Annotated in this window: 41 protein-coding genes and 1 pseudogene; 21 read left to right on the forward strand and 21 right to left on the reverse strand. The window is 53.7% G+C overall.

Annotation, left to right across the window (positions count from 1 at the left end):
* The 3 genes and pseudogenes from dnaG to QZN75_RS03030 all read left to right on the forward strand — a co-directional run.
* Nucleotides 1-1,233 (forward strand): DNA primase DnaG (dnaG, locus tag QZN75_RS03020; RefSeq protein WP_292424556.1); only part of this gene is annotated, 1,233 nt, incomplete at its 5' end.
* 63 nt (nt 1,234-1,296) lie between these two features.
* Nucleotides 1,297-1,578, forward strand: a complete 282-nt coding sequence (locus tag QZN75_RS03025; RefSeq protein ID WP_292424559.1) for a UPF0058 family protein — start codon at nt 1,297-1,299, stop codon at nt 1,576-1,578.
* 188 nt (nt 1,579-1,766) lie between these two features.
* A pseudogene (locus QZN75_RS03030) lies at nt 1,767-2,702 on the forward strand (ornithine cyclodeaminase family protein).
* Nucleotides 2,703-3,204: 502 nt separating this feature from the next.
* Here the strand turns inward: QZN75_RS03030 and tes are convergent.
* Nucleotides 3,205-4,671: a tetraether lipid synthase Tes gene (gene tes / locus QZN75_RS03035; protein WP_292424562.1), complete on the reverse strand. Its 1,467-nt coding sequence runs from the start codon at nt 4,669-4,671 to the stop codon at nt 3,205-3,207.
* Nucleotides 4,672-4,815: 144 nt separating this feature from the next.
* Between tes and QZN75_RS03040 the strand changes: the two genes are divergently transcribed.
* From QZN75_RS03040 to argF, 4 genes are read left to right on the forward strand one after another with little or no spacing between them, the layout of a single operon-like run.
* Nucleotides 4,816-5,349 carry a CDP-2,3-bis-(O-geranylgeranyl)-sn-glycerol synthase gene (locus QZN75_RS03040; RefSeq protein WP_292424656.1) on the forward strand — a complete coding sequence of 178 codons (534 nt, stop codon included), beginning with the start codon at nt 4,816-4,818 and terminating at the stop codon, nt 5,347-5,349.
* Between the two features lie 6 nt (nt 5,350-5,355).
* Nucleotides 5,356-5,859, forward strand: coding sequence for an orotate phosphoribosyltransferase (pyrE, locus tag QZN75_RS03045; protein ID WP_292424565.1), 504 nt, complete (start codon nt 5,356-5,358; stop codon nt 5,857-5,859).
* Between the two features lie 55 nt (nt 5,860-5,914).
* On the forward strand, nt 5,915-7,201 hold the full coding sequence (gene purD / locus QZN75_RS03050; RefSeq protein WP_292424658.1) for a phosphoribosylamine--glycine ligase: 1,287 nt from the start codon (nt 5,915-5,917) through the stop codon (nt 7,199-7,201).
* The gene (argF, locus tag QZN75_RS03055; RefSeq protein ID WP_292424568.1) at nt 7,198-8,109 is read left to right on the forward strand and encodes an ornithine carbamoyltransferase; all 912 of its coding nucleotides are present in this window, start codon (nt 7,198-7,200) and stop codon (nt 8,107-8,109) included. Before purD ends, argF begins: the two co-directional genes overlap by 4 nt.
* Nucleotides 8,110-8,143: 34 nt before the next feature.
* Here the strand turns inward: argF and QZN75_RS03060 are convergent, their stop codons facing one another.
* The 5 genes from QZN75_RS03060 to carA all read right to left on the reverse strand — a co-directional run bounded on the left by QZN75_RS03060 (nt 8,144) and on the right by carA (nt 15,740).
* A complete protein-coding gene (locus QZN75_RS03060) occupies nt 8,144-8,419 on the reverse strand; it encodes a hypothetical protein (RefSeq protein WP_292424570.1) in 276 nt (91 codons plus the stop codon).
* Between the two features lie 13 nt (nt 8,420-8,432).
* The gene (locus QZN75_RS03065; RefSeq protein ID WP_292424573.1) at nt 8,433-9,932 is read right to left on the reverse strand and encodes a methanogenesis marker 14 protein; all 1,500 of its coding nucleotides are present in this window, start codon (nt 9,930-9,932) and stop codon (nt 8,433-8,435) included.
* 99 nt (nt 9,933-10,031) lie between these two features.
* Nucleotides 10,032-11,234: an argininosuccinate synthase gene (locus QZN75_RS03070; RefSeq protein WP_292424575.1), complete on the reverse strand. Its 1,203-nt coding sequence runs from the start codon at nt 11,232-11,234 to the stop codon at nt 10,032-10,034.
* Nucleotides 11,235-11,522: 288 nt separating this feature from the next.
* Complete coding sequence (gene carB, locus QZN75_RS03075; protein WP_292424577.1) at nt 11,523-14,684, reverse strand: carbamoyl-phosphate synthase large subunit; 3,162 nt, start codon at nt 14,682-14,684, stop codon at nt 11,523-11,525.
* On the reverse strand, nt 14,685-15,740 hold the full coding sequence (gene carA, locus QZN75_RS03080; protein WP_292424580.1) for a glutamine-hydrolyzing carbamoyl-phosphate synthase small subunit: 1,056 nt from the start codon (nt 15,738-15,740) through the stop codon (nt 14,685-14,687).
* Between the two features lie 318 nt (nt 15,741-16,058).
* Here carA and QZN75_RS03085 point away from each other — a divergent pair, with 318 nt between their 5' ends.
* From QZN75_RS03085 to QZN75_RS03100, 4 genes are all read left to right on the forward strand, one after another.
* Nucleotides 16,059-16,298 (forward strand): glutaredoxin family protein, encoded by a 240-nt coding sequence (locus QZN75_RS03085; protein ID WP_292424581.1) that lies wholly within the window; start codon nt 16,059-16,061, stop codon nt 16,296-16,298.
* A complete protein-coding gene (locus QZN75_RS03090; protein WP_292424584.1) occupies nt 16,295-16,810 on the forward strand; it encodes a ferredoxin-thioredoxin reductase catalytic domain-containing protein in 516 nt (171 codons plus the stop codon). The genes QZN75_RS03085 and QZN75_RS03090 overlap by 4 nt, the downstream gene beginning before the upstream one ends.
* 452 nt (nt 16,811-17,262) lie before the next feature.
* Nucleotides 17,263-17,544, forward strand: a complete 282-nt coding sequence (locus QZN75_RS03095) for a HEAT repeat domain-containing protein (protein ID WP_292424661.1) — start codon at nt 17,263-17,265, stop codon at nt 17,542-17,544.
* Between the two features lie 312 nt (nt 17,545-17,856).
* Nucleotides 17,857-18,195 (forward strand): hypothetical protein, encoded by a 339-nt coding sequence (locus tag QZN75_RS03100; protein ID WP_292424587.1) that lies wholly within the window; start codon nt 17,857-17,859, stop codon nt 18,193-18,195.
* 9 nt (nt 18,196-18,204) lie between these two features.
* Here the strand turns inward: QZN75_RS03100 and QZN75_RS03105 are convergent, their stop codons facing one another.
* Entirely contained in the window at nt 18,205-18,786 is a 582-nt protein-coding gene (locus tag QZN75_RS03105; RefSeq protein WP_292424590.1) for a carbonic anhydrase, read from the reverse strand.
* 255 nt (nt 18,787-19,041) lie between these two features.
* On the opposite strand from QZN75_RS03105, the gene QZN75_RS03110 reads away from it, so the two are divergent.
* Nucleotides 19,042-19,170 carry a hypothetical protein gene (locus QZN75_RS03110; RefSeq protein WP_292424593.1) on the forward strand — a complete coding sequence of 43 codons (129 nt, stop codon included), beginning with the start codon at nt 19,042-19,044 and terminating at the stop codon, nt 19,168-19,170.
* Nucleotides 19,171-19,245: 75 nt separating this feature from the next.
* Nucleotides 19,246-20,037 (forward strand): alpha/beta fold hydrolase, encoded by a 792-nt coding sequence (locus QZN75_RS03115; protein WP_292424597.1) that lies wholly within the window; start codon nt 19,246-19,248, stop codon nt 20,035-20,037.
* Between the two features lie 87 nt (nt 20,038-20,124).
* On the opposite strand, the gene QZN75_RS03120 is transcribed toward QZN75_RS03115, so the two are convergent.
* The 4 genes from QZN75_RS03120 to QZN75_RS03135 form a co-directional block, all read right to left on the reverse strand.
* Nucleotides 20,125-21,459 carry an AIR synthase-related protein gene (locus QZN75_RS03120; RefSeq protein ID WP_292424600.1) on the reverse strand — a complete coding sequence of 445 codons (1,335 nt, stop codon included), beginning with the start codon at nt 21,457-21,459 and terminating at the stop codon, nt 20,125-20,127.
* A gap of 62 nt (nt 21,460-21,521) precedes the next feature.
* Nucleotides 21,522-22,484: a tetratricopeptide repeat protein gene (locus QZN75_RS03125; protein ID WP_292424603.1), complete on the reverse strand. Its 963-nt coding sequence runs from the start codon at nt 22,482-22,484 to the stop codon at nt 21,522-21,524.
* A gap of 321 nt (nt 22,485-22,805) precedes the next feature.
* On the reverse strand, nt 22,806-23,240 hold the full coding sequence (locus QZN75_RS03130; RefSeq protein WP_366652792.1) for a hypothetical protein: 435 nt from the start codon (nt 23,238-23,240) through the stop codon (nt 22,806-22,808).
* Nucleotides 23,241-23,372: 132 nt separating this feature from the next.
* The gene (locus QZN75_RS03135) at nt 23,373-24,005 is read right to left on the reverse strand and encodes a hypothetical protein (RefSeq protein ID WP_292424607.1); all 633 of its coding nucleotides are present in this window, start codon (nt 24,003-24,005) and stop codon (nt 23,373-23,375) included.
* A gap of 166 nt (nt 24,006-24,171) precedes the next feature.
* Here QZN75_RS03135 and QZN75_RS03140 point away from each other — a divergent pair, with 166 nt between their 5' ends.
* From QZN75_RS03140 to QZN75_RS03155, 4 genes are all read left to right on the forward strand, one after another.
* The gene (locus QZN75_RS03140) at nt 24,172-24,621 is read left to right on the forward strand and encodes a hypothetical protein (protein ID WP_292424609.1); all 450 of its coding nucleotides are present in this window, start codon (nt 24,172-24,174) and stop codon (nt 24,619-24,621) included.
* A gap of 105 nt (nt 24,622-24,726) precedes the next feature.
* Nucleotides 24,727-26,352, forward strand: coding sequence for a zinc ribbon domain-containing protein (locus QZN75_RS03145; RefSeq protein ID WP_292424611.1), 1,626 nt, complete (start codon nt 24,727-24,729; stop codon nt 26,350-26,352).
* Nucleotides 26,353-26,828: 476 nt separating this feature from the next.
* Nucleotides 26,829-27,434, forward strand: coding sequence for a HEAT repeat domain-containing protein (locus tag QZN75_RS03150; protein ID WP_292424614.1), 606 nt, complete (start codon nt 26,829-26,831; stop codon nt 27,432-27,434).
* A gap of 324 nt (nt 27,435-27,758) precedes the next feature.
* Nucleotides 27,759-29,846, forward strand: a complete 2,088-nt coding sequence (locus QZN75_RS03155) for a PAS domain-containing protein (protein ID WP_292424617.1) — start codon at nt 27,759-27,761, stop codon at nt 29,844-29,846.
* Nucleotides 29,847-30,164: 318 nt separating this feature from the next.
* Here the strand turns inward: QZN75_RS03155 and metG are convergent, their stop codons facing one another.
* A complete protein-coding gene (gene metG / locus QZN75_RS03160; RefSeq protein ID WP_292424619.1) occupies nt 30,165-32,153 on the reverse strand; it encodes a methionine--tRNA ligase in 1,989 nt (662 codons plus the stop codon).
* A gap of 43 nt (nt 32,154-32,196) precedes the next feature.
* Between metG and QZN75_RS03165 the strand changes: the two genes are divergently transcribed.
* Both QZN75_RS03165 and QZN75_RS03170 read left to right on the forward strand, forming a co-directional pair.
* The gene (locus QZN75_RS03165) at nt 32,197-32,988 is read left to right on the forward strand and encodes a hypothetical protein (RefSeq protein ID WP_292424622.1); all 792 of its coding nucleotides are present in this window, start codon (nt 32,197-32,199) and stop codon (nt 32,986-32,988) included.
* Nucleotides 32,989-33,277: 289 nt separating this feature from the next.
* Nucleotides 33,278-34,867, forward strand: a complete 1,590-nt coding sequence (locus tag QZN75_RS03170; RefSeq protein ID WP_292424625.1) for a PKD domain-containing protein — start codon at nt 33,278-33,280, stop codon at nt 34,865-34,867.
* A 97-nt stretch (nt 34,868-34,964) separates the two neighbouring features.
* Here the strand turns inward: QZN75_RS03170 and QZN75_RS03175 are convergent, their stop codons facing one another.
* The 8 genes from QZN75_RS03175 to QZN75_RS03210 form a co-directional block, all read right to left on the reverse strand.
* Nucleotides 34,965-36,458 (reverse strand): RNB domain-containing ribonuclease, encoded by a 1,494-nt coding sequence (locus tag QZN75_RS03175; protein WP_292424628.1) that lies wholly within the window; start codon nt 36,456-36,458, stop codon nt 34,965-34,967.
* A 133-nt stretch (nt 36,459-36,591) separates the two neighbouring features.
* Nucleotides 36,592-37,257: a metal-dependent hydrolase gene (locus QZN75_RS03180; RefSeq protein WP_292424629.1), complete on the reverse strand. Its 666-nt coding sequence runs from the start codon at nt 37,255-37,257 to the stop codon at nt 36,592-36,594.
* A gap of 478 nt (nt 37,258-37,735) precedes the next feature.
* A complete protein-coding gene (locus QZN75_RS03185; RefSeq protein ID WP_292424631.1) occupies nt 37,736-38,842 on the reverse strand; it encodes a DUF362 domain-containing protein in 1,107 nt (368 codons plus the stop codon).
* Between the two features lie 58 nt (nt 38,843-38,900).
* Entirely contained in the window at nt 38,901-40,274 is a 1,374-nt protein-coding gene (locus QZN75_RS03190) for a response regulator (protein ID WP_292424633.1), read from the reverse strand.
* Nucleotides 40,275-40,327: 53 nt separating this feature from the next.
* Complete coding sequence (locus tag QZN75_RS03195; protein ID WP_292424636.1) at nt 40,328-40,816, reverse strand: ferritin; 489 nt, start codon at nt 40,814-40,816, stop codon at nt 40,328-40,330.
* A gap of 166 nt (nt 40,817-40,982) precedes the next feature.
* On the reverse strand, nt 40,983-41,585 hold the full coding sequence (locus tag QZN75_RS03200) for a DUF2179 domain-containing protein (protein WP_292424639.1): 603 nt from the start codon (nt 41,583-41,585) through the stop codon (nt 40,983-40,985).
* A 171-nt stretch (nt 41,586-41,756) separates the two neighbouring features.
* Nucleotides 41,757-41,897: a YHS domain-containing protein gene (locus tag QZN75_RS03205; protein ID WP_292424643.1), complete on the reverse strand. Its 141-nt coding sequence runs from the start codon at nt 41,895-41,897 to the stop codon at nt 41,757-41,759.
* On the reverse strand, nt 41,870-44,344 hold the full coding sequence (locus tag QZN75_RS03210) for a heavy metal translocating P-type ATPase (RefSeq protein ID WP_292424645.1): 2,475 nt from the start codon (nt 44,342-44,344) through the stop codon (nt 41,870-41,872). The genes QZN75_RS03205 and QZN75_RS03210 overlap by 28 nt, the downstream gene beginning before the upstream one ends.
* A 150-nt stretch (nt 44,345-44,494) precedes the next feature.
* Here QZN75_RS03210 and QZN75_RS03215 point away from each other — a divergent pair, with 150 nt between their 5' ends.
* A complete protein-coding gene (locus tag QZN75_RS03215) occupies nt 44,495-44,719 on the forward strand; it encodes a ferredoxin (protein WP_292424648.1) in 225 nt (74 codons plus the stop codon).
* Between the two features lie 35 nt (nt 44,720-44,754).
* On the opposite strand, the gene QZN75_RS03220 is transcribed toward QZN75_RS03215, so the two are convergent.
* The gene (locus QZN75_RS03220; RefSeq protein WP_292424650.1) at nt 44,755-45,090 is read right to left on the reverse strand and encodes a cupin domain-containing protein; all 336 of its coding nucleotides are present in this window, start codon (nt 45,088-45,090) and stop codon (nt 44,755-44,757) included.
* Nucleotides 45,091-45,281: 191 nt separating this feature from the next.
* Between QZN75_RS03220 and QZN75_RS03225 the strand changes: the two genes are divergently transcribed.
* On the forward strand, nt 45,282-45,659 hold the full coding sequence (locus tag QZN75_RS03225; RefSeq protein ID WP_292424652.1) for an MscL family protein: 378 nt from the start codon (nt 45,282-45,284) through the stop codon (nt 45,657-45,659).
* Nucleotides 45,660-45,801 lie beyond the last annotated feature (142 nt).

Consider the following 45,801-nt stretch of genomic DNA (forward strand, 5'->3'; position numbering starts at 1 on the left):
GATACTACCAAGTACCTTATTCATATCAGCCTCACCGCAGAGGGGGTGGTCGAGAAACCTGATGTAGTCGGTGCCATTTTCGGGCAGACTGAAGGGTTACTCGGCGAAGACCTTGACCTGCGGGATCTCCAGAGAACCGGGCGGGTCGGCAGAATTGACGTCCAGATAGCAAGTAAGAAAGGAGAGACGACCGGAGAAATACTGATCTCCACTTCCCTCGACCGGGCAGAGACGGCAATTCTTGCTGCATCGCTTGAGACAATTGACCGCGTGGGGCCCTGCGTCGCACACGTGGCAGTGAACACGATCGAAGACATCCGGGTCAGCAAGCGGAAGAAGATTGTCGAGCGTGCAAAGGAGATCCTCATCGAACGATTCGATGACGGGACGATAGACAGTGACGAACTCCTTGACGATGTCCGCCAGACGATGCGGGTCGAGAAGGTCGGAACGATCGGGGACGAAAAACTGCCGGCCGGTCCCAACGTCCTTGAGTCGGATGCAATTATTATTGTCGAGGGCCGGGCGGATGTCATCAACCTCCTGCGGTACGGCATCAAGAACGCGGTGGCCGTGGAGGGCACCAACATCCCCAAATCAATCGTCGACCTCTGCGAGAAGAAAACCACAACCGCGTTCTTCGATGGCGACCGGGGCGGGGAACTGATCCTGCGGGAACTCCTGCAGGTGGCAGACCTCGATTACGTCGCATTCTCCCCCCGGGGAAAGAGCGTCGAGGATATGACCAAAAAAGAGGTCATCAAGACATTGAGAAACAAGGTGCCGGTCGAGTACGTCCGCGACCAGTACTTCGAGGACGCAGCCGAGCTCCCGGCAGATCTGTCCCGGCCACCCCGTGCGGTACCGGCTCCCGGTGAAGGAAATCGCAGCGACATGGTCGCCCGGTCCGGCACGGGACAGAAGAGAGCAAAAGAGAGCGTGCCCAAAGTCCCGGTGACAATCCGGGATCATATGGAGGACGTGAAAGGCAGGAATGTCGCCCGGTTCCTGAACGAGGACATGGCGGTAATCAGGGAGATCCGGTCAGAAGAGGTTGAGAAAGCAGTGGAAACACTGGATGCACCGGCGGCCGGCCTCGTAGTTGACCGCACCGTCGATCAGAAACTGCTCGACCGGCTGGTCTGGAAAGGGTTTGAATATGTCGCAGCAACAGATTTTAAGGGAATTATAAAAAGACCGTTAAACATCCGGTTGATGAAAATGAGCTCGTAAAACCGGGCTCACACAAATTTATTTATGCAAGTTGCACCCCATGTAACACTTTGGAGTGGCAATATGCACAAGGAAGAACTTATCACCCTTCACAAGATACTCTACGAAATCAAGGACGATTTTGAAGAAGCCAACCCTGATCTGAAGTTTTCCCAGTATAATGCCCTGAAGATTACACCTTCCCAGTTGCACAAGAGCAAGCTCGAGCACAAGTATGCCATCTTCGTGCTCGGGAACGAAATTGCAAATGCGATGAAAGATGTCGATTATACCTCATCATCACGGATCTCGGCACGTATGAAGGACCTGGCGGAAAAGACGCTCAAGGAAATGGAATACGCCTGAATTTTTCTTTGCTTTTTTGACCGTTATTATTGTATAGTGATGGAGGATTCGTGGTTGAATCTATCTGCCGTACAGGCATCTGCTGCACCGGAAATGAACGAACTGCTCTTTTAGGGCGTAAAATCTTTTGCGAGGGAATTCCCGCGCGAGAGCATAACGCTAAATCCGAGCAGGTGCATCAATCGTTCATGCGCTACTTCCCTGATCCGGATCAGGGCGTCGATATCGGCGACGTTAACCGGGCTGTCGAGGCTGCATTTGCCGATCACGCGAACGGTCTCGTGCAGATGCCGCCCAAAGTCTACATTACCCTTCCGACAGGGGATTTCCGGACGATGCCGGCGTACCTTCCCTCGCAAAGGATCGCCGGGGTGAAGATCGTCAACGTCCACCCGGACAACCCGAAGGCGGGGCTCCCGACCGTGATGGCGCTGACGGTCATTCTCGATACGGCAACCGGCATGCCGACTGCCATCCTGAACGCGACCCGGCTCACGGACATGCGGACAGGGGCAGCCGGGGCAGTCGCCGCAAAATACCTTGCACCAAAAAAGGAGTGCGTGCTCGGGGTCATCGGCACCGGCCGCCAGGCAGAAGCACAGGTACGGGCTACCGCGCGGGAACTTTCCCTCACCAGGGTCCGGGTCTGGAGCCGGAATCCTGCCCATGCCGAAGCGATGGCCGCTCGGCTCGCACCCCTTGATGCAGAAAGTGTATCCATAGAGAGAGCATGCGACTGCGACGTGCTCGTCACAACGACGCCGTCCCGCGCTCCCATCGTTAAAAGCGAATGAATCCACGAGGGCACGCACATCAACGCAATTGGCGCAGATGCCCCCGGAAAAGAAGAACTTGACCCGGCAATCCTGCACCGGGCGCGGGTCTTCGTGGACGATCCGGCGCAGGCATTTCACTCGGGGGAAATAAACGTGCCCATCAGCAAGGGACTCTACCAGCCATGGATGATCGCCGGCACGATTGGCGAGGTTGTGATCGGCAGACGAAAGCGTGAACACCCGGATGAGATCACGGTCTTTGACTCCACCGGGCTTGCCATCCAGGATCTTGCGATCGCATCGATCGCAATACGACAGGCAACCGGCATGGAACTGCCATTTTTGTGAGGATGGGATCTTTCCGCAAGTTCACGTATGGATATTATGTGACCACGGAATATCCGAATGTAGACAAAAGGGAGTCTGAAATCCGGCAGGATTCTAACAAACGTGGATCCGCGTTCACCGCATGGGGAGGTGGGGGGTCGCATGCACACAAAAGGTACCCCCCATGGGGGTCTCCTGTAATCTGCGGGTGATCAGCCAACCCCTCCCCACTTTGCCTCTCGGGGTACCCCACCCCCCGGTTCCGGAATGTCCGACGTGGGCTGCTGGAGTTTAGTTGGATGTACATCCAACAGTCACATGTACATCCAACTATCAGATGTACATGTTACTCGCGCTTTTCGTGGTTGCAAGCTGCGCGGTCTTCATGGGGGTACCCCTCCAAGGTATGTTTTACACTGCGTGAGATGTACTGCTGCGCTCGGTACAACACTGCCATGGCAGGCAGGAAATGAAACCGGTAAAATCGTATTAACAAAAATACCCCTAAAAAAGATTTGAAAAATTACTGTGTCTCTTTTTTCGCGTGTTTCTTCCAGATCTGTTCCCGGTAGACCGGGCCGCTGTTGTAGGTACAGAACGGGATAAGTTTGCCATCCGGCGTCGCATAGTGGATGCAGCACCGCTGGACACGCTCGATATCGTAGTTGTACCGGTCCATGAAATGCATCGTGCCGATGAAGAGCGCGTTCCAGTGGAACTCCCGCAGCGCATCGAAATTCTGGCCAATCAGCGTCTTTCCGATCAGTTTCCAGAACTCGGCCGTACTCCCTTTCTCGCCTTTCTTGAACGATGCGTGGAGTTCTTTGACACCCTCAAGCAGTGTCGCATACTTGTTGATGGTGCCACCTTTCTTGAGCTTGTTTGACATCTGTTCAATCGCTGCAAAGAGACTCTCCACATCGACCATCCGGGTTACCGGTGTCATCCCGTCCTTGGTTACAAAGACATAGGTTGCCGCCCCGCAGTGCTCGTGAGCCGTAAAGCGCACCTGCGGCCGGCCGGTATAGGCCTCCACCAGATCAGAAAACGGCAGCACGCAGGGAACCGGGTAAAAGTCGCTCTTCTTTAAGATGCCATTGGTCTGGGTCTCGATATCCCCGATAAGTTCGGGGATCGTGATCCGTTCCTTCTCGAGATCCTCATCCTTTGCCGCACCGGTGAATGCCACGGGCTGGAAGTTTACGCCTCTCACAATTGAGATATGATCTGCGGCAAATTTCAGGATCTCTCCAACCTCCTGATTATTTTTCCCCTTGATGATTGTCGGCACGAGCACCACGCCAACCCCGGCCTTATTCAGATTCTCCAGCGCTTTTAAGTGGATTTTTAAATACGGGTTTGTCGCAGGAGTGACACCATCGAAATGGAGATAGACCGTTGAGAGGCCGGCATCCTTGAGCTGCTGGGCAAGGACCGGGTTGTTTGCCAGTTTCACACCGTTTGTTGCGATCTGGACCTGAGGAAATCCCAGTTCCTTTGCCTTTTTAACGATATCGACAAGGTCGTCCCGCATGGTCGGCTCGCCACCGGAGAACTGCACGGCAGGTGTCGGCACGGGCTTCTCATTTCGGAGCATCTGCATCATACTGACAATCTCGTCAAAACTCGGTTCGTACACAAACCCGCAGGCACGGGCATTGGCAAAACAGAAACTGCAGTCGAGATTGCACCGGTTGGTCAGGTCAATATTTGCAAGGAGCGTTCCCGAATGGTGGTTGCTGCACAGGCCACACGCGGTAGGACAATTATCCGAGGTCACCGTGTTCTGGGGATTGCTCACGCCGCGACCGATTACATCGTAATGTTCGAACCGGTGGTACATTTTAGGATCGGACCAGTAGACGTGCCGGAACTTCCCGTGCTCCGGGCACGTTCTTGCGATCCAGATCTTCCCCTCTTCTTCTACGATATCCGCTTCCAGGACTGCCCCACAGACAGGGCAAAGGCTGCGTGTTTTTTTGATCAACATATTGTATCCACCCGATGCAGCAATGACAGGAATTTTTTTTGGCTATTTTTTTTGGCTATTTTTAGTAACCTTAATCTTTTTATCTGCTCTTTATTAGAGATATTGGAGTGCAACATTATTAGTGCTGAGTCATTCATAATACCATTGCTCTCGACACTGCTCGCCGCATTCTGGATCATGGTTCCTGCCTATGTCCCAAACCCCGTCGCTGCACTCTGCGGTGGCGGGACACCGATAGACTTTAACAAAAACTATTCCGACGGCCGCAGGCTCCTTGGTGACGGCAAGACGTACCGGGGTCTCATATGCGGTGTGATTGCCGGCATCGCAGTTGGGGCATTGCAGATCTGGCTCGCCGGTACCTATGGCTGGACATTCCTGCCGCAGCACACGGCAGCCTCGATCGTCCTCCTCTCGCTCGGGGCACTCCTTGGGGACATGGGAAAGAGTTTTATAAAAAGGCGGCTTGGGAAAAACCGGGGAGATTCATGGCTGATCGCCGACCAGTATGACCTGGTTGCCGGTGCCTTTGCCCTGATGCTTGTCTTTGACCCCTCATGGCTCTTCTCAAACATTACGCTGCCCGTCCTCATTGTTATTCTTATCCTGACACCCATCCTCCACCGTACGGTCAACATCATCGGGTATCTGTGCGGTGTCAAGAAGGAACCCTGGTGAACACCCATGAATGCACTCGCAGATCTTCTTATCAAGCACAAGGCCATCGAGTTCGGTGACTTTACCCTTGCTTCCGGCGCAAAGAGCCGGTACTATGTCGATGTGAAAACCGCGGTGACGCATCCTGAATTTCTTGCGGCGATAGCACAGGAGATAGTAAAAAGGTACGACTTTGATGTCGTGGCCGGGGTTGCCGTCGGGGGGGTGCCACTGGCGGTCGCAACGGCGCTTGCCGCTCAAAAACCCTTTGCAATCATACGGGCAGAAGAGAAAGACCATGGCAAGAAGTCGTTGATCATCGGAGATATAAATGGAAAGGATGTCCTCCTTGTTGAGGATGTCACCACGTCGGGTGGATCGGCCCTCTACGGGATTTCTACGCTGCGGAACGCGGGCGCACGGGCTGACCGTGTTGTCACAGTGGTCGACCGGGAGCAGGGCGCAGCGGCAACATTAAAAAAGCAGGCCATCGATCTCTGCCCACTTGTCCGGGTCAGCGAGATTCTCTGACTCATACCCCCGAAGCGTAAACCATTTTTAACAACAAGAACCCATGTGATGGATGATGAAGATCCTCGTTGTTGGTGGCGGAGGACGGGAACATGCCATAGCATCTGCGCTCTCCCGAAACAGCGAGACTGAAATCTATTCCGTAATGGCAAGGAAGAACCCTGGTATTGCCCGGATCGCAAAGAAGATCTGCCTCACAAAAGAGACGGATCTCGCCCGGATCGTGGCGTTTTCCAGAGAGACCGGGGTCACCCATGCGTTCATCGGCCCCGAAGCCCCGCTTGAGGCCGGCGTGGTTGACCGGCTTTCCGCGGCGGGGGTGGCGTGCGTCGGCCCGACAAAAGCGGCGGCACGTATCGAAACCGACAAGGCGTTCTGCCGGGACTTAATGACGCACCATCATATCAGCGGCAACCCGGCCTACCGGGTCTTCCACAATGCGGCTGATGCTATCGCGTTTGTGAAGGACCATAACAGGGATCTGGCGATCAAGCCCATCGGCCTCACCGGGGGGAAAGGTGTCCGGATCATGGGAGAGCAGGTGGATCTTGCCGGTGCCATCGACTACATTCAACAGATCAAGGGGGAAGTTGTTCTCGAAGAACGACTCAAAGGCGAGGAGTTTACTCTTCAGGCATTTGTCGACGGGTCTCATATCATCCCCATGCCGCTCGTGCAGGATCACAAAAGGGCCTTTGACGGAGACACCGGGCCCAACACCGGGGGAATGGGGTCGTACACGATGCCGGATCATATGCTCCCCTTTGTGAGCAGGAAGGATTACACCGCCGCCCTCTCCATCATGGCCGAGGTCATCACCGCGATGGCAAAAGACGGGTATCCCTACAAGGGTGTCCTGTACGGCCAGTTCATGAATACGTCAGAAGGACCCAAGGTAATAGAGTTCAACGCCCGGTTCGGGGATCCTGAAGCAATGAATGTGCTCACGCTTCTCTCCTCAGATCTCTGCGATGCGGTCACCGGGGTCACGGACGGAACGCTCTCCGCATCGAAAGTCACCTTTGAGCACGCGGCAACGGTCTGTAAGTACCTTGTGCCCGAGGGCTATCCTGCTGCCCCAAAGGTCGGAAGACCACTTAACCTGGGGGAGACCGGCGGCGCTATCCTCTATTATGCAAACGTAGAAGTTCGGGACGGCAGGCTTTTTACGCTCACGTCCCGGACGCTCGCGTTTGTGGGGAAGGCGGGTACCCTTGCCACGGCAGAACGCATCGCGGAGCAGGCGGCTTCGGCCGTGCAGGGAAGCGTCCACCACCGCCGCGATATCGGGACACAGGCGCTGCTCGACCGGCGGATCGCTCATATGAAGGAGCTGCAATGAAGAAAGATTTCCTTTCAATCCTGGATATCACCAAAACGGAACTTGACGAGATCATTTCCGGCGCCGAGCGCCTCAAGCGCCAGAAGCGGGCGGGAGTACCCCACGAACTGCTGCGGGGCATGTCCCTTGCAATGATCTTCGAGAAGTCCTCCACCCGGACGCATATCTCGTTCGAAGTAGGCATGCATGAACTTGGCGGCCATGCGCTCTTCTTAAACGCAAAGGATCTCCAGATAGGAAGGGGTGAGGAGATCCGTGATACTGCACGGGTCGCATCACGTTACGTATCTGCCGTGATGATCCGCGCCTACCGGCACAGCACGGTCGAGGAACTGGCGGAAAACGCCACGATCCCGGTTATCAACGGGCTCTCCGACCGCGAGCACCCCTGCCAGATTCTCGCCGATATCCTGACCATCAGGGAGCATTTCGGGGATATCAGGGATCTCAGCGTCGCATGGGTTGGAGACGGAAATAACGTCTGTAATTCCCTTGTTCTCTCATCTGCCCTCACCGGCATGGCGGTCACTGTGGCAAGCCCGAAAGGATACGAGGTGGCACCGGAGTTGATAGAAAAGGCACGGAGCCTTGGGGGCAAGGTAACTACGGCAAAAACTCCCGAGGCGGCCGCAAAAGACGCACACGTAATCGTCACCGACACGTGGATCTCGATGGGAGACGAGGCAGAACGGGAAAAACGGCTTGCCGCCTTCCACGGGTTCACGGTAAACGACCAGCTTCTCAGACACGCCGCCCCGGATGTCCGGGTGCTCCACTGCCTGCCCGCTCACCGGGGCGAGGAGATCACCGGCGATGTGCTCGATGGCCCGCAGAGTCTCGTGTGGGACGAAGCAGAGAACCGGCTCCACGCCCAGAAAGCACTGCTGGTAAAACTCCTCAAAAAATAAAATATGATCCCGCGGTATCGGGAGTTAGAGGGGTTTATTCCCCGATAAACGTGCGGACTCTTTCGATCATATATTTTTCAATCTGTTCTGCAACTTCGCGCCGGGCACGGAAGGCCAGAAGTTCCCGTTCATCACCGTCCATATTGGCAAAGCTGAGTTTCTCTTTACGTTCCACCACTTCAACATCGAACTTTTTTACCACATCGAAAATCACGGAACGTGGTACTCCCGGGGGTATGATAACGTCAAAGAGCGGTTCTTCCTCTGTCTGTCTGCCATCGTTCTGCTCGTTACTTATCTTGTCTGACATGGTTGACACATTCCTACTTACCTATTTTGATCCGCCGGCTCATAATACAGGGCCCGCCCCGCACTCCTCCGATGGGATTTTTGGGCTTCCCAAGCGAGTTCATGCACCGCCCCATCAGGGACGCTCCCCGGGCAAGACCGTCATCCACAAAGACGAGGTGGTCGTTTGGATCGTCAAAGAGGTTGCGCTCAGTGATCCCTTCTAAAATATATTCGGGTTTCCGTCCCGAGATTGCCGCCCGCCCGGTAAAACCGATCGATGCGTTCCGCGGGACAATGTGCTCTTCCACGGCCACATCAATAAGACGGAGCGCCATCTTCGCGCAGACCCGGTCGACCACTTCGTTGAGAACGGACAGGTTGTAGTTTTTGTGGATCTCGGCACCGATCTCAAGGAGCTTGTCAAGATCGCTACTGTTAACCCCGCAGTCGCACCCGATCATGGCGATGTGGGATTCCTTTGCAAGTTTTGCGTTGACCGGCACCCGCCCGAACCGGTTCCGGTCCGGCGGCACGATCCTGATATCGATATACTCATGGCACCGGTTGATGTAATCGTCTACGACCCTTCGGTTGCCGCCCGAAAAATATCCCCCGCTCACGCTGTTCTCGCCAAAGATATCGAGAGCGGTGCCGGTCCGTTCCTGGACAAGGCCGGTTCCCCGGACAATTGCATCGGGAATTGCCCCGGCAAGGCCGCAGAAGTTCCCAATGGTCTTTGCAAACGGATTGGGATCATCAGGGCTGACATCGCTGGTGATCCGCCCGTCAAGCGTCGTCCCGAAATCTACGGAGACACAGGGATTCCGGAAATCGACCGGTGTCCACTTTGCCCCTTCCTTGATCCCGGCCATCGCGAGCTCTCCTTCCATCTCATTTGCAACCATCTCGACTCCGGTCGAGCCCACCGGCGGAATCACACCGGCAACGGCACCAATAAAAACGACCTTGTCGGCAAAACTGAACGGCTGGAGTTTTGCCGACTGGTTGGCCTTTGTCATGGGCGGCGTCATCTTCCTGGGCGGGACACCGGCGATCAGGCAGCCGTTTGCAAGAGCGATGACGAAATCCCCGATCTGATCCGGGGATTCCATCTCGGCCACCACGCCGGTGCTGCGGACAACGAAGTCGAGATCAGTCAGGATGTCAAGACGTGCCTCCTTGTGGCACTGGATCAGCGTGTCCCGCACCAGTTCGGTCACTGCCTGGCGAGAAAGTTTTGTCCCATCAAGCGTCTCGCCGAAGACCTCCTCACCGGGCTTTGGCGGCCGGATGTCCCGGCTCATGCTTACGGTCTTGTTGATCACATACGATTTGCCGGTTTCCAGACTTACCCCGGTGAGAATACACTTGGTGGTTGTGTTACCCATCTCAACAGATGCCACGATAAAATAGGGCTTGTTCTTGTATTCCGGGAACTGCATTCCCGCACCGTGCGCAATCGAGGGGGGAGGAGGACTTTCAACGATATGGGGTCGTGGCTTTACCCAGCGGCTGAAAAAACTGGCGCACATACTCTAAACGATCCGGTTGTTACGGGATATAGATTTCTTTTTGTGGTGCACGAAACAGAAGAAAAAAGGGATATTGCCGTGCACACCATACGGCAGGACTTATTTCCGTTGTACCTTTTTCTGTTTCATTGCATGAACCAAGCGTGCCTGTATCCCGAAGTACTGGGAGACGCCGATCGCATGGCACTGATCGATGGATGCGCTGTCAAAGGAGACAAGATCCCCGGAGTAAATTGCCTGCGGGGAACTGCGGCCAAGCACCCGGACACTTCCCTTGTAGAGTTCGAGATCGACGTGGCCGTTTACCCGTTCCTGCGTGGTATCGATAAACGCATTGAGCGCGGCATACAGTGGTTCGTATACAAGTCCCTTGTACGCCAGTTCCGACCATTTGTCATCCACCATTCTCTTGAACGCCAATTCCTGCCGGGTGAGTACCAAGCTCTCAAGATCATGGTGGGCGGTAAGGATAACGGTCGCTGCAGGATGTTCGTAATTCTCCCGTGCTTTAAGCCCGAGGATACGATCTTCAATCATATCGTTCCTGCCGACCCCGTGCTTGCCGGCAAGGATGTTGAGTTTCTGGATCAAGGCATAACCGGAGAATTTTTTCCTGTTTAAGGCGACCGGAACGCCACGGGAAAACGTGAGAGTGATCTTCTCCGGTTTTGCCGTGGCCTTTTCCGGTGAGACGGTCCAGAGGTAGATCTCTTCTGGCGGGTGGAAGGCCGGGTCCTCGAGCCTGCCGCCTTCGATGCTCCGGCTCCAGCAGTTCTCGTCCATGCTCCAGGGCTTGCTCTTTTTGACAGGTACAGGTATGCGGTGCTCCTTTGCGTACTCGATCTCCCAGTCACGGGTCAGGTTCTGCTCCCGGATCGGTGCAACTACTTCGAGCCCGGCGGCGCGGATGATAAAATCGAACCGCAGTTGATCGTTTCCTTTTCCTGTACACCCATGGGCAATTGCGGTTGCCTTCTCTTTCTTTGCGATCTTTACTACTTCTTCCGCAATCAGGGGCCGGGCAAGAGAAGTCCCCATAGGGTAGCCCTCGTAGGAGCCGTTCGCCTTGATCGCAGGGATGATATATGCTGCAACAAATTTATCCCGTACATCGATAGTATAGTGGCGATCGGCAAGTTTCTGGCCTTTTTTTGTCGCCACATCGATCTCCTCATCCCGCTGGCCGACATTGACCGCAACAGTGACCACACGATCATAGTCATACCGTTCCTTTAAGAGGGGGATACAGACGGAGGTATCAAGACCTCCGGAATATGCAAGTACGATAGTACCTTTTCCCATGATAGATACTTCCTGTTGTCAGATCATCTGGTTGGACGTCTCACCATATATTTACAAAGGCTGTCTTCGGAAATAGAGACGATTGACGGCGCTCTCCAATACCAAAAAATCAAGAACAAAAATGAAATTTTTAGGAGGAGTGTTTCCTGAACACGGGATCTCGCGGGGTTTTACGACGGTTTTTTCGATAGTCTCCAGCAGGAATACGGTACTGTAATCATAGGAACCTTTTGGTGGAAAAGTCCTCAAACAGACGTAAAAAAGAGAGAATCGTCAAGCCCGCCGGAACTATTTGAGATAGTGGCTGATTGGTTCGAGCGTCATCTTCTCGCGTTTGATTGCATCGATTGCAAGCGCCGCTGCACGCGCTGCCTGAAGGGTCGTGATATACGGGATACCGAAATCCACCGCTGCACGCATGATCTGGTAATGATCCTGACGGGACTGTCGGTCCTGAGGGGTATTGATGATGAGCCGGATCTCGCCATGGTGCATCATGTCGAGCACATTGGGAGAACCTTCCTGCACCTTCCGAACGAGATACGCCTCCACTCCCGCATCGTGCAGATAGTCCACGGTGCCCTCGGTCCCGTACAGGGTAAGGCCAAGATCGCGCAGGCTCCGGGCGATAGGAATCACTTCATCTTTCTGCTCGATGTTGACCGAGACAAAGACGTTCCCCTTGAGCGGAAGCTCATTATCCGCTGATATGCAGGCCTTATAAAAGGCAAGCCCAAAGTCATAATCGATTCCCATCACTTCCCCGGTGCTCTTCATCTCAGGTCCGAGCATCGTATCAACGCCGGCTAGTTTGTTGAAGGGCAGGAGCACCTCTTTTACTGCCACATGATTGATCTTTTTTTCATGAAACCCGAGGTCCCGCAGTTTCTTTCCGATCATCACTTTCGCCGCGATCTTTGCGATGGGAAGACCGGTTGCTTTTGAGACAAACGGGACGGTGCGGCTCGCCCGGGGGTTAGCCTCAAGGATATAGACCACATTGTCCTTTACTGCCATCTGGATGTTGACAAGACCGACAACCCCAAGGCCGAGCGCAATCTTTTTGGTATATTCGCGGACAGTCGCAACAACCTCTGGTGAGAGGGATTGGGTTGGGATGACACAGGCAGAGTCCCCGGAATGAATGCCGGCCTGCTCTATGTGTTCCATGATGCCACCGATGAGAACCTCTTCGCCATCGCAGACCGCATCGACATCGAGCTCAACAGCGTTCCTCAGGTATGAATCAATCAGTACCGGGTGATGCTGGCTCACCCGCACGGCCTCTTTCATATAGGTTTCGAGTTCCACCGAGTCATGGACAATCTCCATTGCCCGGCCACCGAGTACGTAGGATGGCCGGACAAGCACCGGGTAGCCGATCTTCTCTGCCTTCTCCTTTGCTTCTGCCTCAGAATAAGCGGAACTGTTGGCAGGGCTTGGGATCTGCAACCGGGTCAGCATGACACTGAACCGGTCACGATCCTCGGCAATATCCATTGCATCCGGGGAGGTACCGAGGATCTTCGTGGGAAGGCCCAGCCGTTTCATCTCCTTTTCAAGGGGGACTGCAAGGTTTACTGCGTTCTGGCCTCCAAATTGCACCATCACCCCGCAATACTCATCGGTCCTGAGGATATTGGTGACATCCTCGAGCTGCATCGGCTCAAAGAAGAGACGGTCGGAAGTATCAAAATCCGTGGATACGGTTTCAGGGTTGTTGTTGACGATATGGACTTCCACACCCTCTTCCCGCAATGCTTTTACCGCGTGTACCGTACAGTAATCAAATTCTATTCCTTGGCCGATCCGGATCGGTCCTGAACCGAGAATGAGAACTTTCTTTCGGTTGTCCCGGACAATCTCACTTGTTGAATCCCATGTCGAGTAGAAATAGGGTGTGCAGGCGGGAAACTCCGCTGCACAGGTATCCACCATCTTGTAGACCGGGGCACCCACCAGTTTTTCGATCGCACCCGCTTCTTTTCCGGTGAGTGCTGCGATTTCCGTATTCGTGAACCCATAGGTCTTTGCAAGGAAGATATCGGCGTCACTGCCACCAGCGGTAAGACGTTTTTCCAGGTCAACAATATTTTTGATTTTCTCAAGGAAAAACGGCGTGATGGCGGTGAGTTGTACGATCTCATCGACCGTAAATCCCTGCCGGAATGCATCGAAGAGGCAATGGAACCGCTCATCGGTGGGGCGGGAGAGGATCATACGGATCTCGCTCTGGCTTGTGTGAGAACGGACGTCAGTATCGATCGAACGTTTGGCCTTCATGAACGCCTCCTCAAGCGTTCTCCCGATCCCCATCACTTCCCCGGTACTTTTCATGGATGTTGAGAGCGTCCGGTCTGCACCCTTGAATTTGTCAAACGGCCAGCGGGGCACCTTTACTACGACATAGTCGATGGTCGGTTCAAACGACGCCGCGGTACACCCGGTAACCGAGTTCTTGATCTCGTCCAGATGCAGACCGATCGCAATTTTTGCAGCGACCCGTGCGATGGGGTACCCGGTCGCTTTCGATGCAAGAGCTGAAGACCGCGAAACACGGGGATTAACCTCGATGACCCGGTACTCACCGTCTTTGAACGCAAACTGGATGTTACAGCCGCCCTGAACGTCAAGGGCACGGATGATGTGGATGGCGGCGGTGCGCATCATCTGGTACTCATCATCGCGGAGCGTCAGGATGGGCGCAACAACCACGCTCTCCCCGGTATGGATCCCCATCGGATCGACATTTTCCATGCTGCAGACGATAATACAGGTATCTGTCGAATCCCTCATCACCTCGAACTCCAGTTCTTTCCAGCCCATCACACTCTGCTCGATGAGTACCTGGTGAATACGGGACCGGGAGAGCCCCAGTTCGACGATCCGGGTCAGTTCTTCCCGGGTCCGGCCGATACCACCGCCGGCTCCGCCAAGGGTATATGCGGGGCGCACGACCGCGGGCAGCCCGATTTTTGCAATCGCCTCGTCGATCTGACTCAGGGTGTTGATCACCATGCTCTCGGGAACCGGCTCGCCAATCTCATTCATGAGATCCCGGAATTTCTCCCGGTCCTCACCCTTGTAGATCGCATCGAGCGGAGTGCCGAGTATCTCGACACCTTTGAGTGCACCCATCTCGGCAAGCTCTGCGGTCAGGTTGAGGCCGGTCTGGCCGCCCATGCCGGAGAGAATACCATCCGGGTGCTCCTTCTCGATGATCTTTGCAATGATATTGGCCCGTAACGGTTCGATATAGATCTCATCTGCCATCTCCGGGTCGGTCATGATCGTCGCCGGGTTGGAGTTGACGAGGACAATCTCGATACCCTCTTCCCGGAGGGAACGGCATGCCTGAGAACCGGAGAAATCGAATTCCGCGGCCTGGCCAATCTGGATCGGGCCCGAGCCGATAATCAGCACTTTCCGGATATCTGTCCGCCTGGGCATTTACGCCAGCCTCCGGAAGAGTGCGTCAAAGAAATGTGCCTCAGTATCCCGGGGTCCCCCGTGGGCTTCAGGATGGAACTGCACGGTGGTCAGACGCAGGTCCTCGTTCTCGAACCCCTCTACCGTGCCGTCATTGACATTCGTATAGGAAACCTGGCATCCTTCCGGCAGGGACCCGGCATCCACCGCAAACCCGTGATTCTGGGTAGTGATAAAAATCCGGCCGTCTTTGTACCGGACCGGCTGGTTTGCCCCCCGGTGACCGAACTTAAGTTTGTAGGTATCTCCGCCAAGCGCAAGTGCGGAGACCTGGTTACCCATGCAGATCCCGAAAATGGGGAGATCTCCGAGGAGGTCTTGTATGCAGCGGATTGCATCCGGGGCCTGCTTGGGGTCGCCCGGGCCGTTACTCACAAAGAGGGCATCAGGCTTACAGGCCATAATCTGGTCTGATGTGACATTATACGGAAAAATATACAGGTCGCCGTTCCGTTTTGAAAGGCTTGTAAGCATGTTCTTTTTAATCCCGAGATCGATGACGGCGATCCGTTTTCCGGTACCGGGGATATGGTATGGTTTACTGCAGGAGACCTCAGGGATGGGGATGATATCACTTATGGCCAGCGTCTTTTTTGCAAGCGCCACGGCGTATGCACCGTTATCACTTCCCACAACAAGCGCAGCCCGCATCGTACCGTGCACCCGGGCCTTGATGGTTAGCGCACGGGTATCGACACCGGTCATCCCAAGGAGGTTATTTTCTTCAAAAAAGGTCCTGATGGAAGGCTCATGTTCAGGTTTCTCGCAGATCTCTTTTGCGATACACCCGAGAGCACAAACGTGCGGGTTCTGGAAATTCTGGGGGTCGACACCATAGTTGCCAATCTGGGGAAAGGTGAACATCAGGATCTGCCCGAAATAACTCGGATCGGTAAGAGATTCCATGTAACCGGTCATCTGGGTATTAAAGACCAGTTCTCCTGCACATTCGCCTTTCACCCCGAATCCTTCACCGACAACAAAGTCCCCGTCTTCGAATCCCAGAACCGCCTTCATGATGTCCATACTTTATGGGCCGGATTAGTTATTAACGCTGATGCAAAGGACAGAACGAACCCTCTGGTCGACACTCACCTGCCTCCTTTGAGCACTGAAGATCCTTCCGCCATGTGCGAACGAACATACCCGACAAACAACCCCAAACCTCCTTTGAGATACAGCTGCAGGTCAGGGTATGGCACAATCTCAAATCTTCACTTCTGAAATATGCTGGCCCGTATCCCCATTGTTATATAGTACAGGCCTCAATTTTCTTTCATTAAAAGGTGTTTTACAACGTCGACGCACGTGAACGGGAAAAACAAGGGAGCAGTTATGCTGTACGCGCTCTCGACCTGCCAGTGGTGCCATAAGACGAAGGTACTGCTGGAGGAACTCGGTATTGCATTCGATTACGATTATGTCGATTTGCTCGAAGGAAAAGAACAGGATGCGGCACTGGACGAGATAGAACGGTGGAATCGCAGCGGATCGTTTCCTACGCTTGTGATCGATAACAAACGTGCCATCGTGGGATTCCGCGAGCAGGAAATACGGGAGGCGTTTGCAGCATGAATGTCCCTGAAATTACGGAAATGGCCATCGATGCTGCATACCGGACGCTTAAGGCCGATGCCGAAAAAAACGGGTACAGGCTGAACCCTGACGGCGATTTCGTAAAAAATCTTATCCGGGGCCTGTTAAAAAACGAGCAGCGGTACGGGTACCGTGCCTGCCCCTGCCGCCTTGCCTCCGGAAAAAAAGACGAGGACCTCGATATTGTCTGTCCCTGTGATTACCGGGATACTGATATTGAAGAGTACGGCGCCTGCTACTGTGCGCTGTACGTGAACGAGGCAATCTCCACCGGAAAACAGAAAGTCGCACCCATCCCCGAACGCCGCCCGCCCCGATCTGAACGCGGGAAGACCCGTGTCGTCAAGATTGTTTCAACAACAGCCACGCCCGTTTTTCCGCTCCCGGTCTGGCGATGTAAAGTCTGCGGGTATCTCTGCGCACGTGAGCAGCCTCCGGGTATCTGCCCGATCTGCAAGGCTACGAAGGAGCGGTTCGAGCGGTTTGTCTGAACTTTTTTTAGAATATATGCCTCAGGGAAGAGTTCTTTTTTTCTTGAGAGGGAGATGAGGGGATCTGAAACTTCCAACGTCCCAGAACAATTAACCATCAATTGCGATCCCTCCCCCTCCTCGCTAACGCTCGGAGTCGCTCGGGCGCCTCGTCGGGCCCTCGCTGGGAGAGTGCAGTTTATTCCTCCCTGATCCGCCGCGGGGGCGCCCCTTCGGGGACGGCGGGAGTCATCGCACCTGTCCATCGCTCCGTTGAGCGCTCTTTTCTCTCGCAGAGCAGCTCCCGCAGGCTCTGTCAGGTCTTTGGGCTGGTAGTGACTTCTCTTCGAAGTATCAGATTCCGGGAACTGCCGATAACCGGCCCGAACCTTCTTCTCACCCCATGTACCACATAGGAACAACCAACCCCCGGGTGAAGGTGACAGGTTACGTCGAATACTCTTGAAATCCTGATCGAAAAGCTCTTGGATGATAATGAGGGGACGCGGTGGAATGGGGCGGAAGCGCTGGGACGGCTGGGAGATCCCCGGGCCGTGGAGTCGTTGATTGATACCCTGTGGGATGACGATGCACGGGTGCGGACAAAAGCTGCCTGGGCATTGGGCATGCTCGGGGATCCCCGGGCACTGGTTCCCCTGCAGAGACTCTACCGGATCGAGCGGGAGGATGCGAGGGAGACCATCCAGGAAGCAATGGAGATGATCAAACAGGCGATGGCCGGCAGTCTTAAATGAACGTGCGTGCATAGGGACCCATCCTTGGGGCGGCGGCACTGCCCGCTCATGGGGGTATGGGGCGACAGCCCCCATCATCATAACCGGGCCGGACAACCGCCCAAACCCGGACAAGGGGGGAGGGGGGTGATCCCCCTACCCCCCCTCTTCTTTTTTTCTAAGAGGGGGTCACCCCCCACCCATGTGCCGGCCAGACAGGGGGTACCCCCTCCCCCATACACCCCCATTTTCCCGGAACCCGGCAACTGGCCGGGCCGAACAACGCTGCACAATTCCAATACTAAAAATACCGTTCGCGCCAACCTATCGTACATGAGTGACCCCATCCTTGTCGAAATCGTCGGCCTTGAATATTCAGAGTGTTCCCCGTTTCCCTGCGATGCAAACCGTACCTGCGGGCTTTCCGAGTGCCACCCCTCGGGCAAACTGACAAAAGCATTCGAAGCGCTCAAGACAGTCCTTAAAGAGACTTATGGCGACCGGGTTGAACTGAAACTCACCCTTATTGACGACGAAGTACCGGCACACATCCGGGCAATCCTTGAAAAGGACTACCCTCCCATCCCGATGGTTCTCGTGAACGGCAAGCTCACCCGGATCGGCAGGATCGCGCTCGACAGGATAAAAAACGAGATTGAGCCGTATCTCTGATTCTCTTTTTTAACTGACACGGCTCAATGTGCCGGTAGCCAGATCATAATACAACCCGTGAACCTGCACCTTCTGCTCATCCACCGCCTTTTTTAGAAGAGGATAGGTATGCAGGTGCTCGATCTGGAGCCGGACATTTTCCTGCTCGATGAGCCGGTAGCGCTCGTCCTGTTCCTGCACGGTCTTTGGCGGGGCAATGGTTTTATCCACCCGTGTTTTTGCATCGCGGGCATTGTTTAACCAGAGCGGGATATACGCATCCGTGTTCTCGTGGTCCAGTGCCCGGATCGCCCCGCAGTTTGAATGCCCGCAGATCACCACATCGTTCACGTGGAGGTGGGAGATCGCATATTCAAGCACGGTTGCAAAGTTCCAGTCATGGATCGGCACGATATTGCCGATATTGCGCTGGATAAAGAGCTCCCCGGCTTTCGCCTGCGTAATATGGCCGGTCTGCAGCCGCGAATCCGAGCACCCGATCCAGAGTACCGTCGGGTGTTGCGCGTTAGCCAGTTCGCGGTAGTGGTCGATATTCGGTATAAAGTCAGATTCACGGAACTTGTAATTCCCCAAAAGCAGGTTGTCAATCATACATATGCTCCCCAAAGTAAAACTGCACGCACCGCAGTATTCATTGTATTTTTTACTCGTTTTGGAAGTGCCTTAAATATTGTTATTTACCTAAATGCAGGATCAGCGGCTGAATTTTGTTTTTTTTTTAGAATTTCGACCAGTAATATCGTTTTTTTGTAATACTACCGGCACCAGTCCGACCATGCCTGGTACCTGCGGACAATTCTCTGCGAGTGAGGAAGGATCTATTCGTATCTCGGCGACCTGACAAGAATGCTCGCTGATGTCGCGTTCGCCCTTGGAGTCAGCCAGTTTGCGGTACTGCGCGAGGAGATGATCCGTGAGAACGAGAGCCTCACCGGGCTGCCTGCCCTCATGCGAACGGCCGGTGAAAAACAATAAACAATTACCTGCCACGTGTCCCTCTTTCCTGTACCGGGAATACTTTATACTGGAAAGCGGTAACCGGATACCTGTATGAGCCCGGTTCGGAAATGGGGGATAGGTCCCTACCCGGTAGCTGTTGTTCACGGTGGGCCAGGCGCTCCGGGCGAGATGGTAGCGGTGGCCCGGGAACTCTCCGCAGTCAAAGGGGTACTTGAACCATTCCAGACCGAAACCACTCTTGAAGGGCAGGTACGGGAACTCCGGTCTGTGCTTGAGAGGGACGGCAGGGTACCGGTTACGCTTGTGGGATTCTCATGGGGAGCGTTTTTATCATGGATAGTTACCGCCCGGTACCCGGCGCTCGTTGGCAAGTTGATCCTTGTGGGCAGCCCGCCCTTTGAAGATCAGGACGCTGCATTGATAACAAAAACACGGCTCGACAGGCTTACACCGGAGAACCGCAGGGAAGCGCATGCACTGCTGGAGCAACTGGAGAAACCTGCAGCTGACGGGAAAGAAGGAGATAAGAATGTACTCCTTGCCCGGTTGGGAGACCTGCTTGCCCGTGCGGATGCCTGTGACCCCCAGACACCGGAAGACAAATCGTTTTACTGCCAGTACGATGTTTTCAAAGGCGTCTGGGAGGAGGCGTGCGAACTCCGTCGCAAAAAGACACTCCTGTATATGGGGAGGGCGATCACTTGTCCGGTGATTGCAATTCACGGAGATTATGATCCCCACCCGGCTGCAGGAGTAAATGTCCCGCTCGCGCGGGAACTCAAAAACTTCCGGTTTGTTCTCCTGCAAAAATGCGGCCACCGACCCTGGATCGAGCGGAATGCCGCTGAAGAGTTTTACCGTATTCTGGTTCAGGAGATCTAAAAACAAGGACTGGTATCAGGACTTGAAGATCATCTTTTATTAAAGTCCATTAGTACCTTGTTCAGCATTTCAAATACCAGACACGCATCACGCATTCATCTCTTTTTTTCTCAGCCGTTCAAGCACCCGCTTCTTCTTTGCGATGGCTGCTTCCGACGCCCGCAGGACTTCTTTTTTCATCTTCTCGAAATCCGGGACATTGGTATCGACCACTTTTTTTACCGGGGTATAAGCTGACTCCCGGAACCGGGGCTGGAAATCGTGTTCTTTCCCGTCGGTCATCAGCACCGATGCCGGTTTTCCCGCTTCCACGTACCCAATCTCGCGGCAGTTTACACCTGTCGATTGGATTACCTGTTTAATCGCGTCTGCTGCTGCCTGGGGTGCAACAATTAACAGCGCATCGAGAGAAACACCAAGGAAATCAATTTCAAGCGCCTCAAGCATCTCCCTTACCCGGGGATTGACAAGGGATCGTGTATCTTCCTCCCGTACCACCATCCGGCACCGGGCGGTCTCTGTCATCTCGAAAATGTCGCCCCGGAGTCCCCCGTTGGTTATATCGGTCATCGCATGGATCTGATCAAAAACCGGGCTTTTGATCAGCGCCTCGCAGGTCACCAGGAAGTTGAGGTTGATGGTCTCTTCCACAACGTCGGGAAACCCGGAGTAAATGGCTGCTGTTGCAATCGTCCCGCCTCCCGCACCTTCAGTCATCAGCAGTACATCGCCGGGCTGCGTTGATTTCCGGGCGGTCAGATGGCGGGCCACACCCACACATCCTACACAGCCGGTCAGCCGGTTTCCAAGTACCATATCCCCTCCGATCCGGAGCGTTGAACCGGTTACCAGCGGCACATCCATTGCCTCACCGACAGTCGTGATACCTGCGGTGTAGTCAAATATTTTTGCCACGTCCCCATCATCGGCCACATGGATGTCAGAAAAGAGCATGACCGGCTTTGCCCCCATCACGTAGAGATCCCGCAGCGTCGCACGGGTCACATGGAATCCGGCAAGATACGGGTAATCCGAGAGCCGTGAGTGCATCCCGTCAACAGTACAGACGATGTACTCCCCGCCGGCCCTGACCGCCCCGGCATCGTCCATTTCGTCCACACCGACAGATGCTGTGGTCTTACCGATGATCCGGGCAATTTCCCGGTGTGCAAAAAAATCACCTTTTCCCCGGGAGCCGACGCCGAACTCCCCCATTTTAACCCGGGCTGGCTCAAACTCAAAAAAGTCACCGGACAGCCCCTGAGTGTTTTTAACCTCTTCTACAACCGCACGCGCAAAGGCTTCCGTGTACGCGAGGGAAGTATTCTTTATTTCCATTATACGCCCGATGAGGTTTTTTACGAGAGTGTCTTCATCCTCACCGGCCACGAGATGCATACGGACATATTCCTCAACATCCATGCATCCGTATTCGTGCCGGTGCCATAAATAAAGCAGGGTATTTTATTGACGGTGCCGGGCACTTACCGGAGCAGGATACCCAGCACGTCAGAGAAACAGCGAAGGGCATCGTCAAACTTTTTTGCCTTTAAAAGGAACAGTCCCTTGACAAACTCTTCCCTGACATCATGAACATCGATGTAATAAGCCTGATCAAATGCCCGGGCCGAATCTTCCAGTCTCCCCAGTGCAAAGCAGGAGTTGCTCAACACCACCCATGCGTCGGCAATCGTGGCATCGTATGAAAGTGCCCGGTTCAGGCACTGAATGGCTTCATCGTGCAAACCGAGCATAGAAAGGGCAAGACCTTTCTGGTAATGTGCCCGTGGGTGACGTGGAATAATGACAAGCGCACGATCAAGCGCCGCAAGCGCCTCACGGTACTTTTTCTGGTTGATAAGGGCAATGCCCCGGTTGAGGAGCGCAGAAAAGTAAAAAGGATATATCTTAAGGGCTCTGTCGTAGCAGAATACCTCCTCGTCATACCTCTTCAGTTTTCCGAGTGCATAGCCTTTGTTCACCCACGCCGACAGGTACCGACCCCGCAGCTCGAGCGCACGGTCGCAGCACAGGATCTCTACTTCGTACCGTCCCAGCATGCCAAGGGCAACACCCTTGTTGTTCCATGCGGCTGCGTTCCTAGGATCGAGTGCAAGCGCACGGTCGCAACATGCGACTTTCTCCTCAAACCTGCCAAGTTTTCCAAGAGCAAATCCCTTGTAATTCCAAGCATCGATACAGGCAGGATCAATACAAAGGGCCTGATCGCAGCACTCGATCTCCTCCTGAAACCGCCCCAGTTTACCCAGAGCAAAACCTCGTCCTGCCCATGCGGAGGCAAGCGCTGGATTAACGGCAAGTGCAAGAGTGAACGCCGTAAGTGCCTCGTCATGTCGGCCTTCCCGGCCCCGTACAAGACCTTCCCGGTAATACTCCAGAGCTGACGGTGAACATCTTTCATTTTCCACGGTTGATGTCAGAACCATTTTCCTCATACAGTCCCCGTAATCAGGTTCATGCCACAAATTGCGCATGGGACTCAGGTTTACCAGTACTGACGATCATTATCTTTCTGGTTTTTTAATATGTGCATAAGCATAAAACCGGATGTGCTATCCTCAAACGGCGTTTAGGGGCAACCAGATCCGCTCACTGCCCGGCATCAGGATCTCCGGGGGACCCTGCAATATCACATCAATTATTACCCGGGTATCACCACTGCCTGTCGGAGTCAGCCCGGCTGATCAGGCATTATGTCCCGGATATCAAAGGATTGTGTAATTCGTTCAAACTCCTTGCTTTTTGCTTTATTCTACCTGGTACCCATGCGCTGTGAGATACTCCCTACGGCGCTCCTCTGCATCCAAAAGAGATTCCGGGATAATTTTTTCTGCGTGTTCCCAGATCGTACGCAAAACGGTATCGTCTGAATGCAGGTTGAAGGTCCCGGTCACCGTACCAAGAGGATTTCCTGCAGGATCAGTGATTCGCATGATCACACACCGATAGAACTTGCATTGTGCCGGGCTGTCGCCATGGATAGTGCATCGCAGGAGATTCCCATCCGGACGGAGGAACCGGCAGGCATGAGGATGTTCATCCGGAAATGTATGATCGCAGAAGAGCTCCCGCTTGTCCTCATCAATGCGGGCTACAAACTGCGTACCGGTCGAAACAGATTCACAGGCAAACTCAAACTGGCCAATCTGGTGATCGATGACAATATAGTCACCAAGGTTCATGCAGCACGTTCCGCATTGTCGGCAGGTAAAAGCCATGCACATTCTCCTTTATAACTCCAGAAAATATCCGTGGTACCGGAAGACACCATCTGCAGTCTCCCGTGTTCATCTGCCCCTGTACGCAAAGACACCTTACTGGATCTTGGCTGTCGCTGTCTGCGCCAGTTCCTTTAAAGTTTCAAAATCCGTCGTTGTGCCACTCATGGTCAGTTCTTCGTAGACATCCTTGTTGGTAAAGATTATCGAATAGGTGGTGATCGAAAGGAGATTCTGAGTATCAGATGTGCGGTATGCAAACGTCCGATCTCCCATATTCGGGCAGGGAAGTTCGTAGATCTGTGTCAATGTGGTTTTCTGAGAGGATATGGCATCCTTTTCGATATCGAATACTTTGTTCATATTTTCCAGAGGATAAAGATCGATAACCTGCCGGATTTCGGTCATGTCGTATTTTTCCTGGTTCATACGGTAGTATGTAACCACATACCCAGCTTTCCAGCCCAGATCATGTGACATCTGGTCCATCTCCAGGTACGAGAGGTCAGATCGATCCTTGAGAATATAGTCTGATGGCATATCTGAAGGTTGGAGGGCCATCTGGGATACCGGAACAGTCGCAACCTGGCTCTCTGTCGTTGGTACTGGGGCCGGTGTCGGGGTCAGGGTCGGTGCCGGTACGAGATCCGGGAAAATTGCCGAGAGGCAGCCCGCACTGACAAGTACCGTTGCGAGAACTGCACAGAGAATACCAGATCCAATATGCATATGGTACGATTGACAATATCAGATAAAATGCTTGTCGGAGGATGTCCTTATTACCTGTTATTCATGACAGACAAAGACGTACGTGTTTTTCACGTATACTCTCTTTTCCATGCAGGCACAAACACTTTATTTCCAACAGAAGTACCATCCCATACTGAGGATAACTATGCCAGCAGGAAGTATTGCGATGCTTGACGTGGATCACCACATCCACTTAATTCCTTCAGGAAGGGTGCTGTTGCTCAGTATCGAACATTCCGCGATCAAAAAAGTAGAAAACGAGCGGTTTGAAATCTCCTGTCTCATCAGACTTTCTGCGGAAGGAGAATCCCACCAGTTCGAAGATGTAATCCGGTTTTCCTTTGCTGCGGCACGGATGCCTGACCAGCAGATGATGACCGAACTGACCTTTGTCCAAAATCACATTATAAAAGATATATTTGACCGGGAATTGTCCGGGGAACCATGCAGCTGTGCCCCAGATGACCCTCTCGCAAAGGAGTGCGGGGTTTCCTTATCATCTATTGTCATGAAGCGAATGCTTGCATCTAATACGCTCAAAGAAGTACTCTCCCACCACGGTGGGTTGCCGGATTCGATGGTCTTTATCCGGTGAGTATAATGTATTCATCATACATACGGATCGGAAGAGAATACAGACAAATATCTTTTTCTCGGCAGACATCCCACTGGTGATAGTATTGTGGGAGGGAGTAGTAGTATGGATGATCCAGAATTACATGGTGACGAACAGGTTCTCATACGGACGCAGGGTGTCCATGTAAAATCGATTTCGTTTGAGGCAATCCTCACCAACAAACGAATTATCCTCGTTGACAGGGCAAAGAACATCATGCCCCCAAAAGAAATCCCGCTTGCTACGATCCAATCCATGGCATCAGGAGAGAACGCAATCCGGGATCTGGTAATAACTCTGGGGATCATCACCAAGACCGGCGGAACACGACAGATGGTGCTGACCTTCTCCCGTGAAGGCGGCGGAAACCGGATTAAGGAACGTGACGAATGGGTTCGGCAGATCCGGGCACATCTCACCCCATCGTTTGAGCAGGTGATCCGCAAGGTTATCCCGGGAATGGAGATCGCGTCGACAGAACAGAATAATATTCTGCCGCTTACCTATGAGACTGTCGGATCTCCGGCAACACTTTCACGACCGACCGGGTTTTCCCCAGCGGAAAAAAAGATCGTGGAATCTCTCCCGGAATCCAGGCAGCCCCCAGTACCGGCCCCTTCACCAGCATCCGAAGGGCTACTCGGCACCTATTGTACCCGATGCGGTTCGAAGGTACCGGAGGGTTCCGGTTTCTGCAACACGTGCGGCACACGGATTATATTTCCGGGTGAGACCCCCGAGGCACCGGTTTTGGCGTCAGCACCATCCACTCCTGTATCCACGGCACCAAAAGAGCGCCCGTTGGATCTAGATATCCAGTCTATCGAACCTCTCATAGAGAAATCCCCCATCAACATCCCCCGCGATCCGCTCCGCTCCGTCCCACCCGTACCAGAAGTGACACCTCCCGAATCTCCTACACCGGCTGCCACTGAGACACCTGTCACGCCGGAACAACCTTCAGCCACCGCAGTACCCTCAGCCGCACCCCCGGTAAAGAAGCGGTTTATGCCCCGGCTCTTCTCTCCAAAAGACCTGCCCCCCACTCCGCTTGTTCCGTCATCCATGCCCACCGCAGTTCCACCCCGGCCAAAAAAACCTGCAAACAAGAAGAAGATTCTGCTTGCAGCGGGAGTTATCGTAATTATTCTCATCGCTGTGGTCGCAGTGGTTGTTATCCTGCCTAAAATGGGATTACTTGGGAATATACCCCACGGTTCCAACGGGTCTGCTACAGCCACGACAACTACCCCATCCTCCAGCAGTGCCAGCACCACGGTTGTGACAGCGACAGAGACGCCGGTTACCATTCCCCAGACCGGGGTCTATTTGTATGTGAACTATATTGGCGGGTGGAAAGGCACATACGGACCATCGGATAACCAGCTGACAGAAACAAATTCCGGGGAGAGGGTCCGCCCGGTGGAGAATGCAACTGGTGGGGATGCAACAGGTACAGTGACTGCTTCCTTCCAGAAACTGGACGGCTCCAAGCATGCGATTACAGTATCGATCTACAAGGATGGCAGGGTACTTACCAGCAGCAACACTACCGCCCCTTACGGCAAAGTGACGCTCTCCGTTGACACGACCACCGGTGTCGTGCAACAGCCGGGGGTTAGTGGAAACAGCGGTACAATAACAGCGGCAACAACGGGACCGGCCACGAATACAACGGCAAAGATCACAACGACGGTTGCCACAAAATAATTTTTACCTGTCGCTGATTCCTTGAGTCTCCCATAACGGGAGGGATGATCAGGAATTGCGACATTTTTTAAATATGACCTTGTGTCAAAAAAAGTTATTTTGTCTCTTTGGATTCAGCTGGTACAGCTGTCGGTTTTTTCCCTTTTTTCCACCGGTAGATCCCGTATACCGCACCATCAATGATAATGAGCGGAAGGAACATGGAGGTGATACCGCAATCCCGCATACAGGAAAATAATACATTTACAGGAATCAGATATCCATCAGGATAGCACAATCCTGATCCACAATAAAAAACAACAACATACAGATATCCTGCGGGTGGGGTAAAACCCACCCCGGATCATTTTTTTATCACGACCCCCCGCACGTGCCCGCGGTCCGAACATTCCCTAAAAGCCGGTTACCACTTAACAGGTGCCGTCACAAGCGTTTTTAATATTTTAAAAGACCGTAATAGTCCATGAGGATATACCATGGCGGATACAAATGTGCCCCCCCCCGTTCCTGAAGGGGCGGAGGATCTTGCAAAGCGCGGAATCGATGTCCTGATAAGTACCCTGCACAACAGTGCCGACCCGACCCTCAGGAAACACGCCGCATACCTGCTCGGCAATGCACGAACCACGCAGGCCATACGGCCCTTAATCGAAGCGCTTGGGGATCTGGACAAATCCGTACGGGAACAGGCAATGCTCGCGCTGGTCGCCACGGGTAAGGCCGCAACTGAACCACTTGCTGATGCCATGAAAGACCCAAGATGGGAGACGAGGTACCGTGCGGTTGAGGCACTCGGGAAACTTGCCGATGAAAAAGCATTAAAGCCGCTCGTTTGGGGTCTCCGGGACAATCGCGATCATGTGCGATACATGGCGGCAAAAGGGCTCAGGGATCTGGGAGATTCCACCGCAATCGATCCACTGATCATTCTCTTAAAAGATGAGAACCGGCTCGTGAGACTGATGACCGTGCGGGCACTCACTGCAATTGGCGGAAAGAAAGTTCAGACAGCCATCAAAGAGGCCCTTGCCACCGAGACCGATGAGAAGGTCAGAGAAGCAATGAACGAGGCGCTGAAATAATCCGGCCCGGCAAAACCCCCCACACCCCGCCGCTACGATGATTATCAGGGGGGAAAACTGCACATGTACGGTAAGCCGTTTGCCGGGAATCATTGTCCCTGCCGCAGAATTATCAATGCAGGTTAAAAGAGGCACTTTTTTTTAATACCGGTCTACACGGGCGCCGGATCAATTACGTACCTTTATGGCGACATATGAGTGAATACAATATTTGAAAGCCATTAACAGGCATTAACCCGTGTACCGGCATGGTGATGACGTTTGGGAACCAATGAACCTCCTTCTGGAAAAAACCGTCCTTTCTCCCATTCACTTTTAATCGCCATGGTTGTTCTTGTCGTCTGTCTTGTCGGTTTCATGACCGTATATGATTATATCAATCTCAAAAGCGGTATCGACAATGAATTTTCAAGCCTTCAGAATCAAACTGAAGATAGTATTGCTGCAGCATTACGGCTGGATGATACGGCAACCACCATTATGGATGACCAGCTCAACCGGCAGATGATACACGGGTTTAATGTAGTCTTTGCTGAATACAATCGTTCCGGCGGAAATCCCGCGGCCATGAACCTCGCAAAGGTCAAAGGGATCATTGGTGAGGGGTATGACATCTATGTCATCAACGAGTCAGGTATAATTGTTTATACCACGTATCCCCCGGAACAGAACGAGGATTTCCGGAAAATTCCCTATTTTTATGAATACCTGACAAAAGTCAGGCAGTCGCAGGGTTTTTTTCCCGATCGCGTAGTGCATGAGTCACTGGACACCGGCAAGTACCGTAAGTACGCCTACCAGGCCACCCCGGATCACCAGTATGTCATGGAGCTTGGCTATGCAAGTCCCTCGTTCAATGAGACCGATCTAAAAATGAATGATATGAATAATATTGCTGAATCTGTTTCTTTTAACCCTTATATCGATCAGTACAGCGTTTTTGACATGATGGGGCATAACCCTAGTGATGACAGCCTGCCGGACAACCGCACAGAATCGTACGTCCTTCAAGTGATCGCCAACCGGCAGACCCTACAAATAGATGATCCCGTGAATCACCGGGAAATCCGGTACTTGTTTGTCGATCTGAAAAATCCCCGGTATGGTTCCGATATGAGTCGGATCGTAGAGATCACCTACAATACCGGCCGGGTTCAGGATGCCCTTAACCATCTCGTGTTCATCCACCTCCTGTTTGGGGGTTGTGCACTCCTGATCGGGTGTATCCTTGCCTACGCATTCTCCCGACAGATGAACCGTCCGATAGTAAAAATTGCCCATGATGCAGATATTATCGCCAGCGGGGATTTTGAACACCGGATCGGTACGACGCAGGCCCGGGAATTTGTGATCCTTGAAAAGAGCATTAATACGATGGTGGATTCGCTCAAGGCCGCAGCTCAGACGCTCAAAGATGAGGAGATCTTCCGCAGGGACCTGATTGACCAGATGCCGGTGGGAATCTTCCTTAAAAAAATGGATATAGGCAGGTATGTTTTCTGGAACCGGGCAAGCGAGGAGATCTTTGAGCGGCCGGCGACGGATGTAATAGGAAAGTCTGACGAGGAAATATTCCCTGCAGCAATGGCGGCACAGATAAAAGGAGAGGATGCTGAAGCGCTTGCCTCCCGGGTGGAGATCAAGTATAAGAAGATCACGACAAAAATGCACGGGGACCGTGTTATTCATATGATCGTCGTGCCGATCTATGACTCAAAGAGATCCGTGAGGTACATGCTCGGTATCGCAGAAGATGTGACCGATGAAGCCATGACCCTTAAAAAGGACCTGATATTCAGCATCACCCGAAGTGATATTCTCGATCAGCTTGCCATCATCATGACTTATCTCGAGAGGGCCCAGCTCAAGACCACTAAAGATGACATTCAGATGTTCTTTGACAAGACCATTGGATCGGTGGAATCCATTAAGAATCAGATTGCCTATGTGGGGGCTCTCCAGGACCCCTGTTTGATCACACCCGGATGGCAATCAGTACATCAGGCATTTGCCGAAGCAATCCAGATGCTGCCAGAGCACAGTGTCGATATCAGGGCCGATATTGGAGATACCGAGATCTTTGCTGACCCGTTACTTCCCCGGATCTTTTTTTCCCTTCTGTCCCTGTCATTCCGGCGTGATGGATCGAGACTTTCGAAAATACAAATGACCACCCAGAAAAGAGGGGAATCACTCATACTGGTCTACGAGGACGACAGTAGAGGGATCACCACACGTGAAAAAGAGCGGATTTTCGAATTCGGGTACCACAACGAAAATATCGTCAGCCTCTTTTTGACCCGCGAACTGCTCGGCTTTACGGGCATCACCATCACTGAAACCGGTGAACCGGGAAGAGGGGCGCGCTTTGAGATCGTGGTACCGAAAGGACGGTTCAGACCGGGAAAGTAACTCATGACAGGTCCATCCCGGCCTTTTACCAGGATCAGATATTACCGTCAGTTAACCGTAAGATCATGATTCAAAATGCCGGAAAATACCCGGTCCCGGCATAATACCGGGCGGACGTTCCACGAGAAATGAGATCCCGGAGAAATGATCAAAAACGATTAATACGCTCATGGAAGGTTTCAGTCGATACTTCGTGCCTCACTCGCACACGTTGCAGGCGCTCCATAATAAGAGATATTCACTTTTGAAAGCGGCAGGGTTTTTTTATAAATGACTTATTGAACATTTCACTGCAAAATAAAGAGAAGATCCAAAAACCTATCGGATCTTCGTCCCCGGTTCCACCGGCTTCTCGGGCATGAGGAGCGATGCCGCATCCCCGGCCGCGAGGATCATGCCATTGCTTTCCACACCGAAGATCTTTGCCGGCGCAAGGTTTGTGAGCACAACCACATCCTTTCCCACCAGTTCTTCCGGTTTGTAAAACTGTGCGATCCCGCTCACAATCTGCCGTGTTTCTCCCCCGATATCCACCTGTAACTTCAGGAGTTTGCTTGATTTAGGGATCGCCTCGGCGGCAAGCACTTTCCCGGTCTTCATTTCAACTTTACTGAAATCCTCGATCGAAATCATTGGTATTTTCTCCATTTTTTTATTTGCTTCCCGAACGCGCTGCTGGAGCACGGCGTCCAGTTCTGCGATCTGATGCTCTTCGAGCCGACTAAAGAGCGGCGCCGGGGCCTTAAGAGCCCGCTCCTGGACCGGGCCGGCTGCCTCATCTATCCGGTGGGCTGCCACTGTATCGTCATACCCGAGCTGCGCCCAGCACTCCTGTGCCTTTTCCGGCATCACAGGCTCAATCAACAGTGCAAGGGCTTTTACGATCTGAACGCTGTTTTTTATCACCTGCCCCGCAGCGGTTCGATCGGTCTTGATCAGTTTCCACGGCGCATTGGTCTGGATATAGGTATTCCCGAACGCGGCAAGCGCCATGATCGTATCTACCGCGCCTTTGAACTCGTACTCCTGCATCTGCTTGTCCACACTCTCCAGACATTTCTCGATTTCGGCGGTGATCGTCAGGTCGACCCCGCCGGCCGGCACCCCACCGTACTCCTTGTGCGCAAAAAAGAGTGTGCGGTACACGAAGTTCCCCAGAATGTTGACCACTTCATTGTTGATCCGCTCGCCAAATACTTTCCACGAGAAGTTGAGTTCCTTCGTATGGCTCGTGTAAGCAAGCAGATAGTACCGCAGGTAATCGGCAGGGAGACCCTTGTCGAGATAATCCTCGTTTGTCCAGACCACGTAGCCCCGGGACTTCGAGAACTTATGGTCGTCGACTTTTACCATCCCGCTTGCAACGACGGCATACGGCTCGCCGTAACCGGCGCCTTTTAAAAGAGCCGGCCAGAAGATGCAGTGGTGGTAGATGATGTCCCCGCCAATGAAATGCGTGACCCGGTTTTCCCCGCACCAGTACCGCTTCCAGTCTTTTTTGGCCTTTGCGGCCCACTCTTCGGTAAACGCGATATAGCCGATCGGAGCGTCGACCCAGACATAGACCACGAGATCATCGCGGCCGGGGAATTTTACCCCCCATTCGAGCGTGCGGGTGATGCACCAGTCATGCAACTCGTCCTTGATCCAGCCGATCGCGTAGTTCTTCGCATTACTCGTGCCATGAAGCCGGTCGAGAAAGGGGAGCAGGTAGTCCCTGAACGCGGACAGTCTGAAGAAATAATGCTCCTGGTCACGGAACTCCGCCTTTGTTCCGCAGACTTTGCAGACCGGGTCCTTGATCTCACCCGGCTCAAGGTGCTTGCCGCACCCCTGGTCACACTCGTCTCCCCGTGCCTGCTTGCCGCAATAGGGACAGGTGCCCTCGACGTACCGATCAGGGAGGAAACGCCTGCACTTCGGACAGTACGCCTGGTGGACGATCCGCTTATAAACATACCCGTTTTTTACGAGCCTGCTCATGATTTCCTGCGTCCGGTGGTGGTTTACGGGGTCGTCGGTCATACCGAAATAGTCGAAGTTGACCCCGATCCTCTTGAAGGTCTCATCGAAGTGCCGGTGATACCGCTCGGAGAGCGCCCGGGGAGAGATCCCCTGCTCTTCTGCCGAGACCACGATCGGCGTCCCGTGGTTATCCGAGCCCGAGACAAACGCAACCTCTTCCCCCGTCCGCCGCATATAGCGGACGTAGCAATCGGCGGGGACGTACGTTCGCAGATGACCAAGATGGCAGGGCCCGTTCGTGTACGGGAGCCCGCAGGTAACCAGCAGCGGTGGTTTTGTCATTGAAGGTACTTTTTAGCATGTGATACGTAATAATCCCTGTACCATGGCAAAGATCGTACCACTGGAGACTCAGGCATTTGGTGCGGAACCCGGGGTGCCGGATATCGCCGCGCTTGCCGACTGGGTCGCGGACCACCGGGGGATTGCCGCAGACCTGCACGCGTACCGGCTCGACCGGTCGCTTGCGCCGCAGCTTGCGGCAGGCATCACCCGGCCCTGTGCCGGTGGCCTCTTTTGCGGGAACAGAATACTAGGGAGTCTCTGCGGCCTTTGCGGTGATACGGTCACTGATGAAATAGGAGTGGAAACCGGCACGATACGTGGGGATGCCGGCCTGATCGCGGCACAGAAAAAGGGAGTCTGGTGCGCGATCCCCGCGCCACATGAACTGGGAATTGTTGACGGATATTATCACGATGAAGATGAGTGGAACGATGCGCTTGCCGGGGCCTACCGCACGGTCATGCGGGTAATGCGGGACGCAGGGACCGGGGGGCACGTGCTCCTCTGCGGGAAGATAAACGAAGCCGAGATCTCTCTGCTTTCCCGGGAGAATGTTTTCTTTTTCCCGACTGCCCCGGACAAGGAAAGCCTCCGGATCCTTATAGAGCACCAGCGCAGGGTCGCGGCGGGTAAAAAAATGCTTGAGACCGTATTTGATCTTGCAAACGAGTACGATCTCCACCAGCTGATCGTGATGGATCCTGACGAAGAGGCCATCCGGCTCGCGTTGTCGTACCTTGATCCGGACCAGGTTATGGCCGGGGGCTACTGCACCGATGCGTGCGACGCGTACTGGGGGAAACTCGTGGAGACGGCAGTATACCTGAAATGAGATGCGTCACCCCATCAGGTAACCCGGTCAGATGTTCCTGCCAGTACGACGCCCGAAGATTCCCGGTATACTACGGATGAGGCATTTTTAAGACGCCCTTTCACCTTTTGTATTCCATGAATGCCCCATCTTTCCACGAGACATTGCCGGTTTTACAGGATGTACCGGGGACTCCGGAGCAAACACTAATAACAACAGGTAATATCAATGTTACATTAAAAGAGAGGGATAATATGCAGTTCTCTGGTCTCATCGCATCCCCGGAAAAAAAAGCATCGGACGGTTCAGCATGAAAACCACACCAGTGTTTTTGGGATTCCTTGTCCTTATCACCATGGTATTTCTTGTAAGCCCGGTCTCCGCAGATAAACCTGTGGCCTCTTACATTTCAAATGTATCATCAGGATCCATCCCGCTATCGGTGCAGTTCATGGACTCCTCCTTCAATTCGCCGACTTCATGGACATGGCTGTTTGGCGACAGCGGAACCTCAACCAGCCAGAACCCGGCGCATACCTACACAACTGCAGGCACGTATACCGTCACACTCATCGCTACAAACTCAGCAGGCAGTGATACCCTCACCAAGGCCGGGTACATAACCGCAACGAAAGCAGTATCAGTTCCCGCCGTATCTTTTATTGCTAATGTGACAACAGGATCCGTGCCGTTCTCCGTGCAATTCCTGGATTCCTCGACCAACTCCCCGATGGCTTGGGTATGGTCATTCGGAGATGGCGGAGCCTCTACGCTCCAGAACCCGGTACATACCTACACAACAGAAGGAACCTATACGGTCACCCTCACTGCCACCAACTCTGCCGGCAGTAACACCAGTTCCCAGACCGGATATATCACTGCAAACATGGTGACAGACACTCCTGAACCATTGTTCAAATCGACGGTAACTTCAGGATATGCCCCCTTAAATGTCCAGTTTGTGGATGCTTCGAGCAATTCCCCGACGGCTTGGGTATGGTCATTCGGGGACGGCAGTACCTCCACGCTCCAGAACCCGGCACACACTTACACAACTGCCGGTTCATATACGGTCACTCTCACTGCCACCAACTCTGCTGGCAGCAATACCGTTTCCCGGACCGGATACATCACCGTAGAAGCTGCGATCCCTGTATCATCATTTACAGCAAACGTGACTTCCGGCGTTAAACCCCTGGCAGTCCAGTTCACCGATACCTCAACCAATGCCCCGACCGGATGGTACTGGTCCTTTGGGGATGGCGGAACTTCCACACTCCAGAACCCGGTGTACACCTTCAACTCCGTTGGAACGTACGCCGTTTCACTGGGCTCCTCAAACTCTGCAGGCAGCAACACCACAACCATGTCAGGGTACATCACGGTCACGAACGTCGCACCCTCCCCCGTTGCCTCGTTTACCTCTGACAGACAATCAGGATCCGCTCCGCTCACCGTCCAGTTCACGGACACCTCAACAAATTCTCCGACCGGATGGCAGTGGTCGTTTGGTGATGGAATTCTGAATACCGAGCAGAACCCCTCGCATACCTACATAAAAAGCGGTACCTATACTGTCAGTCTGATGACAGTAAACACGGGAGGTTACACCACCACCACCCAGCCGGGGTATATTACCGTTTCTGAACCGGTCGAAACGGCGACCCCGACTCCCGTTTCCACAACGATCTCCCTCACTCAGAATACCACCACCGTACAGCCGACAGAGACACAGACCGCAGCCGAGACAATAGCCCCACAGGGATCTGAAGGATTACCGTCATGGATATTACTCCTGATCGGAGTTGTGATACTGGTACTTGTCATCAGTGCACTTGTTCTTCATGCAGGAGGACGGTCCAGGGGCAAAAAGAGGAGATCGCGGGGCCGGGACCTGTAAGGCAGTTCCTTTGCCACCCCCGGGGTTCGCCTCCTTTTTATAATAGAGGATGATCGTTTCCGGTTACCAGAAGAAATTTCGGGAATATCCCCTTACATTATGCCATTTTTTCCCGGCTGATGCATTCGAAATCGATAAACCCGTTATACGGGTCGGTCTTTATAAGCCGGACACGCACTTTCTGGCCGACATTAAGTCCCTGCTCGCCCTTCACGACCCGGCCTTCGGCCGGTGGTGTAAGCAGCCTGACATAGGTTCCCTTGTCCGCTGCGCCGGTCACAAGGGCGTCGAAGGTCTTGCCGATACTGTCCTCAAGCAGCAGGGCAGCAACGGACTTCCGCATGAACCGTTTGACCTTCTTTGACGCTTTCTCCCGGTCGGTCAGCCACAGGGCCTGATCGGAGAGATCTGCTGCTGAATAAGGACCGGGTTTCCCCATCAGGATCGCTTTTGCCTGGCGCTGGTTGATGATATCCACGTAGCGCCGGTTCGGTGCCGTCGCATGTGTGTAATCGATGACCGCGAGGGCAAAGTGACCGACCGGCGTAGCACCCGGTTCAAGCATCATGTACTCGCCGGGCCCCATCAGTTTTATCACGGCAAGGGACAGGTCGGGAAAATGAAGAGGATCCGCGGTTTTTTCCTTTATGAGGAATTTTGCAAGCGCTTTTGCATCTGGCTTCTCCGGCAGGGTCTCCCCGAAGGTGGCAGCAGTAAGGATGATGCCGGCCCAGTTCCTTGGCGTCTTTACGACTCTCTGGATCATAGGCACACCGGCAGCACCCAACCGGGCGACCATCGTCCCATTTGCCGCGACCATAAACTCCTCAATTAAGGCCCGGGCCGGGTTCGGTGTCAGGGCAACAAGCCCCCTTACCTCGCCGTTTTCCATGACCACTTCGGGCTCTACGGTATCAAACTCAAGTGCTCCCTCGTCACGGCGATATTTCCGCAGAATTTGCGCCGCTTCGTTCTGGAGACGGAGCTGCTCTTCGAGTCCCGGGACATCCTGTATGCCCTTCGGGAGGGGGCCTGTACCCTCCAGCCACTCTCCCACAGTCTCGTACACGAGTTTTGCCTTGTTGCGGACCAGTGCCCGGTATACATCTCCGGGGGAGAAACTCCCGTCAGGGTGGACTAAAAACTCAATAATAACGGCCAGTCTGTCTTTTCCCTGCAGGAGCGAGGTGATCCCGTGGGAGAGCCGGTCGGGCAGCATGGGAAAGGTGAGGACGCCGGTATAGACCGAGGTCCCGTTGTGGGCCGCATACTCATCTGTGGGTGACCGCTTTTGTACATAGGAGTCGACGTCTGCGATGGCGACCTGAACCCGGATCGTGCCGTCAGGATTGCGCTCGCAGTATTCAAGCTGATCGAGATCCTGTGAATCGTGATTATCAATCGATGACCACAGGAGCGTGCGAAGGTCGCGCATGTCCTTTGGTATATCAAAAAAGGTCCGCTCCTGCATCGCGTTGACTTCATCCATCACATTCTGGGGAAACCGTGGTTCAAAACCGTATTTTTCCATCGCATGCCACGCGATAGTTTTGAGATCGATGTCGTGGAGATGCGGCCGTTGGTTTTTCATTTCAATCGAGTGTAGTTCTCAGTTAAATGCTTAAAAACTTCTGGAAGTACCGGTTCACAGGATAGAGCGAATCGTCCGCGCCTGTAATATTGTATGCATACAACGGTGAAAGACACATTTTTTTAATTGATCATTATGAGGGGGTCACCTCTATACTCTCACCGGGGCTGAGGATCTTTACCGTCAGATCCGTTGTCCGTTCGAGGGCTGTTTTGAACGGCACCGGGTCTGCCGCAATCCGGTCCCAGGTATTGTAGTGGATCGGTATCACGGTCTTTGCCCCGATAAAATTTGCCGCCATCATCGCTTCCCTTGTCCCCATCGTATATCTCCCACCAATGGGAAGGAGCGCGATATCGGGATGATACAATTCCCCGATCAGTTTCATATCCGAGAAAAGCGCGGTGTCTCCCGCGTGGTACACTGAAACGCCGTCCATCCGGATCACGTAACCTGCTGCGGCACCACCGGGAAGGTTGCCTGCGGCCGAGTCGATCCCGGCTGAATGCACTGCAGGAGTCATGGTAAAGGAGACCCCGCCAACGGTGATCGTCCCCCCGAGGTTCATCCCTTCGGCTGGGACGCCCCTGGCCTCGAGGTAACGGGCAATCTCACTGATGGCGACCACGGTTTTTCCAAGTGCCACCACCTCACCAAGATGATCGTGGTGCCCGTGGGTGACCGCAACGATATCCGGGCACGTGGATGCGACACTGCCTTCAGGCACGAAGGGATCGATCAGGACTTTTTGTGTGCCCGAAAGTAACACGCATGAATGGCCAAGCCAGGTAAGATGCATATATGCAGATAGAGGCGCCGGGGGATGAAATTTTTTATGCAGGGAGGGTAACTCCTGGCAGCCGCAACCCAGGTGCACCCTGTCTTTTGCAACGATTCGATAACGTTGATGGAACGTAAACAGCTGAAGAGGGCGCTGCCATGTTTTTTTAGTGCAAAGTGTAAATTACGGCACCTGTTTTACATCGTAAGAATAGCGATATTGTTTGTTGCATGCATGTGCACATTACTGCAACCAGTGAAACTTCTTGTTTCTGTCAGCATTTTTCCCGGTTGTCCTGATCCACCGCGGGGGCGACCCAGCAGTTGAGTCTTTCAAAATGGGGGTACCCCCACCCCCCTCCCTCTTCTTTTTTCAAGTGGGTCTCACCCCATCCCTTACATAAGAACGAGCGGACCTTGAGGAGGCTAAAAACCCATGAACCCTTGGGGAAAATACTCTGGAAAAACCTGCCCGAAAAAACTGTGATAAAAAAAGTTCAGAGCCGGACCAGTTTGTAATTGCGGCTGCCCATACCCAGTTCTTCCGCGTACTGCAGCTGGCGCTTGCCGTCCGTGTTCGGCCGCATCCCGGAAAACTTATCCTCACCCGGGGGGTGATGGGTGGAAAGGAACGACTCCGCATACCCCTGCTGCTGGTTCACCAGATCGCAGGCCGCCGCATCAATCGCCACCGGGTCTGTTGAGGCAAGGATACCGATGTCCGGGACGATCGAGGCATCGCTCCACGGAGTGCAGTCGCAGTCCGGTGTGATCCGGGTGAGGAAACTAAGGTAGCCGACCTTTCCCTCTTTACCCTGCACCGCCCCGTACGCGTACTCAATCAGCCGCTCGGTAAAGAGCGGGATCTCGGTCTCCCAGTCGATATCGATCGCATGCGACGGGCAGACGGTCATACACTCGAAGCAGCCGATGCAGAGGTTCGGGTCAAAGGTAGATTTTTTCTTGACAAGTGTGATCGCCGACTTCGGGCAGACCGCAACACACTTTCCGCACCCGATACAGAGTGCCCGGATCGGGAACGGCTTTGCCTGGTGCTGCGCCCGTTTCCCCGCAGGAGGTGCACATCCCATCGCGAGGTTCTTGAGCGCCCCGCCAAACCCAGCCACCTCGTGCCCCTTGAAATGGGTCATCACGATCATGCTGTCCGCCGCAACAATGTCGCCGGCGATTGTGACCGTTTTAAAGTGCTTCTTTTTGATGGTGACCCTGGCAACGTTTTTCCCGCAGAGCCCGTCCGCAATGATCACCGGCGCCCCGATCACCGCGTAATCGAACCCATGGAGCACCGCAGTTGTGATATGGTCGACCGCATTTGAACGGCTCCCGAGATAGAGCGTGTTCGTATCCGTCACAAACGGCAGGGCACCCGCCTCTTTTACCTTCTCCACGACCTGCCGGACAAAGACAGGACTGATATATGCATCACTACCCCGCTCCCCGAAATGTAGCTTAATCGCCGTACGATCCCGCTTATGGATACAGGACGAAAAACCGGCGGCATCAAAAAGCCGCCTGATCTTTGCCTCGGTATTCTCATCATTCGATCGTGCCCGGAGGCTGGCAAACCAGACTGTGCTTTTCATTTCCGGATCATCCCCGATCGATTATTGTCACGCACATGTATCTATAATTCGTGTCCGGTCAGACTATGGTTTCGAGGTTGCGCTTCCGGACCCGGTCCTTTTTAAACTTCTTGAGGTCCCGCGCCCGATCGAAGTACTGGCGCGCCAGGTCATCCCGGTTCATCTCCTGTACGCAGATACCCATGTTGTTCCAGGCATCGGCATTCTCCGGGTTCTTCTCCAGCAGCCGGTTGAAGGCGTCCACCGCTGCCGAGAGGATTTTGTCATCATTCATGAGGATCCCGATCTTCTGGAGCGTCTCGGCACAGGTAGAGAGGATCTCTTCGTCAGCCGGTGCAAGCTCCAGCGCTTTTGTAACGGACGCAAGCGCCTCCTCGTTCCGCTCAAGCGCACGGAGACACACGGCACGGTCGTGCCATGCAAAGGCATGCGAAGGATCGATCTCAAGCGCACGGTCAAAGGCGGCAATTGCATCCTCGTACCGCCCTTCCCGGTAATAGAGCCGGAGACCTTCCATGTAGTTTGCCTTTGATCTGCCGAGCAAGCGGTCAAACATCTTTCCCTGTCCCGTGGGAACCCCGGTTTTTTCCGGCCCGGCTCCTTTGGATGCCTGCGGGTTTACCAGGACTGTACCGACAGTATGGGTAATGTCGCGGATCGCCCCGATGATGCCAATAAAGATCCCGCGCCCGTCAAAGAGGGGGGTTGCCTTCATCCACAGGATCTGCTCACCGCCATCAGTGCCGGTAGATTTAGTCCACGCGGTAATCGTTCCCTGCTCCTGCGCAATGATCGAATAATTGTTCTGCCGGATTATCGCGGGGTCTTCAAAGACCATGTCCATAAGCATCGGCATCTTGCGCCCGAAGAAGGGGACGGCATACTCGTAGTCTTTTTTCCCGATCATGTCCCCGGCACCCACACCGGAGAGAGCCGCCATGCCGTCGTTCCATGCGATCACCTTACCATCCCGGTCGATTGCAAATGCCGGCTCGCGGAAGAAGTGGACGGCATCGCTCAAGAGTTTCTGCGTGGTCCCGATGCCCCTCCCGGCCGTTTTTCCTTCAACAGCCCGCCGGATCATATCCGCCATCTCGCGGAGCTGCGGCTGGATATCCTCACCTTTTTTTAAGTAAAAGTTTGCGCCGTTGTTGAGCGCCTCGATGGCGGTATATTCCCCCCCCGCCCCGGTAAAAATAATGACCGGCGTCAAGTCACCTTTTGACCGGAGGATCTTTAAAAATTCGATGCCGTTGATCTCCGGCATATCGTAATCGACGATGATCGCATCGAATGCCTGGTCGTTTAAGAGGACCAGCGATTCTTTGGTGGATCCGGCGGTCCGGACCTTCATATTCCCGAACCGTTCCAGGAACAGGCGCGTGACGCTGAGCACTTCCTCCTCATCGTCAATGACAAGGACTGAAAGCATTTCTGACCGTTATTTCGTTTATATGACGACAAAAGATAAAAAAGAATGTATCCTTATTTTCGTTTTGAAAGTTCGTGATCGAGACAGAAGAGGTGCCCGGGAGTATCGCCGATGGTTTTGATCTTTTCGCAGATCATGACGGCATTTGCCTCCTCCTCAACCTGTTCCTTCACAAACCACTGGAGCACTTCGAAGGTTGCATGATCTTTTTCCCTTATGGCAATGTCAACAAGGTTGTTTATCATGCCGGTCACCTTCTGTTCGTGCGCATACACTTCTTCAAAAACCTTGCCGGCCGAGGACCACTTTGCCTTGGGTGCCTCGATGGTATCAAGGACGACTTTTCCCTGTCGTGCAATGATATAATCGTAGAACTTCATTGCATGGGCCCGTTCCTCCTTTGCCTGGATCATCATCCAGCCGGCAAACCCCTTGAGATTGAGCGTCTCAAACCAGGCAGACATGCCAAGGTAAAGGTACGATGAGTAGAGCTCGCGGTTGACCTGCCGGTTCAATGCATCTTCCATGGTTTTTGATAACATACGGAAAACCTCCTGTCTGCGATGAGATTGGTTTGTTTTTTAATAATGGTTTCGGAGGTGACAAAGGATCACCGGTGTCGTTTTTTATGGTGTCAGCGAAAAAAAGGAGAGAGAAAACCTCCGGAACAGCGTGATCCCGGTGACAGGCAGCCGGACCTTGATTTTTTTATGTTTTTTTCCGCTGTTTTGCAAGAGTATGTAAAAGCCCGGTGAACGGATTCTGTTTTCTGGGGCGGAAAACTCCCTGGTTGACGTACCGCACATCTTCAATGGAGAAGAATGCATCAGGATTCGTCTCCTCGATGTGCCGGGTGATCCGTGGGACATCGTCGCGGTTCACAAGGGAAATGATCATTTTGACGCCTCCACGCGCTCCTTTTGCATCAAGACTGGTGGTGCCATAATGTTCAGCCTGTAAAAACCCCGTGATCTCTTCTCCTGTTCCATCAGTAGTGATAATGCGCATGATCACCATGCCGATTGAGAGCCTCTCTTCAATGACGAGACCCACATACGTGCCCAGCGCAAACCCGAAGGCATAGGCGAAGAAGTTCGCGATGTTGGACAGGTTGCTCATCACACCGACGATGGCAAGCAGCCAGATAATGATCTCAAAGAATGCGATAATGGGTGCGAGGTACTTGATCCCCTTGGAGAGAAAGACGATCCGGAGTGTCTCCATGCAGACGTTTGCTACCTGCGCAAGGAAGATGAGCACCGGCAGGATGACCCAGGCATAGATGTCAGGACTGATTAAGAAAAACGCCATGTATTTGCCTCAGTTCACGTTATCCTATGTAATGCCGGCGATTCAGATACACTAAAGAAAAGTTGCCGTCGTTTGTATATCAAGGTTATTCAATATTCAGTTAAAAAACGGGAAAATTGGGAAGATTTACATAATTGCACGGGGGAGTGTGCCCGGTTTCCTCCCGGGTCGTCACGCGTATTTCGCGGGATCAGCCTCGAATTTCTTCTTGCAGCCCGGGGCGCAGAAGTAATATCTCTTTCCTTTGTACTCGCTCGTGAACCTTGCCGTCTTCTCGTCAACGGTCATCTTGCAGATCGGGTCGATTGCCATTCCTTCATCACCAATTGATCTTTTTTCTTTGCTTCCGGTATATACCCTTTGAGGAGGAGGGAGAGGGTCACGACGGTTACCGAACTTGCAGCCATCGCAAGGGCGGCAAGTTCAGGCCTGAACACAAAGCCGAAGAACGGGTAGAGGATACCGGCGCCCACCGGGATCAGGACTGCGTTGTAGGCAAATGCCCAGAAAATGTTCTCTTTGATCCTGCCCATCACTTTTTTAGAGAGTTCGAGCGCCGCCACGGCATCGAGCAGGTCGTCCCGCACAAGGACAATCTCCCCACTTTCGATGGCGATATCAGTCCCGCTCCCGATCGCGATCCCCACGTCTGCCTGAGCAAGCGCCGGGGCATCGTTGATCCCGTCGCCGACAAATGCAACACGTTCTCCCCGGTCCTGCATGGCTTTTACTTCCGCGGCTTTTCCTCCCGGGAGGACTTCGGCTACCACCCTGTCGATCCCGATTGTGCGGGCGATGGCTTCTGCCGTGCGCCGGTTGTCCCCGGTCACCATGACAACGGCGATCCCGTGGGCTTTTAAGCGCCGGACCGCTTCAGCGCTGGTCTCCTTAAGTGTATCCGCGATTGCGATGATGCCTGCGGGCTCGTGGCCGATAGCGACGAGGATCGCGGTCTTGCCGTCCTGTTCGAATGTGCGGATCTTTGCGTCCATGCCTTCGGGAAGCGCGATGCCGTTTTCCTGCATAAGCGTGCGGTTGCCCAAGAGCACCTCTTCGCCGAGCACAAGCGCACGGACTCCTTTGCCGCCCAGGGTGTCAAACTTCTCCACCTCTCCGATTGCGATACCCTTTGCCTGCGCAGCGTGGACAACAGCCTGAGCGAGCGGGTGGTCCGAGTTCTTCTCGACTGCTGCGGCAAGAGAGAGAAGCGTCTCTTCAGTGACGCCGGTTGCCGCGATATCGGTCACCTCCGGTTTCCCCCGGGTGAGCGTACCGGTCTTGTCGAAGATCACGGTCGTGACCTTCTCTGCAAGTTCGAGCGCCTCGCCGTTTTTGATGAGGATCCCAAGTTCCGCCCCCCGGCCAATCCCCACCGTCACTGCCGTCGGCGTAGCAAGGCCGAGCGCACACGGGCAGGCGACTACGAGCACAGAGATGAGGGCCGTGAGACTAAAGAGCAGGGTCGCATTGAGCACGAAGTACCACACAATGAACGCAGCAGCGGCGATGAGAAGGACGGCCGGGATGAAGTACGTGACCGCAACATCCGCGATCCGCTGGACGGGCGGCTTTGACCCTTGCGCATCTTCGACGAGTTTGATGATCTGCGCAAGCACGGTCTCTTTCCCGATCTTTGTCGCCCTGACCGAGAGGACACCGTTCGTGCTGACTGTGCCGCCGACCACCCGGCTCCCTTTGGCCTTTAAAGGCGGGATCGGTTCCCCGGTGATCATCGCCTCGTCCACGTAACTCTCGCCGGTTACGACCTCGCCGTCCACAGGGATCCTGCTGCCGGGTTTTACGATCACGATGTCACCGACTACGAGATCCTCGATGGCAACCTCGATCTCTTTCCCGTCACGGATGATCGTTGCAGTCTTTGCCTGGAGCTTGGCCAGTTTCTTAATTGCATCGGAGGTCCGGCCCTTTGCCCGCGCTTCAAGGTACCGCCCGAGCATCAGAAAAGCGGCGAGCATGATCGCCGTATCGTAGAACATGTAGTCGCTCGTAAGCACGACCGAGAACGTGCCCAGCACGCTTGCGACATATGCAACGCCGGTACCCATTGCGTACATCACATCCATGGAAAGAGTCCTGTTCTTAAGTGTCGTCCATGCGGCTTTGAAGATGGGGTATGCAACGTAGAAGAAGACCGGTGTCGAGACGACGAGCATGAAATACCCGAGTGCCTGCATGGAGATCCCAAGCGGCACCCACATTGCGATCATGAGCGGAATGCTGACCGCAAACCCGATGGAAAACCGCAGCAGCTTGTCGTGCAGGTCGGCGTCCCGTGCCGCTTTTTCCGCCTCGTCGCTGACCTGCCCGGCTATGCCGAGGTACTGGTACCCGTCGTCCTCGATTGCCCGTTTCATGTCCTCGACCGAGGCAAGGGACGGGTTGTAGGTGACATAGGCCTGCTCGTTTCCGAGGTTCACGTTCGCGGCGACGACCCCCGGCAGGGCCCGGAGACCCGCCTCGATGGTCTGGACACAGGTGGCGCACATCATGCCGCCGACTTTGAGCACCACGTCACGATTGGTTACTTCATAGCCCGCGTCGCGGACAGCTTTTTCGAGATCGGTAATTGAGACTTTAGAAGGATCGAACTCCACACGGGCGGTCTCAGTCCCGAAGTTCACCTGCGCCTTTGTGACGTTTTTTACATTTGCAAGCGCTTCTTCCACGGTAACGGCACAGGTGGCGCAGTGCATACCGGTAATTTTCAGGTCCGCTTTTTTCTTCACTGGTTCCGGCACCGGAAAGACCTCCCTTCAGGACAGGGTTTCTTTGTCCGGCATCTCTCTTTTTGTGCTTATAACAGTTATGAAGGGGACAGCTTGGTACGGGTGGAATATTTATTGCGCCGGACACCAACATGCAGGAGTGAGTACATTTATGGGGATCACATGAAGGTAACGATCGATCGGATGCAGTGCGTAAGCTGCGGTTCGTGCTGGGACACGTGCCCGATACTTTTTGTCCAGAATGCGGAAGATTCGTTCAGCGAGATAGTTCCCGAGTACCAGGAGAAGGGAGATCCCGCGACCAGCATCATACTTCCCGATACTATCGACTGCGCACGCGATGCCGCCGATCTCTGTCCGGCGGCGATCATCACCATCGTGGAGTGACCTGCACGGATATGGCAAAAAAAGATCGGCCGTGTTCACTCGCGGATCATCGTGAGGATCATCCGGAACCGCTCGTGCGCGAAGACCGCGTGAGGTTTGTTGGCTGGCATGATGATCATCTCGCCGGTCCCGACCGTGAAGGGCTTTTTATTGATCTGCACTTCGGCACTGCCATCGGTCACCATGAGCACCGCGTCGAAGGGAGCCGTATGCTCGGAGAGGCCTTCTCCCGCATCAAAGGAGAAAACCGTGATCGTGCCGGCTTTTTTAAAGACTACCATCCGGCTCGCGACGGTGCCGGTCTGGTAGGCGATGAGATCGTTTACGTTGAGCACTTTTTCCTTTAAGTCTTCACGTCCGGTATCGGTCATGACAGGCTCCTGCACAGTGTTTTTTATGCATACGGATATCTGTGCCCGTCCCGCATAATGCCTTCCTGCCGGGTGAGGGGTGGCATGTCATGACATTTTACATTTTATTGAAAAACAGGACATACAAATAATAATATGGGTAAACACATCAACAAAATGCAGGGATGTTTGCGTCCCGGATGAGGTATACAATGGACGAAAAGAAGACTGAGGGGAAAGATAAAGACCTCAAAGGAGGCGTCATGGACCTTCGCAAAGGTGCACAGGGGTTCAGCGCAGAGTTCATGGAATTCCTGAACAAATACCAGGTCATCGGTCTTGCTGTCGCATTTGTCATCGGCTCGGCAGCATCGACGCTGGTCACGGCACTGGTGAAAGATATTATCATGCCATTTGTCGGGGTTCTTATTCCTGGCGGGGACTGGCAGAGTGCAGTCCTTCAGTTAGGGCCGATCAAATTTATGCCGGGTGATTTTGCCGGTGCTCTGATAAATTTCATCATCATTGCACTGGTGATATTCATGCTCGTGAAATACATGTTGAAAGGAGATGTATCCAAGAAAATATAATCTCCTTGGCGAGAAACAACAAATTTCCCTATATTTTTGTAACCCTCTTTATTCTGAGAGAAAAAGCCAGGGGTTGAAGGGTTTGTGGTTGGAGAGAATGGGGGATGATGTCCCCATACCCCCCGGTTGCGATGCCTCCCGT

The organism is Methanoregula sp. (assembly GCF_003170075.1).
In the GTDB taxonomy this organism is placed as follows: Archaea; Halobacteriota; Methanomicrobia; order Methanomicrobiales; family Methanospirillaceae; genus Methanoregula.

What these genes read in the sequence shown, in the direction of transcription:
- QZN75_RS03190 (WP_292424633.1), bottom strand. Translation starts at nt 40,274, where the DNA reads ATGCTTTCAGTCCTTGTCATTGACGATGAGGAGGAAGTGCTCAGCGTC.
- QZN75_RS03175 (WP_292424628.1), bottom strand. Translation starts at nt 36,458, where the DNA reads ATGAAAAACCAACGGCCGCATCTCCACGACATCGATCTCAAAACTATC.
- QZN75_RS03065 (WP_292424573.1), bottom strand. Translation starts at nt 9,932, where the DNA reads ATGTGCGCCAGTTTTTTCAGCCGCTGGGTAAAGCCACGACCCCATATC.
- QZN75_RS03165 (WP_292424622.1), top strand. Translation starts at nt 32,197, where the DNA reads ATGGCAAAGATCGTACCACTGGAGACTCAGGCATTTGGTGCGGAACCC.
- carB (WP_292424577.1), bottom strand. Translation starts at nt 14,684, where the DNA reads ATGCCCAGGCGGACAGATATCCGGAAAGTGCTGATTATCGGCTCGGGC.
- QZN75_RS03170 (WP_292424625.1), top strand. Translation starts at nt 33,278, where the DNA reads ATGAAAACCACACCAGTGTTTTTGGGATTCCTTGTCCTTATCACCATG.
- QZN75_RS03185 (WP_292424631.1), bottom strand. Translation starts at nt 38,842, where the DNA reads ATGAAAAGCACAGTCTGGTTTGCCAGCCTCCGGGCACGATCGAATGAT.
- pyrE (WP_292424565.1), top strand. Translation starts at nt 5,356, where the DNA reads ATGAATGCACTCGCAGATCTTCTTATCAAGCACAAGGCCATCGAGTTC.
- QZN75_RS03090 (WP_292424584.1), top strand. Translation starts at nt 16,295, where the DNA reads ATGAATGTCCCTGAAATTACGGAAATGGCCATCGATGCTGCATACCGG.
- QZN75_RS03120 (WP_292424600.1), bottom strand. Translation starts at nt 21,459, where the DNA reads ATGGATGTTGAGGAATATGTCCGTATGCATCTCGTGGCCGGTGAGGAT.
- carA (WP_292424580.1), bottom strand. Translation starts at nt 15,740, where the DNA reads ATGAAGGCGGTTCTGGGATTCGAAGACGGGGACTTTGTTGTCGGTGAA.
- purD (WP_292424658.1), top strand. Translation starts at nt 5,915, where the DNA reads ATGAAGATCCTCGTTGTTGGTGGCGGAGGACGGGAACATGCCATAGCA.
- QZN75_RS03215 (WP_292424648.1), top strand. Translation starts at nt 44,495, where the DNA reads ATGAAGGTAACGATCGATCGGATGCAGTGCGTAAGCTGCGGTTCGTGC.
- QZN75_RS03135 (WP_292424607.1), bottom strand. Translation starts at nt 24,005, where the DNA reads ATGCATATTGGATCTGGTATTCTCTGTGCAGTTCTCGCAACGGTACTT.
- QZN75_RS03220 (WP_292424650.1), bottom strand. Translation starts at nt 45,090, where the DNA reads ATGACCGATACCGGACGTGAAGACTTAAAGGAAAAAGTGCTCAACGTA.
- QZN75_RS03155 (WP_292424617.1), top strand. Translation starts at nt 27,759, where the DNA reads ATGGTTGTTCTTGTCGTCTGTCTTGTCGGTTTCATGACCGTATATGAT.
- QZN75_RS03225 (WP_292424652.1), top strand. Translation starts at nt 45,282, where the DNA reads ATGGACGAAAAGAAGACTGAGGGGAAAGATAAAGACCTCAAAGGAGGC.
- QZN75_RS03110 (WP_292424593.1), top strand. Translation starts at nt 19,042, where the DNA reads ATGCTCGCTGATGTCGCGTTCGCCCTTGGAGTCAGCCAGTTTGCGGTA.
- QZN75_RS03195 (WP_292424636.1), bottom strand. Translation starts at nt 40,816, where the DNA reads ATGTTATCAAAAACCATGGAAGATGCATTGAACCGGCAGGTCAACCGC.
- argF (WP_292424568.1), top strand. Translation starts at nt 7,198, where the DNA reads ATGAAGAAAGATTTCCTTTCAATCCTGGATATCACCAAAACGGAACTT.
- QZN75_RS03125 (WP_292424603.1), bottom strand. Translation starts at nt 22,484, where the DNA reads ATGGTTCTGACATCAACCGTGGAAAATGAAAGATGTTCACCGTCAGCT.
- QZN75_RS03150 (WP_292424614.1), top strand. Translation starts at nt 26,829, where the DNA reads ATGGCGGATACAAATGTGCCCCCCCCCGTTCCTGAAGGGGCGGAGGAT.
- QZN75_RS03200 (WP_292424639.1), bottom strand. Translation starts at nt 41,585, where the DNA reads ATGGCGTTTTTCTTAATCAGTCCTGACATCTATGCCTGGGTCATCCTG.
- QZN75_RS03180 (WP_292424629.1), bottom strand. Translation starts at nt 37,257, where the DNA reads ATGCATCTTACCTGGCTTGGCCATTCATGCGTGTTACTTTCGGGCACA.
- QZN75_RS03085 (WP_292424581.1), top strand. Translation starts at nt 16,059, where the DNA reads ATGCTGTACGCGCTCTCGACCTGCCAGTGGTGCCATAAGACGAAGGTA.
- QZN75_RS03060 (WP_292424570.1), bottom strand. Translation starts at nt 8,419, where the DNA reads ATGTCAGACAAGATAAGTAACGAGCAGAACGATGGCAGACAGACAGAG.
- QZN75_RS03100 (WP_292424587.1), top strand. Translation starts at nt 17,857, where the DNA reads ATGAGTGACCCCATCCTTGTCGAAATCGTCGGCCTTGAATATTCAGAG.
- metG (WP_292424619.1), bottom strand. Translation starts at nt 32,153, where the DNA reads ATGACAAAACCACCGCTGCTGGTTACCTGCGGGCTCCCGTACACGAAC.
- QZN75_RS03115 (WP_292424597.1), top strand. Translation starts at nt 19,246, where the DNA reads ATGAGCCCGGTTCGGAAATGGGGGATAGGTCCCTACCCGGTAGCTGTT.
- QZN75_RS03025 (WP_292424559.1), top strand. Translation starts at nt 1,297, where the DNA reads ATGCACAAGGAAGAACTTATCACCCTTCACAAGATACTCTACGAAATC.
- QZN75_RS03070 (WP_292424575.1), bottom strand. Translation starts at nt 11,234, where the DNA reads ATGGGAAAAGGTACTATCGTACTTGCATATTCCGGAGGTCTTGATACC.
- QZN75_RS03130 (WP_366652792.1), bottom strand. Translation starts at nt 23,240, where the DNA reads ATGAACCTTGGTGACTATATTGTCATCGATCACCAGATTGGCCAGTTT.
- tes (WP_292424562.1), bottom strand. Translation starts at nt 4,671, where the DNA reads ATGTTGATCAAAAAAACACGCAGCCTTTGCCCTGTCTGTGGGGCAGTC.
- QZN75_RS03140 (WP_292424609.1), top strand. Translation starts at nt 24,172, where the DNA reads ATGCCAGCAGGAAGTATTGCGATGCTTGACGTGGATCACCACATCCAC.
- QZN75_RS03205 (WP_292424643.1), bottom strand. Translation starts at nt 41,897, where the DNA reads ATGGCAATCGACCCGATCTGCAAGATGACCGTTGACGAGAAGACGGCA.
- QZN75_RS03105 (WP_292424590.1), bottom strand. Translation starts at nt 18,786, where the DNA reads ATGATTGACAACCTGCTTTTGGGGAATTACAAGTTCCGTGAATCTGAC.
- QZN75_RS03145 (WP_292424611.1), top strand. Translation starts at nt 24,727, where the DNA reads ATGGATGATCCAGAATTACATGGTGACGAACAGGTTCTCATACGGACG.